Here is a 55,913-nt window from a genome sequence, read left to right on the forward strand (position 1 = left end):
GTGCTGGTGAGTCACGGCGTGACGATGGGGTTGTCATCGGCACTCTCGTTGATGCCGCGCTTCCCGGACGCCGTGCGGCTGGGCTCGACACAGGCGGGCTTCAACCCGGCTCGAGTGTTGGACGTGAGCGCGGTCGCGGTGGTGGACGGCATGGTGGAGGTGACGCTCGCGTCCACGGCGGTGGCCATGGCCACGGTGGGCCCGCCTCTTCCGAGCAGCTCAGGAGGCCCGGGCAAGTGGGTGCAGGTGAATGAATCGATGTCCGACCGCGCCCGCGACTATCAGGCCCAGGTGACGGGAGCACCGAAGGGCTCCGCGTACCGGCTCAAGCAGGGAGACGATGAAGTCGACTTCGATGGCTTCGACCCCATCGAGGACCTGCTACTGGAGGCCAAGGGCCCGGGCTACGCGAAGTTCATCAAGGACAACATGACCCTGAAGGAGTTCTTCAAGGGCTTCGACAAGGTCCTTGATCAAGCCGATCGGCAATACTTGATGGCTCGTGGAATGCGCGTCCGTTGGATTGTCGCAGAGGAGCGATTCGGAGCACTCCTTCGTAGAGCCTTCGAAAGCCGAGGATACAAGACCTTCGAAGTCGTGCACGTCGCTCCGGTGCCGCGCTAAGGAGTCCAGGAATCATGACGGAGACGTACTACTCAGGCTGTTATTGGCTGGCCCGGCAGGAACCTGTCGAGTCCTGCGCCCACCGACTGAGTTCGTTCCTCCAACGATTGGGCCCCTTGGAACCCTCTTGGAACCGCTGGCACCAGACAGCCGCGACCTTCGAGAAGGCGCGCCAGCGACAGGTGTCTCCGGATGTGGCCACCCTCTCCAAGCTCCTGGGAGGCAAGGCCAGCCGGTTCATGGACATGTCCCGCTTCTGGCTCTGGGCCGGCGAGAACGAAGAGGAGGCCTCGAAGGTCACCGGCCACTGCGGCAGCGCCGCGACGCATATGGCTTCCGTCTGCCTACTCGACGGTCACAGCATGGGGCCGGTCGCGGAGCGGGTGCTGACCGCCCATGTCCTGACCGGCGTGATGCGCGCCATGGCGCTCGCGTGGGAGCCGGAATTCGGCATCTGCACCTCGCATGAGCATCGGGAGCGCCTCATGGCCGGCCAGTTCCCCGAGCCCGGAACCTTCGTCGGCTGGGTCACCTACCTCGCCGACTTCCGCGGGCCCGTGCCCCCGCTACCCTCTCCCGTCCAGGTGGAGCACGTCCCGGACCGGGGCACGCTCATCACCCTCACGCAGGAGAAGTTCTCCGTCTCCAACCCCACCCACTTGGCCCTCGCCGCGGACGTCCAGGCGCGCCTCCAGGCGGCGGGGCTGCTCACCCCGCTCCGCCCCTGGGGCACCTAGCCCTTCAGCGCCTTCCGGCCTTCGCGAACCTCCGCAGCAGCGCCTCGTGCGCCGGGTGGCGGGCCACCAGCGACTCCACCCCCGGCAGCTCGAAGTCCGCGAACTCGAACCCCGGCGACACCGTGCAGCCCACCAGCGTGTACGCGCCCAGCGGCTCCGCCGCCTGCAGCACCCCCGCCGGCACCAGCACCTGCGGCTGCTGGCCCTGCGTCACGTCCCGCCCCAACACCGGGGACTCCACCCGGCCGTCCTCGTGCACCAGGTGCAACGCCAGCGGCTCCCCGTCGTGGAACAGCCACAGCTCGTCCGCGCCCACCACCCGGTGCCACGCGGAGAACTCCCCCCGCTGCAACAGGTAGTAGATGGCCGTCCCCGCGGACCTCCGCCCCCGGAGCGTCTGCACCTGGAAGGCCGCCCGGTACGTCTCCCGGTAGTAGCCACCCTCCGGATGGGGCTTGAGGTCCAACCTCCTCACCAGCTCTTCAACCATGGTGGACCCAGTCTAACGCCGCGCCCCCTCAGGGCTTCTTCTTCTGCTGCTGCATCGCGGACGCCACCAGGTTCATCAGCTTCAACTGCACCGGCGTCAGACGCCGCAGGTTGCGCATCAGCCGCCGCATCTCCGGCACGTCCTCCTCCGTCCGCGCCCGGGGCTTCTCCTTCGGCGGCGGCGCCGCGAACTCCTCGCCCAACCCCAAGAGGTCGTGCGGCGGGATGTTCAGGACGACGCACAGGCGGCGCAGGTTCTGCACGCTCGGCAGCATGTGGCCGCGCTCCAACCGGCCATACACCTCCGACGCCATGCCGATGCGGTCCGCCACGTCCGCCTGCGTCAGACCCAGCTTCACCCGCACGTTCCGCGCCGCCGCGCCGAGGATTCCCGCCAGTTCCGTGTCCATTCCCTTGTCCCGGGTGCGAAGCGCCTCCATGGCACCGGGCGCTGGGCATAACCCTGAAGGTCGGGTCATGTCACCTTACCTCTGGCGTTTTTTCCGACCCGCCACACCCTCCCGGGCCTGCCCCTCTCAGGGGGTGGGCTCGGGCACGGGCGCGCGCCGGCGCTCGGCCGCGGTGAAGAGCAGGGCCATGGGCAGCCCCAGGAACACCGCGTGCCACACAATCTGGAGGAACTGCGGGACGCTCAGGAACCAGGGGAAGGAGCCGCGCGCCAGCAGTTGGAAGTCCACCAGCCACACGAAGATGCCGAAGAGCATCCCCACCGCCGCCTGGAACTCCCAGCGCCCCCGCCCGTCCACCGGCAGCATCGCGTCCAGCAGCGAGTACACCACGCCCCAGCCCGCCGAGATGGCCAGGTGCCCCCCCAGCCCCACCGCCACGGCCAGCGCCGTGGACACCTGCGGCGTGAAGGCCGGCGGCCCCAGCGCCACCGCCGCCGTCATCCGCACCGGCACCAGCGGCCCCTCCCCCGCCGCCACCGCCAACGCCATCTGCGCCAGCGCCAGCAGCACGCCCGCCGCCAGGCCAAACAACACCCCGTTCGTCAGCGACCAGGGGGTGGGGGTCCTCCGTGCCATGGGTGTGCCTCCTCGGGGGTAGGCGGGCGCCGGGAGCGGGCCCGTCCCCTCAAGGCTGCGCACCCCACGCGGAAGGGGGCAGCCACCTCGCCCCCCAGGCCCGCCCCAGCCCCACCCGGACGGACGGCCAGGGGCCCTTCACCCCTCTTCCGGGCCTGCCATACGGCCAGTCATTTCTTCCCCTACGGTTTCGGGACGGCCCGTAACTTCTTCAGACGTCACGTCCGACCCCCTGTGAAAGTGCCCGGAATTCCCGGGAGCGACGGGCGGGCACGCGGTTCGCAAGAGCTCGGGAGCGAGGAGCGTCGAGGTACCGAACCCGTGTCCCAGTCTTCCGCGAGAAACCGCCTGGTCCTGCCCTACCGCGTCCACTACGCGCCGCCCGCGTGGCGGGAGGTGGGACGGATGTCCTCGGAGGCCTTCGAGGCCCTGCAGCAGGCGCTGGCGCGGTTGGCGGAGCGGTCGAAGTCGCAGGACTCGGTGGCGGGACCGGCGCGGCACCGCGTGGAGGGCCACGACCTGGAGCTGCTCTACGAGAAGGACCCGCGCGCCAGCACGCTCACGCTGCTCGCGGTGACGCGGCTGGGCTGACACACCCGGGCCGCCCCGCGCCTCACGCGCTCCGGCCGGACAGCCGGCTGACGGTGGCCAGCAGCTCGTCCGGGACGATGGGCTTCTTCAAGAGGCCGCCCGTGTCCGGCAGCGCCTCCGCCCCCACGCCCGACAGCAGCAGCACCGGCACGGCCTTCAGCCGGGGCCAGTCCGCGCGCAGGTGGCGCAGGAACTCCGGGCCGTCCATCACCGGCATCATCAGGTCCAGCAGGATGAGGCTCGGCGGGGGCAGGTGGCGCAGCTCGTCCAGGGCCTCGCGGCCATTGGCGGCGACGGCCACCTCGTAGCCGTCGGCCTCCAGGATTTCGGCGATGGCGGCGCGAGCGTCCTCGTCGTCCTCCACCACCAGCACGGGCTTGTGCGGCACGGGCTCAACCATGTCCCGCAGCATAGAGACCCCCTCCCCCACACGGGCACGCCTTCCCGGAATACCCCGACAACTGGTGGACAGATGACCGCCTTGGAGGGTGACCCTCTTGGGGCCGGGTCGGCCACTCTGGGAGGTTCGGGAGTCATGCTGATGCTGCCCGTCTACCTGGAGCTGGGCGCGGTGGGGCTGGGGGTCGTCACCTCCGTGGGCGGCGGCGTCATCCGGGACGTGCTCCTGGGCGAGCGCACCGCGCTGGTCGCCCCCGGCGAGCTGTTCGCCTCCGTCGCGCTGCCGTGCGGCCTGCTCTACGTCGCGCTCGCGGTGGGCCTGGAGGTGCCCGCGCCCCTGGCCGAGGCCGCCGCCATCGCCGGGGCCAGCCTGCTGCGCCTCACCGCCATGTGGCACCGGTGGCGGCTGCCGCCCCGGTTCGACCTGCTCCAACTGCTGGACCGGCTCCAGGCGCGCCGCCAGCGGGGCCCGCCCTGAGCCAGGAACCGCCTCCGCGGGAGTATCTTTTGGACAGAAACGAACTCTCCGGTCCAGAATTCCCGGACAGGGTCTGCTTCCTTCGCTAGGACTCCGCGTCACCGCGGAGGGGAAGCGGGCTCGCAAACGTGTGCTCCCTCACGGGTCTGTCCCACCAGGGGGGCCCGGGGGGTTAGCGGGGCCTGGAGCCCCTTCCTACCTTGGGCCGACCATGTCGCTGAGGAGCCAGGAACAGGGGAGCGCCCGAGTCCTCCAGCAGGCCGTGCCGTGGAAGGCCCGGGCCTGGCGGGAGCTGGAGGCGGGGCGGGAGCGCATCCAGTCGATGCTCGCGCCGCTGCCGGAGGCGGAGCTGATGCGGCAGCACTCGCCGCTCATGTCCCCGCTGGTCTGGGACGTGGCCCACGTGGCGAACTACGAGGAGCAGTGGCTCTTGCGCGCGCTGGGGGCCCCGGCCTTCACGGACCCCGCGTTCGACGCCATCTACGACGCCTTCCGCCACCCGCGGAACACGCGCTCCGCGCTGCCCCTGCTGGAGCCGGAGGCCGCCTGGGCCTACGCCACCCGCGTGCGCGCGGCGGTGGAGGCGCACCTGGAGGCGCTGCCCGAGGACAGCGCGGATCCGCTGCTCCACGGCGGCTTCGTCTTCGGCATGGTGGCGCAGCACGCGCAGCAGCACGCGGAGACGCTGGCCGCCACGCTGCAACTGATGACCCACGTGGAGTACCACCCGGTGGAGGCCCCGCGGCCTCGCCCCGGCGCGGTGCCGCAGCACGAGGTCTTCATCCCCGGCGGCCCGGTGCGCCTGGGCAGCGACGACCCGTGGGCCTACGACAACGAGCGCCCCCGGCACGTCGTGGACGTGGCGCCCTTCCTGCTGGACGCGCACCCCGTCACCACGGGGGACTTCCTCGTGTTCGTGGAGTCCGGCGGCTACGAGGATCCACGGTGGTGGGATCCGAAAGGCTACGCGTGGATCCAGGCGGAGAACCTCCGCCATCCGCTCTTCTGGATTCCCCAGGGCCAGCACGTCTGGCTGCGCCGCCGCTTCGGCACGGTGGAGCCCCTGCCGAAGGACGAACCCGTGCAGCACGTGTCCTGGTACGAGGCGGACGCGTACGCGCGGTGGGCCGGCAAGCGCCTGCCCACGGAGGCCGAGTGGGAGAAGGCCGCGCAGGGCAGCGACGGCGTCCCGCGCGCGCACCCCTGGGGAGACGCTGTTCCCACGGACGCGCACGCCAACCTGGGCGGGACGCGCTGGGGGCCGTCACCCGTGGGCAGCCACCCTTCGGGCCGGAGCGCGGACGGCGTCTGGGGCCTCCTGGGCGACGTCTGGGAGTGGACCGCCAGCGACTTCCAGCCGTACGCGGGCTTCCGGGCCTTTCCGTACCGCGAGTACTCGGAGGTCTTCTTCGGAGACACGTCCAAGGTGCTGCGCGGCGGCGCCTGGGCGAGCGCGCCCGTGGCGGTGCGCAACAGCTTCCGCAACTGGGACTTCCCCATCCGCCGGCAGATCTTCGCCGGCTTCCGCTGTGCACGCGATGTGAGGTGAGGGTGACATGAGGATGAGGTCGGAGCAGGGCGAGGCACGCATCGCGGACGGCTACGCGTCGCCGGGTGTGAAGGTGGACGTGCACGTGCAACCCGGGGACGCGCGCCGGGCGCTGCGCGCGGAGGTGCTGGAGGGGCTCTGCCACGCGCCCCACAAGGAGCTGAGCCCCAAGTGGCTCTACGACGAGCGCGGCAGCCAGCTCTTCGACGACATCACCCGCCTGCCGGAGTACTACCCCACGCGCCGCGAGCGGGAGATCCTGCGCGCCCACGCGGACGACGTGGCCCGGCTGAGCGGCGCGGACACGCTGGTGGAGCTGGGCAGCGGCACCAGCGAGAAGACGCGCCTGCTGCTGGACGCGATGGACGCGGCCGGACAGCTCAAGCGCTTCGTGCCCTTCGACGTGAGCGAGGCCTTCCTGCGCAAGGCCGCGGAGGGGCTGGCGCGCGAGTACCCGCGCATCGCCGTGCACGCGGTGGTGGGCGACTTCGAGCAGCACCTGGGCCGCATCCCGGGCGGCGGCCGGCGGCTCGTCGCCTTCCTGGGCGGCACCATCGGCAACCTGAAGCCCGCGCAGCGCGCGCTGTTCCTGCGCGAGCTGGCGTCCGGGCTCAAGCCGGGGGACGGGCTGCTGCTGGGCACGGACCTCCTCAAGGACCGCGAGCGCCTCTTCGCCGCCTACAACGACAGCGCGGGCGTGACGGCGGACTTCAACCGCAACGTGCTGCGCGTGCTCAACCGCGAGCTGAACGCGGACTTCGACCCGGAGGCCTTCGAGCACCTGGCCCCGTTCGACGAGGCGAACAAGTGGATCGAGATGCGGCTCATCTCCCGCAAGGCCCAGACCGTGTGGCTGAAGGACCTGGAGCGGCGCGTGGACTTCGCGGCGGGCGAATGTCTGCGCACGGAGGTGAGCTGCAAGTTCTGTCGTGAGCAGGTGCAGGCGGAGCTGGGCGACGCGGGCCTCGACCTGGCCGCGTGGTGGACGGACGCGGACGGAGACTTCGCGCTGTCGCTGGCGATGAAGCGGTAGGACTCAGGGCCGCCCGGCGCTGCGCTTCAGCGGCGCCGGGGCAGGGCCCGAATCCAGAAGGCGGGTGCCGCGGACGGGCCTAGCGGCGGCGCGGAGGAGCGCGGCGCGCGGGCACCGGCACCGGAGCCGGCTGCTGCTGCGGGCGGGTCCACGCGGCCCAGAGCGCGGCGGCCGCGGTAATCACCAGTCCACCCGCCGCCGCCAACTGCTCACCCAGGGGCCCGATCTCCACGGCGGCCAGGGGGAGGGGAAGCATCTCGGTGAGCGTCATGCGCGGACTCCTTACGAGGGGCACAGCGTGAAGACCCGGGACGGGCGGGCGCTCGACACAGGTCGGGAGGCTAAGGTTAGGAAGTCGGAAGGCTTTCGGGAAGTCCCGGGGACTCCGGCTGACAGCACGTGGACGGAATTGCACCCCGGGCCGGTCCCGAAGTCCATCCCCTGCCAGTCTCAGTCACCGGAAACCTCACGCTCCTCACGTAATGAGGACACCCGGGCCGCGCAGGACGTTCCCGGGGCCCCCTTCGTGGCCGCTTATCGGGCGTCCGGGTGGCGCTTCTTCCACTCCACCTTCATGCAGTGGTCCTGCACCACGCGGATGCCCGCGCGCGCCAGCCGCTCGGCCGCGGCGTCGTTGCGGATGCCCAACTGGAACCAGACCGCGCCCGGCTTCTTCGCCAGCATCGCGTCCACGTGCGCGTCGATGTCGTCCGGCTTGAGGAACACCTGCACCACGTCCACCTCCCCGGGCACGTCCTTCACCGACGCGGAGACGGGCTCGCCCAGGATGCTCCCCTGCTCGCCGTGCGTGGGCACGGGCAGCACGGTGAAGCCGTGGTCCTGGAGGAACTTCGGGATGGCGTGCGCGGGCCTGTCCGCCTGCGCTTCCGGGCGGATGCCCAGCACGGCGATGCGCTTCGTGCGCGCGAGCAGCTCGCCAATGCCTTCCGCGTCTTCGATGAGGTTCTTGCGCCAGTCGTCCATGGGGCCTCCGCGCTCCTTCATAAGGAGGCCGCGGCCCTCACGCAGGGACTGTCAGCGGGGCGCGGCCTGCACCTGGATGGTACGGCAGGCCTCGGTGGCCAGGCGGACTTCCTCCGGGGTGGCGCCGGGGAGGCTGGCGCAGAGGAACAGGTCCTCGCCCACGCGCCGGGCGCCGAAGAACGCCGGCGCCTCCGGGCCCACGCCGCCGTCCGCCAGGGAGGGGGCCATGGTCACGCGCAGGAGGGCGAAGGACGGGGTGTCCTCCTCCTGGTCCAGCGACAGCGTGAACTGCTTCATCTGCTGACGGACGGTGTCCGCCAGCGTCTCCGAGGAGGGCATCTGCTCGCCCTGCCCCGGCTTCAAATCCACTCGCAGCGCCGGGCGGCCGGGAGGGCCCGCCTGGAAGCTGCCGTCGGTGGCCACCTGCGCGGACCAGCCCGGCGGCAGCGGCACCTTCACGCCCGAGCGCAGCCCCGCGTCTTCCGTCGCGAGGTCCTCGGCCGGCGTCTTCTTCTGGCAGCCCTCGCAGCCGCCGAACAGGACGCCGAGCGAGACGAGCCCGAGGCCCAGGAGCCCCGGGGTCTTCCGCGCGTGGGACGCGAGGACGCGCACCGCTACTTCTTCTCTCCGGGCGGGGGCGGGTTTCCGCCTCCCTTGCCCAGGTTCTCCATCTTGAGGGAGCCCTCGAAGATGACGCCGCGGTCCATGGAGAGCGACGGCGTCTCCAGGTTGCCCTTCACGCGGCCCGGCTGCTTCAGCTCGATGAGCTGCGTGGCGCGCACGTTGCCTTCCACGGTGCCGTTGATGATGACGGTGCCGGCCTGGATCTCCGCCTGCACGCGGGCGCCGTCGCCAATGACGAGCACGTCCTTGGTGACGATCTGCCCGTTGAACTTGCCGTCGATTCGAACCTGACCTTCGAAGGTGAGCTTCCCCTCGAACTCGCTTCCCTTGCCCAGAAGCGTGTGAACCTCACCCGGACGCGTCGACACGAAATCCTCCTCCCGTTTGAACAGGGGCTTGCTGGGTGCTTCGTCTTTCTTCCCGCCAAGGAGCGCCACGCCCTACTCCTTCCTCAGAAGCTTCAACAGCCTGTCGAGGTCATCGTAGGAGAAGAAGTCGACTTCCAGGGTGCCTTTTCCCGGGCTTTTCTCCGACAGACGGACCTTTGTTCCCAACCGACGCTGCAGCTCCTCGGTGAGCGCCTTCACCTGCGGGCTCACCTTGGGCGCCGGCTTTCCTGCGTCCTTGCCGCCCTTCGCGGACCGGCCCTCCTGCACCAGCCGCTCCGTGTCGCGCACGGACAGCTTCTTCTCCGTCACCTGCTTCGCCAGGTTCTGGAGCTCCGGCAGGCGGGGCACGCCGAGCAGCGCGCGCGCGTGGCCCATGGACAGCGACCCGTCCGCCACCATGGCCTTCACGTCCGGGGGCAGGGCCAGGAGGCGCAGCGCGTTCGCGACGGTGGAGCGCTCCTTGCCCACCTTCTGGGCCACCTGCTCCTGCGTGAGCTTGAACTCCTCCACCAGGCGCCGGTAGCCGTCCGCCTCTTCAATGGGGTTGAGGTCCGCGCGCTGGAGGTTCTCCACCAGGGCGAGCTCGAAGGACTCGGCCTCCGTGACCTCGCGCACGATGGCGGGGATCTCCTTCAGGCCCGCGGCCTGGGAGGCGCGCCAGCGGCGCTCGCCCGCGATGATGAGGTAGCCGTCGCCGCCCTTGTTCGGGTTCTTGCGGACGAGGATGGGCTGGAGCAGGCCCTGCGCCTTGATGGACTCGGTGAGCTCGTGGAGCTTGGTCTCGTCGAAGTGGCGGCGGGGCTGGAGCGGGTCGCGGTGGATGGACTCGATGGCCAGCTTGAGCACGCCGGGCTTCGGCGGCGGCGCGGCGGGGGCCGGCGCGGCGGGGGCGGCCTGGGGGATGAGGGCGGACAGGCCCCGGCCCAGGGCGCGCTTCTGGGTGTCTGCGTTCTTCTGCACGGTGGTTGGGAACTCCCCGCGCCGGAGTGGGACCGGCGCGCATGGGCCTTGAGTGCTTCACGGCGAACCGGGCACCCGGTCCCACCATTCACATCTCTCTATTAAGGAGGCGACCGGTCAGGCGACCCGGCGCTTGGACGGCTTGGGGGAGTCCCGGCGCATCAGCTCGCGGCCCAGGGCCAGGTAGCTCTCGCAGCCCTTGGACTTGATGTCGTAGAGGATGATGGGCTTGCCGAAGGACGGGCACTCGGACAGGCGCACGTTGCGCGGCACGACGGCCTGGAAGACCTGGTCCTTGAAGTAGCCGCGCACCTCGTCCACGACCTGGTGGGCGATGTTGGCGCGCGCGTCGAACATGGTCAGGAGGATGCCCTCCATCTTCAGCGAGGGGTTGAGCCCCTGCTTGACCAGGTCGATGGTGTGCGTGAGCTGGGAGAGGCCCTCCAGCGCGTAGTACTCGCACTGGAGCGGGATGAGGACGGAGTCCGCGGTCACCAGCGCGTTGAGCGTGAGCAGGCCGAGCGAGGGCGGGCAGTCGATGATGATGTAGTCGTACTTGTCCTTGAGCGGCAGCAGGGCTTCGCGCAGGCGGAACTCGCGGCGCTCCTGGTTGACGAGCTCGACCTCCGCGCCGGTGAGGTCGGGCGTGGCGGGGATGACCTGGAGGAAGCGCAGCTCGGTGGGGTGGACCAGCTCCGAAGCGGGGCGGCCTCCGAGGAGCGCGTCGTAGACGGTGCCGGTGAGGTTCTCGCGCTTGAGGCCCAGGCCGCTGCCGGCGTTGCCCTGGGGGTCCATGTCCACCAGCAGGGTGCGGCGCTCCGCGGAGGCGAGGCTCGCGGCGAGGTTGATGGCGGTGGTGGTCTTACCCACGCCGCCCTTCTGGTTGGAGATGCAGATGATACGACCCACGTGGCCCATCCTCTCTCGCCCCGGCTGACGCCAGAGCCCGCCCGCGGTTCGCGCGGACGTGCGCGCGAATCGGAGCCTGATCAGGCAGCTAGCACGGGGTTCGAGGACGGATCAATTTCCCATCCAAGGTGGGACGGGAGCCGTGCCCGGCCCCTCGCTCGGGGGCCCGTGGGTGGCTGGGGAGCGGTGGGAATTCGCGCGGAGGAGGGGGGCTGCGAGTGCCTGCCCGGCTGCTTTCCGGGGGTGATTCCGTGCGGGGCGGAAGGGTGTTGGGTTTTTCAGGGGGTCGCGCGCGGCGGGTTCGTGGTGGAGGCCTCAAGCGGTTCGCGGGTCCGGCGTTTCACGTGGAACCGGCCGGGCTTCGTGGGTCCGCGCGGCGGACGGATTTCGCGCGAGCCGATGCGGCGATGCGAACGGACCGGGCGCTTCCCGCGAACCGCGTTCAACGCGGGGCGGGTTCCAGCGACCCGCGTTTCGCGGCTGAGTGCCGTGGCGCGAACGACCAGGGCTTTTCACACGAGCATTGGTCAACGCAGGCCCGGCGACCGGCGTCTCGCGATGTGGAAGGACAGGCCGCCACTTGTCGCGCACCACGCACCAGGCCAGCGGGGCATCGGGGGAGTCGCGACTGCGCGCGACTGCGCAGGGACGGACCGGCCACGCTTCCCCTCGTTCAACGGAGACCGTGCACCGAAGGTGAGCCGGTCCCATGGGCGACCACCCGTGGATGCGAGCACCGCGACATGGCGGGGCGGTCCGGGCGTGCTTCCCACGCCCCTCGCTCAACGCGGACGGCGCGCCGAACGAGCGCCGCTCCCATGGGTGCCTCCACGGATGCGAGCACCGCGACATGCCAGGACGGGCCGGGCGCACTTCCCGCTCCAGCATTCAGCGTGGGCGGTGCGCCGAAGCCGCGCCCATCACGGATGAGAGCACCGCGACATGAAGGACGGTCCGAGCACGCTTCCCACGCCACCATTCAACGTGGGCGGTGCGCCGAAGCAGAGCCCGTCACATGAGCGGTCGCCCACGGATACGAGCACCGCGACGTGGAAGGACGGTCCGCCACTTCTTGCGAACCACGCCCGACGCGAGCAGTCCGCCGAAGGTCCGCCGCGCACATGCACGACCGACCCCGGATGCGAGCACCGCCACGCGGAGGCACGGTCCGACCTTTCGTAGCCGCGTCAGTTGGAGGTCGTCATCCAGGCCAGCCGCTCCACGTGGAACACGCCTGACCGCGAGCGCCGCCGCATGGAAGAACAGTCCGGCGCTTTTCACGGGCCACGCCGCCAACAGGCCGCGCTCCCCGGCCGCGCGTTTCACGTGGAACACGCGCGAGCGCACGAACTCCACCCCGCGGAAGAACGGCCCGACCTGTTCCAGAAACGCGCCGGCCCAAGGCCACACGCCCGCGCCTCACGTGCCACGTGGAACACGCGCGAGCGCACGAACCTCACCCTGCGGAAGACCGGTCCGACCTGTTCCAGGAACCGCACCGCCCCAAGGCCACAAGTCCGCGCCTCACGTTCCACGTGGAACACGCATCAGCGCGAACCGCACCGTGCGGAAGAACAGCTCGACTCGTACCGAGCACCGCGCCAACTCCACGACGCTCTTCCGTGCCGCGCGTTCCACGTGGAACGCGCATCAGCGCGAACCGCGCCATGAGGAAGAACGGCGCGACGACTTTCGGGGACGGCACCAACCCAAGGCCTCGCGCGCACGTGCCGATAGGTTCCACGTGGAACGCGCGTCAGCGCGAACCGCGCCATGAGGAAGAACGGCGCGACGACTTTCGCGGACGGCGCCAAGCAAAAGCCCAGCGCGCACGTGCCGACAGGTTCCACGTGGAACACGCATCCGTGCGAACCGCGCCATGAGGAAGAACGGCGCGACGACTTTCGCGAACGGCGCCAATCCAAGGCCCCGCGCGCACGTGCCGACAGGTTCCACGTGGAACACGCTCAGGTGGTGACGAGCACGCGGTGCGGAGCGCGGCGTCTCGCGCGGATCCCTTCAGCCCAACCCGCGAAGCCGCTGCTTCAGATGCCCACCACATCGCTTGGAACAGGCAGCGCGAAAGAGGTCCCGACATCTGGCGTGAACCACCGAAGCGCCAGGCCCTGACCAGCCACCACGGGACGTTCCACGTGGAACACGCCTCCGCAGCCGCGTGCACCTGAGTGACGGGAGGCCCGACAACCATCACGGCCAGGAACGCCTCTTCCAAGCAGCAGGCCCGTGCACCCGTTCCACGTGGAACACGCCCACGCCATCTCGTGCACGCGTGGCGAGCATCCGCTCATCTGATGGCGTGAACCGCTTCCGCTACCTCGTTGGATCCACGCGGGACGTTCCACGTGGAACACGCTCCAGCCATCCCGACCCACGCGCATCGAAAGCGTCTTCAGCGCTTTCTCCGAACCACGGTCGCGGAGGCACGGTGCCCACCATCACGTTCCACGTGGAACACGCTCAAGCCTCCACAGGCACCCGCAGATGAAGACAGGTCCCGCGCCGCTCATGAACCACGGCACCACGCGGTGACGGATCCACACGGGACGTTCCACGTGGAACACGTCACGGCGTCCGCGAAGTGGAAGCGCCCTGCCCCCATCCGGCACACGTGGTTCGAACCGAGGTCGGGGAAGCAGCAGCCAGCCAGGGGCTCCCTTTCATCCCCTTCACTTCGCACCCGCCATCCCTGAGCCACGGCATGGATGCCTGCCCGGATCCGATGCCCAGCCGCCCACGAACCGCATGGATGCGTGCCTGATGCGGAGCCGTTCACGCGGTCCCTTCTTCAGCGCCCAACAGCACATCCCACGCGCTGCCCTTCACGCTGACGGCCGCAGTCCAATCAACCAGGGGAGCCCCTTCTTGGAGCGTGTTCCACGTGGAACACGCGAAGCCGCATGAGCGCCAGCTCCCCTCCCCTGCGCTCCATCAAGCGCTCCAGGTCAGGCACGGCTCAGCGCCCCGGCGAACCACCGTGTGCCGCTTTAACGCTTGTTCGTCAGCGTCTCCACACGCCGACCGGAAGCCAGCCGTGTTCCACGTGGAACACCGGCCGGGCACCCAGCGTGTGCCTCCGTCGCTTCGTCCCTTTCAGCGATGCCCATCACGCACCGGCTCCGGTGGGCGACAGCTCATGCTTCGCGGGCTCGTGCATGCGGAGGCTGGATCCGAAGTCATCGCTCAACACGGCCCCACCCGCCTGCTCATGCGCGGACAACAGCGGAGGTCCCGTGCGGCGTGAACGGCCTTCACGCGGCATCTCGTGGTCCTCAGCCTGGACTCAACCGCATCCACACTCAGGTCCATCGTCGGCCCATCAGGCAGCGCGTGTTCCACGTGGAACATGGGCCTCACGTGTCGCTGCGTGCCACTTCGAAGCTCTCGCCATGGACGTTCCACGTGGAACATGGAGCCGCTCAACGTGGGGGCATCGCATCCGGTCCGCAGGCGCCTTCACGCGAGACCTCAGCCATGCGGTTCCCGAGCTCCGCTTCGTCACCTGGCCGAACTCAAGGACGTGTTCCACGTGGAACGCGGAGCATCAGGCCTCCGAACGCACCCGGAAGGCATCGCCATGGACGTTCCACGTGGAACAAGAAGCCGCCCAACGTGGGTGCATCGCATCCGGTCCGCATGCGCTTTCACGCGAGGCCTCGGACGTGCGCGTTGTTCGCGTGGAGGTTCGAGGCTCGGGGCGATGCGGCGATTCACGGCGAAGGTCCGGGACTTCGCTCCATCACACGGCTGGGCTCACGGGCGTGTTCCACGTGGAACACGCGCCGCCGCGCTTCACCGCTCAACGCGACCAGGTGGCTTGCTGAAGCACGACCCGGTAGCCGTCCGGATCCTCGAAGGTCCTTCCGTTCGCGTCCCAGTACGGGTTGCGTGACGGCACCGGCGCGAAGCCCGCGGCCTCCATGTGGTGGACCCTCGCCGCCCACGCTTCCGGGTCCGGCACGTAGAACACCAGGAGGTGGTCCTGGGACGGCGCTCTCGGGGCCTCGTGTCCGCGCTCCACCGTGAACTCCAGGTGATACGGCGCACCCGCGTGCCCGAGCATCACGCCGTCGAACCCCGCGTGGTCCTCGAACCCTCCGAGCACCTCGAAGCCCAGCCCGTCCCGGTAGAAGCGCACCACCGCCTTCAGGTCCCGTGTCGGCCTCGCGACCCTCAGCTTCACCGTGTCCATGGTCCGTTCCCTCCTTCCCGGATCCGCATCCAGGGGGTTCCAGACATAGGATGAATTGACGCTCTTTTCGCGCGGACCAAGGGCCTGCACCTTGTGCCCATGACCCCGAAACAGCAGCCCCTGAACTCCGGCTTCGGCGCGACCACCACCGCACGCGAGGCCCTGGGCCACACCCGACTGGATGGCACCGTCGCCATCGTGACCGGCGGCTACGCAGGCATCGGACTGGAGACCACCCGCGCGCTCCATGACGCCGGAGCCACCGTCATCGTCCCCGCTCGGACTCCCGACAAGGCCCGCGCGGCGCTCGCGGGATGGGAGCGCGTGGAGCTGGAGCAACTGGACCTCATCGATCCGGCGTCCATTGATGCGTTCGCATCCCGCTTCGTCGCGTCCGGCCGGCCGCTGCACCTGCTCATCAACAACGCGGGCGTCATGGCCTCACCGCTCACCCGCGACGCGCGCGGGTTCGAATCGCAGTTCGCCACCAACCACCTGGGCCACTTCCAGCTCACCGCCCGGCTCTGGCCCGCGCTGAAGCAGGCGAACGGCGCGCGCGTGGTGTGCCTGTCATCGCGCGGCCACTTCTTCGCCGACGTGGACTTCGAGGACCCCTTCTTCCAGAGGCGCCCCTACGACAAGTGGGTCGCCTACGGGCAGTCGAAGACCGCGAACATCCTCTTCGCCGTCGGACTGGATGCGCGCGGCGAGGCCCACGGGGTGCGCGCGTTCGCCGTCCACCCCGGAGGCATCCTCACGGAGCTGGTCCGGTCCATGTCCGAGGAGGAGGTCCGCGCCTCCATCGAGAACTCCAACAAGGTCGAGCCACTGAAGACGCCCGAGCAGGGCGCCGCGACCACGGTCTGGTGCGCGACGAGTCCCCAGCTCGCGGGCAGGGGCGGCGTCTACTGCGAGAACGTGGACATCGCCGGGATGGCGCCGCCCGACGCCACCCTCCGGCGCGGCGTGAAGGATTGGGCCGTGGATCCGAAGCGGGCCGACCGGCTGTGGACCGCGAGCGAGGTGTGGACCGGCGTCCGCTTCAACCCGTGATGATCCGCTCGCGAATGCACGGGGCTACGTGCGCTCCTGACCAGGAGACACCTGCCGCGAGAACAGGGCCCGGGTGCGCTCCAGGTGGGGACCGGCACCCGGCGCATCGAAGGACACGCGCAGCTCCCGCCCATCGGGTTCCGAGTACGTGAGCGTGACGTTCTCGAACTCGATGGGCCCCAGCTCCGGGAGGATGAGCACCTTCACCAGGGAGGGGGTCTCCACCACGTCGTGCTCACGCCAGAGGCGCGCGAACTCGGGGCTCGCGGCCTGGAGCTTCTGCACCAGCGCATCGAACTCCGAGCGGTCCGCGGACCTCGCGGCGTCCATCCGGAATCCCGCCACGGCCCGGCGCACCGCTTCGTCCCAGGAGGGCATTCGCGCGCGCCGGTCCGATTCATGAACAGCGCCCACAAACCGTTGCGCTCCTCCGGCGAGGAGGCTGGAAGTCCCAGGTCCGGGTAGAGGACCGTCGCGGCCGCGTTCCACGCGACGATGTCCCACCGCCGGGTCGAGACGAGCACCGGAAACGGATGCGCGTCGAGCAGCCGTTGAAGCGCGTCGCTGACCGACTCCGGTGAGCGCACGGGCATGGGCGCGGGCCGGCCGTGTGCCAGCGCGAAGAGGTGCAGGCGTTCCGTCGGCGTCAGGCGGAGCGCGACCACCAGGCGCTCCAGCAGCGGTTCGGAGACGTGGATGTCCCTCCCCTGCTCCAGCCACGTGTACCAACTGACGCCCACGTCCGCGAGCCGCGCCAGTTCCTCGCGGCGAAGGCCCGGCGTGCGCCGCCGCGAACCGGAAGGAAGTCCCACGTCCTCCGGACGCAAACGCTCACGGCGGCTGCGAAGGAAGTTCGCGAGCTCGACGCGCCCGGAGCCGCGAGAGGTGTCCGTCACGCGGCGGCACGTCAGGCGAACCGTCCCCGCGCGGCATCGGAGCCGCGAGTTCCACGCATCGCCCGCGAACGCTCGCGCACATGCCAGAAGTTCCGGCGAACGGTCCGGATCCCCTCCCCTTCCAATGGAGCGCGCCAAACCTGTCCGACTGTCGGACAAGTTCGCCCGCCTCGGGCTCGTGAGGTGCCCCTCTCCTGCGCGAACCTCCAAACTGGTCCGACTGTCGGACAGGTTCGTGCGGCTCGGACCGAGGTGCCCTCCCCTCCCGAGGATGCTCTCCAAACTGGTCCGACTGTCGGACAGGTTCGTGCGGCTCGGACCGAGGTGCCCTCCCCTTCCAAGGATGATCTCCAAACCTGTCCGACTGTCGGACAGGTTCGTCCGCCTCGGCCTCGTGAGGTGCCTCTCTCCGGCGCGACCCTGCAAACTTGTCCGACTGTCGGACAGGTTCGTCCGCCTCGGCCTCGTGAGGTGCCTCTCTCCGGCGCGAACCTCCAAACTGGTCCGACTGTCGGACAGGTTCGTGCGGTGCGCTCCGGACGGGAGGCATCGCTGCTTCTCCGCGCGGACAGGCTCCAGTTCGGGAGACGTGAAGGACGTGGCGTTCCTTCGCGGGCCATCCCACTCCGCGCTTCCTCGTGCGATGGATCCGCGCACCCATGAAACGGCTGCGGATCCGCTCACGTCGTGACTCGGATCCGCGTCACGGCTCCAGGTTCTCCACCACACGCTGAAGCAGGCTCACCGGTTGCGCCTTCGAGCTGAAACCCGCCGTCACGTCCTGTTCCACGGACATCAGCGCCGCCCCTCTTGTCATCGCTGCCGCGCCGTTCGCGTGAGCGGGGTCAGGCTTCCGCGCGCATCCGCTAGGTTCGGCTCACGCTGGACCACGCCGTCGCGCTCCATGCGCGATAGCGGCTGCGCCATCATCGGCTGCTTCACTCGCGCCCAAGTCGCTGCGACTTCGCGCGCCCCTCCTCCAACGCGTGCAACACCGGTAGCGGTCCCATCCCGAGCCCGCGGGAGCAGACGCGCGTCGGGGTCGCGCCGGAACAGGCGGTCGACCAGGGTCCCTTTCATTTGCATAGGATGCTATCTCAATTTACATAGTAGGCTATGCACATCACGAAGACAGTGGGCATCATCGGGAGTGGTCCGGGGGGACTGACGTTGGCCCGGATCCTGGCGACACGGGGCATCGCGGCCACGGTGTTCGAGTTGGATGAGCACCCGCTCGCCCGTCCTCAAGGAGGTTCGCTGGACCTGCACGGCGACTCCGGGCTGCGCGCACTTCGCGAGGCCGGACTAACAGCGGAGTTCAAGGCCGTCGCCCGGTACGACGACCAGGGTGACGCCCTCTATGACGCCCAGGGGACGCTCCACTTCCAGCACAACGAGGCGAGCGACGGCGACCGGCCGGAGATCGACCGTACGCAACTGCGCTCCCTGCTGCTGGACAGCCTCCCCTCGGAGTGGATCCGCTGGGGAAGCAAGGTGTCCGCCGTGGAGCCGCTGCCCGACGGGCGCTACCGCGTCGTGGGTCCGGCGGGCTCACTGGGAACGTTCGACCTGGTGGTGGGCGCGGATGGCGCGTGGTCCCGCGTCCGTCCGCTCGTGTCCCCGGCGACGCCCACCTTCACGGGCGTGCTCTTCATCGAGCTGCAAATCGACGACGTGGACTCGCGGCACCCGGCGGTCGCGAAGCTCCTCCCTCGCGGGAAGATCTCCGTCGTCGGAGGCAACCAGGGCCTCATCGCCCAGCGCAGCAGCCACGGCCACGTGCGCGCCTACTTCATGTTCCGGATCTCCGAGGCACAGCTCCAGCAGGGGCTCGTGGACACGTCCTCCCCTGCCCGGGCGCGCGAACAGCTCAAGGCGCTGCTCCCAGGCTGGGCGCCGTCCCTGCTCGCGTTCATCGACGCGTGCAACGACACCCTCGTCGCGCGCCCCATCGTCGCGCTGCCCGTGGGCCATCGGTGGGCGCACCGGCCGGGCGTGACGCTGCTCGGGGACGCGGCCCACGTCATGCCGCCCTTCTCCGGCGAGGGCGTGAACATGGCGATGCTCGATGGGCTGGAGCTGGGGCTCGCGCTCGCGGCGGACGCCGACTGGAGCCGCGCCGTGAAGGGCTACGAGGCGGCCATGTTCGAGCGCGCCGCCTCCGCCGCCTCGGGCGCCATGGAGGGGCTCGACTTCGTCTCCGAGCACGCGCTCGACCACGTGCTGGAGCACTTCCGGGAGATTCAACGGCAGGTGGCCGCCGCGGGCTCGCACTGAAGCTGAAGCCCGCGCGCCCTCCCCTCCCCTACTGCTTCGCGAACACCGCGACCTGTCGCTCGGCGCCGGAGAACGGGAGCCGGTACGAGCGGGCGGACACCACGCGCAGGCCGCGCTCGGCCGCGCGCGCCTGGAGCTCCGCGTCCGTCTGCTGCTTGCCCAGCATCGCCACCACGCGCCCGCCCTCCTCCACGTACGCGGGCGCCAGGTTCAGCCAGTCCGGCAGGTCCATGAACGCTCGCGCGATGAGCACCTGCGCGCGCGGAATCCCCTCCGCCTCCGGCTTCCCTTCCGCCCGGGCGTGCAGCCCGCGCACGCCCACGAGCCCCAGGCTGGCGGCGGCGGCCTTGATGAAGGCGATCTTCTTGCCCACCGTGTCCACCAGCGTCACGCCCAGCTCCGGCAGCTCCAGCTTGAGCGGCAGCCCGGGGAAGCCCGCGCCCGCGCCCAGGTCCAGCAGCGACGTCGCGCCCCTCACCTCCGGCAGCACCGCCAGCGAGTCCAGGAAGTGCTTCTCCAGCACCTCCTCCGGCGCGGTGATGGCCGTGAGGTTCACCTTCGCGTTCCACTTCAGGAGCTCCGCCATCAGCCGCTGGAGTTTGGGGCCCACCTCCGGCCCCACGGTGATGCCCAACGCACTGCATCCGGATGCCAACTGATCTGCGAACCGCGCGTTATCCACAACACCTCCACCCCGAAGGGCCCTTCAAGTCCTTGGAATCATTCAGGGGAAATCCATCCCCAGAAATGTCCACACGTTATCCACAGCCCTGTTCCTGATCACTTGACGGCCCCTGCCCCCGCTTGAGCGCGACCAGGAGCAGGGACACCGCGGCGGGGGTCAGGCCCGGAATCCGACGCGCCTGTCCTACCGTTCCGGGCCGGTGCGTGGACAGCTTCTCCACCGCCTCCGTCCCCAGCCCGCGCACGTCCGCGAAGCGGAACGTGTCCGGGATGCGCCAGCGGTCGGACGCCTCCGCCTCGCGCGCCGCGGCCCGGGCGGCCTGGGCGATGTAGCCCTCGTACTTCACCTCCACCTCCACCTCCTCCACGACGTCGGGGGGGAGCGCCGGGAAGTCCTCGCGCCCGTCCGCCAGGTGCGCGTACGTCACCTCCGGGCGCTTGAGCCGCGGGGCCAGGCCGCCGCGCTTGAGCCGCGCCACCTCCTCCGTCACCGCGTGGGCCCGGGCCGCCGCGCGCTCCAGTGCCTCCTTCGGCAGCAGCCCCACGCGATGCCCGTGCCGCGCGAGCCGCAGGTCCGCGTTGCCTTCGCGCAAGCGGAGCCGGTGTTCGGAGCGGCTGGTGAACATGCGGAACGGCTCATCCACGCCCTTCGTCACCAGGTCATCCACGAGCACCGCGCCGTGCGCCTCGTCGCGGCCCACGATGAGCGGCGGTTCGCCCTTCACCTGGAGCGCCGCCTGGATGCCGGCCCACAGGCCCTGGAAGGCGGCCTCCTCGTAGCCGGAGGTGCCGTTGAGCTGGCCCGCGAAGAACAGGCCCGCGACGGCCTTCGTCTCCAGCGTGGGGTGCAGTTGCGTGGGCGGCGCGTAGTCGTACTCCACCGCGTAGCCGTAGCGGACCACCTCCACGCGGGACAGGCCGGGGATGGTGCGCAGGAACTCCGCCTGCACGTCCGCGGGCATGCTGGTGGACAGGCCCGCCGGGTACACGAGCGGCGACGTGGGCCCCTCCGGTTCGAGGAACACCTGGTGCCGCTCGCGCGCGGCGAAGCGCACCACCTTGTCCTCCAGCGACGGGCAGTACCGCGGCCCCCGCCCCACGATGTCCCCCTGGAACAGCGGCGAGCGGTGCAGGTTGTCGCGCAAGAGCCGGTGCGTCGCCTCCGTCGTCGCGGTGAGGCCGCACGTCACAGAAGGCTGACGTGGGAACGGCATCCCCTGCTCCATCCGCGTGCGCCAGGAGAACGGCCGCACACCCGAGTCACCCGGCTGTGGCGTGACGGCGTCCCAGTCGATGCTGTCGCGGGACAGGCGCGCGGGCGTGCCCGTCTTGAAGCGGCCCAGCGTGAAGCCGAGCGCGTGCAGCGACTCCGACAGGCCGCGCGCGGCTTCGTCTCCCAGGCGGCCGCCGACCTCCTTCTGCTCGCCCACGTGCATGAGCGCGCGCAGGAAGGTGCCGGTGGTGAGGAGCACCGCGCGGGCCACCACCTGCGTGCCGTCCCCCAGCACCACGCCCTTCACCCTCCCCCCTTCCGCGACGACGGCGGCGACTTCGCCCTCGCGCACGGTGAGGTTGGGCTGGGTGAAGAGCACGGCCTGCATGCCGGCGGCGTAGGCGTCGCGGTCGCAGAGGACGCGGGTGGCCTGCACGGCGGGGCCCTTGGAGGGATTGAGGATTTTGACGTGCGTGCCCGCGAGGTCCGCCGCGCGGCCCATCTGGCCCCCGAGCGCATCCAGCTCGCGCACCAGGTGGCCCTTGGCGGTGCCGCCCACGGCGGGGTTGCAGCTCATCACGGCGGCGCGCTCGCGCTTGAGCGTCACGCCCAGGGTGGACAGGCCCATGCGAGCACACGCGAGCGCCGCCTCGCAGCCCGCGTGGCCCAGCCCCACCACGACGATGTCGTATCGGAGTTCCATCGCGTCCCGGGGGGTATCACGCCCCGGCGCGTCCGTGGCAAGCCGGCCCTGGGGACACCGTCCCCCCGGCGGGTCGCTCACCGGCCCGGGCCGTGGCCCCAACACAGACAGGGCCCGGAGTTCGGGAGCACGCGAGGCGGGCAGTGGGAGGGGTAACAACGCCGCCCGCCTCGCGCGCACCAGTCATCGTGGATCCGCCGAGGGCGCGCCTGACACACCGGTGGCGTCTCTGGCCCTTCGACGGCGATGGCAACCATGGGACCTGCCCGCACGAGTCCCCCGGACCTCGTGCCTTCACATGGCGTCGCACACACGGGGGCCAGAAAGCTGCCCGTGCGGTGAGGGCGCATGGGGGGCTCTCGGACTCGAACCAGCGAGGCCGGCGGACCTCCCGTGTGCGCGACGGGGAAGGGTATAGCGGGGGGGTCTGACATTCCGGGCTCCGGGCCCCGCTCCAGAGGGGGCCCGGGAGCCGCGCGGCGTCAGCGGGTGGGGAGGGGGTTGGACCGGCTGGGGCAGTGCACGTTCTCCGGGCAGCGCCCGTCGGACCGGGGGATGCACGCGCCGCAGCACTCCATCTCATCCGGGCGGCACGCCGGCTGGCACGCGCCACACTGCACCACGCCGCCGCAGCCATCGTCCGCGGTGCCGCACTTCAACCCCAGCGTGGCGCACGTCGCGCGCTGGCAGACGCAGCGGCCATCCACGCAGGACTCGTTGGGTTTGCACCCGGGGGAGCAGGTGCTGATGGGACCGGTGGGCTCCTTCTTCGGCTCGGCGGGCACGGGCGGCGCCACGCAGCGGCCGTCCGTGCACGTGCCGGCCTGACAGTCGCCGCAGTCGATGAAGCCGCCGCACCCGTCCGGCGTCCGGCCACAGGCCACCATCGCCTGCGAGCACGTGGCCCGCGCGCAGCCATCCGGCGCCACGTTGTCCCGCGACGCGCGCACGGTGCCGCCGCCGCCCGGCGAGCACGCGCCCCACAGTCCCAACGCCAGACACAGTCCGGCCCACCGGCCCAGGCTCCGCACCGCTTCCATGTCATCCACTCCCCGGGCTCCCGGCTCGGGAGCCATGCACGGCCCCATCATGCGCACGCCCGGGACGGATGTCCGGAGGTTCGGGGCCATGCGACGGGCAGGGCAGGGGAGGGGAGGGCGCCTCAGCGCTGGAGGAAGGTGCGCACGTGCTGGACGGCCTCTTCCTCGGTCCTGGGCTTCTCCTCGCGGGGCGCGGGCACCTTCAGTCCGCGCTGCGCCGCGGGCCGCTGCTCGATGGCGGCCAGCCACCGCTGCACGCCCGGCAGCCCGTCCACGGACACGCCGGCCCAGTCGTGGATGCGCACCCACGCCCAGTTCGCGATGTCCGCGATGCTGTAGTCGCCGGCCAGGTACTCGTGGTCCTTCAGCCGGCTCTCCAGCACCGTGTACAGGCGGCGCGTCTCGTTCTGGTACCGGTCGATGGCGGGCTGGAGCTTCTCCGGGAAGTAGCGGAAGAAGACGTTGGCCTGCCCCTGCATGGGGCCCACGCCGGCCATCTGGAACATCAGCCACTGGATGACCTGGGAGCGGCCCTTCGCGTCCGTGGGCATCAGCTTGCCCGTCTTCTCCGCCAGGTAGAGCAGGATGGCGCCGGACTCGAAGACGGCGAAGTCGCCCTCCGCGCGGTCCACGATGGCGGGGATGCGGCCGTTGGGGTTGATGGCCAGGAACGCGGGCTGCTTCTGCACGCCCGTGGAGATGTCCAGCGCGTGCACGGTGTACGGCAGCCCCAGCTCCTCCAGCGCCACGGAGACCTTGTGTCCGTTCGGCGTGTTCCACGTGTACAGGTCGATCATGTCCGCCTCGCTTCGCGAGTCAAGAGGTGCGCTCCCTCTAATCCCCTTCAGGTAAGTCCATGAAGGGAGAGCCCTGCGTGGGCAAAGAAGCCACGCAGGGCCGCATGATGGCGGCCGAGGTGGCCAAATGCAGCGCGCACCTGGCGCAGTAGCTCCGCGGTCGACTCGGGCGTGGAGTTGAGCATGGAGCGCTTCACCTGACTGTTGCAGCCCTCCTCGGGATTGAGCTCTGGCGAGTAGGCGGGAAACGACTCCAGGACGAAGTCGCTGGCGTGAGATTCGACGAAGCGCTTCACCTCGTTTGAGCGATGGGCGCCCAGCCTGTCCCACACCACCACCAGCGGGTGGCCCACCTTCCGGCGGAAGTAACGCAGGGCCGCCACCACCTGGGCGCTATGCACGCTGCCCTCGAAATGCCGCGCATAGAGGCGGGCCTTTCTGTGCCCGTAGGGCGCCACCAGTGCCACCACGCTGGACACTTCACGTCTCATGGAGACGCGTCGCAGCTCAGGCGGCTGGCCTATGGGCGCCCAGGTAGTCCCTAGCCGGGCCCGAAACGTACTACCCGTCTCGTCCACGCAGGCAATGACTGCCCCTCGGCGCGCAGCCCCCTTTTAATGCGTGGCCAGTCCCGCTTCAGCCACGCCTCCACCAGCGCCTCGTCTCGCTCGCGAGCTTTGGGTTTGGGCCGTTGCACCGACAAGCCCAGCCGGTGCAGTGGCTCCGCCAGGTAGTTGGGGTGGTAATGCACGCCGTAGCGACGCTGGATGACCTGGGCCACTCGCTTCAATGTCCACCTTTCGGTGGTGAAGCCCGCCGTCTTGGCTCCTGCTTCCACCACTCCCTTCACCTCCAGCCACTGCCCATCCGTCAGCTTCGAGGGGCGCCCGCTTCGCGCTCGGGACTTCAGTCCGGCGACTCCTGCCTCCTCAAGCCGTCGAGCCCACTCGCATGCGGTACTCGGGCTCACGCCCATCTGGCGCGCGACCTCCGCCTGCGTGTAGCGCCCACTCTCCAGCAACCGGGCCGCCTCCAACCGGCGCTCCTCCAGTTGCTCTGTCGTCAGCCTCCTCGGATGCCACGCCATGAGAAGCCTCCTGCCTCCTCATGGCGTAACTCCCTTCACCCTTCGGTAACTTCCCTGAAGGGGATTAACGGCGGAAGCGCACCACGCGCACGTCGAAAGCAGGGGCATCCCCCAGGGCCTCGCGCATCAGCTCCAGCGCGCGGTCCTCGTCGAAGCTCCCGGAGCCCGCGCCGATGATGGGGAACGCCACGGAGCGGAAGCCGTGCTCATGCGCCCGCGCCAGCGCGTTCCGCACCGAGTCCTGGATGGACCGCGCGGACGCGCGCCAGAGCATGTCGATGCCCGCGACGTGGATGATGCCCTTGAAGGGCAGGCGCCCCGGCCCGGTCACCACCGCCGAGCCCAGGGGCATGGGCCCCACGCGCGCGACCTCGCGGAAGGGCGCCGTGCCACCGCGGCGCTTGATGGCCCCGGACACCCCCTGCGGCAACAGCAGCCACCAGGGGATGATGTTCCGGTTCCACGCGTTGACGATGGCGTCCACGGGCTGGTCCAGCAGGTCGCCTTCCACCAGTTGCACGGGCATGGGCGCGGACTCTAGCGCCCATGCCCAATGACAGACACGGCCTCAAGGCGCCGCGTTCGCCTTGGCCGGCGCCGGCTGCTTGGAGGCGTTCGCGAAGTCACCCGCGCGCACGAGGGTGGCCTTGCTGAAGTCCAGGTGGTTGGCCAGGGCCTTGCGCACGTCGTCGGCGGTCAGCTTCTGGAGCTTCGCCTCGATGTCCGCGTCGAACTTCAGCGTGCGCCCCAGGTACAGGCCGTCCGCCAACTGCTGCGCCAGGTTCCCGTCCTGCGCCCGGGCGGACTGGCGGTACTCCAGGAGGCCCGCGCGCGCCTTGTCCAGCTCCTGCGGCGTGAAGCCCTTCTGCACGGCGCGGGTGACCTCCTCGCGCATGGCGGCCTCCAGCTTCTGGGCGTTCTGCGGCGCGTAGATGGCGTAGGTGAGGAACCAGCCCACGGTGTCCAGCTCCTGCGCGGACAGGCTGCTGCCCACGCCGTAGGACAGGCCGTCCTGCTGACGCACGCGCGTGGCCAGCCGCGAGTTGAGGAAGCCCCCGCCCAGCATGAAGTTGCCCATCATCAGGCCGGGCCAGTCCGCGTGGTCGTCGCGCACCTGGAGCAACTGTCCGGCGAGGAAGTACGCGTTGGCCTTGTCCGGCGTCTCCAGCACGACGGACTTCGGGGCCACGGCCTGGAACGTGCGGGGCACGCGCGCGTAGGGCGCCGGGCTCTTCCAGCCGTCGAGCAGGGGGCTCACCAGCGAGGGGAGCTCCTTCGCGTCGAAGTCACCCACCACCGCGAGCTCCCCGCGCGAGGCGCCGTAGAACTGGCGGTGGAAGTCGCGCGCCTGCTCCAGCGTGACGGCCTTCGCGTCGGCCAGGCGCTCCTCCAGGGTGGGCACGTAGTACGGGTGGCCCTTGGGGTACTGGGGGCTGAGCACGCGCCAGAACGCGATGCTGGCCTGGGGCTGCGGCTCGCTGCGCTGCGACTCCAGCGAGGCCAGCCGCTCCTGCTTGAGCAGCGCGAACTCCTTCGCGTCGAACGCGGGCTCGCGCAGCACCTCCGTCACCAGCTTGAGGACCTCCGGGAGGCTCGCGCGAGGGCACTCGATGGAGACGCTGGCGCCCAGCGCGCCGCCGTCCACGCCCACGCGGGCCTTGAGCTTGTCGAGCGCGTCGTAGAGCTGCTGGCGGGTGTGCTTCTTCGTGCCGCGCATCAGCATGCCGCCGGCGTAGGAGGCGGCGGGCAGCTTGCCGCTCACGGCCTCCGCGGTGCCCCAGTGCAGGTCCAGCGACAGGTTGACCATCTCGCCGCGCGTCTTCTTGGGGAGCAGCGCGTACTTCACGCCGTTGGCCAGCTCGCCGCGCTGCACGCGCGACTCGATGTTGGCGGGGGAGGGGTCGAAGGCCTCGCCCTGGGCGACGGCGGCCTTGCCCTGGTAGCCGTCCACCATCTTCGCCACGTCCACCGGGGGCGGCAGCTCCGAGCGGTCCGGCTTGGGCGTGGGCACGAAGGTGCCCAGGGTGCGGTTGGAGCCCTTGAGGTACGCGGCGGCCACGCGGGTGACGTCCGCGGGCGTGACGGCCTCGATGCGGTCGCGGTGCAGGAAGAGCAGGCGCCAGTCGCCCACGGCGGCCCACTCGGACAGGAGGATGGCCGCGCGCTCGGAGTTGTTGAGCAACAGCTCCGTCTGCTTCGCGAGGGCCGTCTTCGCGCGGTTCACCTCCTCGTCGGTGAAGGGCGTGCGGGAGGCCTCCTCCACGGTCTGGATCAGCGCCTCGCGCACGGGGGCCAGGGGTTGATCCTGGCGGGCCTCCGCGCTGAAGCCGATGACGCCCGGGTCGCGCAACTGGAAGTTGAACGCGCCCGCGCGCGAGGCCTTCTTCGTCTCCACGAGCGCCTTGTAGAGGCGGCCGGACGGCACGTCGCCCAGCACCTGGGTGAGCACGTCGATGGCGGCGAAGTCGGGGTGGGCGCCCTCGGGCACGTGGTAGACGCTGGAGAGGAGCTGGTTGTCACCCACGCGGCGCAGCGTCACCTCGCGCTCACCGTCCTGGGTGGGCTCCTGGGTGTACGTGAGGGGCACGGGCTCCGCGGGCCTGGCCAGCTTGCCGAAGGTGGACTGCACGAGCGACAGGGCCTTCTCCGGCTGGAAGCGTCCGGCGATGACGAGCGTCGCGTTGTCGGGGCGGTAGTAGCGCCGGTAGAAGGCCTGGAGCCGGTCGATGGGCACGTTCTCCAGGTCCGCCTTCGCGCCGATGGTGGCCTTGCCGTAGTTGTGCCAGCGGTACGCGGCGCTCATGGTGCGCTTGAAGAGGATGCCGCGCGGGTCGTTCTCGCCGGACTCGAACTCGTTGCGGACCACGGTCATCTCGCTGTCCAGGTCCTTGCGCGCGATGAAGCTGTGGACCATGCGGTCCGCCTCGAAGGACAGCGCCCAGGCCAGGTTGTCGTCCGAGGCGGGCAGGGTCTCGTAGTAGTTGGTGCGGTCCAGCCAGGTGGTGCCGTTGGGGCGCGCGCCGCGCTCGGTGAGGGCCTGGGGCACGTTGGGGGTGGTGGGCGTGCCCTTGAACATCAGGTGTTCGAGCAGGTGCGCCATGCCCGTCTCGCCGTAGCCCTCGTGCTTGCTGCCCACCAGGTAGGTGATGTTGACGGTGACGGTGGCCTTGGTGGGGTCCGGGAAGAGCAGGACGCGCAGGCCATTGGGCAGGCGGTATTCGGTGATGCCCTCCACGCTCGCGACGGGGGCCGGGGCGGCCGGCTTCGTCTGGGCACGCGCGCTCGAGGAGGCAGCGGGCTTCGGGAGGGGAGCCGGGGCCCGGGCCCACACGGGCGGGGCCGCCACGAGCAGGACAGCCAGCAGGGCGAGCGGGGTACGACGCGTCATGCGGTCCTCGGGGTGCGAAGCAGTGGGCACGGGACTTCTAACCGCTCCACCGGGTCCTCCCATCCCAAGAAACCCGGGCCCACCGGGCAGGCGTCCACCCAGGGACACCCGTGGACCGTCCCAGGTCCTGTCCCGCGCTTCCAACCTCACGGGTCGTCATGTATCCTGGCGCGGATCCGATGTCAGGATGGGTTGGTAGGAGACTCGCGCGTCACCAGGGAGGGAACGGAATGGCGAAGGCGATGGGCGGGGACATGATGCTGCAGATGCTGCACGAGTTCCGCGAGATGCAGGACGAGGCGAAGGAGCAGTACGCGCGGACCCAGAAGGAGCTGCGGGTGCTCCGCATGAAGTGCCGGGTCGTCTACAGGAAGACCCGGGCCTTCGCGGATCAGGTGCGCGCCTTCTCGCAGGAGGTGGATGGATTCCGCGACAACATGGGGGAGTTCGTCACGCACCTCTCGACGCTTGCGAAAGAGGTGGATGGCATCAAACTCCACCAGACGAAGATGTTCGGTCAGGCGGGCCGCATGCTGAACCAGCTCGCGGAGGCCCAAAGCACGGACCGCAAGCGCATCGACGTCCTGGAAGAGCGCATGGATGGCCCAGGGGAGAGCTGAGCCCTCCATGCGCTCCGTCACTCAGGCGTAGATGCCGCCGGGCGCCATCGCGGAGCCGGAGCCCAGGACCTCCTCCACCTCGCGGACCTCCTCGGACGTCAGCCGGAAGCTTCCCGCGTGGATGAAGCCATCCACCTGCTTCGCGCTGCGCGCCCCCACGATGGCCGCGGTGACGGCCGGATCCCGCAGCGTCCAGGCGAGGGCCACCTCCGCCGGAGAGCGCCCATGCCGCGCGCCCACCTCACGCATGCGCTCCACCAGCGACAGGTGATGCGACAGCTTCGGCTCCTGGAAGTCCGCGCTGCCGCGGCGCCAGTCGTCATCCGGCATCGCCAGGATGCGCTCGCGCGTCATCGCCCCGGTCAGCAGCCCGGACGCCATGGGTGAATACACAATCACCCCGATGCCCTGCTTCTGACAGTAGGGCAGCAGGTCGTCCTCGATGTCCCGGTGGATGAGCGAGTACGGCGGCTGCAACGACGTCACCGGGGCGATGCGCCGCACCCGCTCCAACTGCGAGACATTGAAGTTGGACACCCCCAGCCAGCGCACCTTGCCCTGCCGTTGCAGCTCCGCCAGCGCCGTCCACCCCTCTTCAATCTCTTCTCCGGACTCCACCGGCCAGTGCACCTGATACAAATCAATGGCATCCACCTTCAGCCGCCGCAGGGACGCCTCGCACTCCCTGCGCACCGAGTCCGCCTTCAACCGGCGGCTGACCTGGCCCTGCTCATCCCAGACCATCCCGCACTTGGTGAAGACATACGGACGCGTGTCCCGCCCCTTCAGCGCCCGGGCCACCACGTCCTCGGAGTGCCCCAACCCATACACCGCCGCCGTGTCGATCCAGTTGATGCCCGAATCCAGCGCGCGCTGGATGGCTTCAATGGACCGCGCGTCGTCCTGCGCGCCCCAGGCGAACGCCCAGCCGCCCCCTCCAATGGCCCACGCGCCAAACCCCAGCGCGGTGAGGTCCATGTCGGAATTGCCCAACCGTCGCTTCCGCATCCCATGCCTCCCGGGGCCGGACGCCCCTGGCTCCAAGAAGGACGGTGTGCACCGCGGCGGCCCTCGCACGGGGCAGGCGCCGGCCCGGCCCCCGGCCACCAGGACGGGCGGGCCCTGGCTCCCCGTCCGCCGTCCATCACCGCGGCGCACGCAAGCATCGTCGGACGCGTGCGTTGATGGTAGGCCGCCGGGAGCTGGGGGAATGCCCCTCGGGTACTCGGGCACCAGGAGTCCTTCCGGATGAAACGCTTCTTCATTGGCGCGCTGGCCTTCATTGGAGCGCTGTCCATCCTCTTCGTGGTGGGTGTGGTGGGGCTGTTGATGCTCGCGGCCTCCAGCAAGCCGGGCGTGCCGTCCAACCTGGTGCTGGAGCTGGACCTGCAGCACCCGCTGCCGGAGTACACGCTGGACACCTCGCTGGCGGGCGCCTTCGGCGAGGAGCCCACGTCGCTGAGGGACGTGGTGGAGGGCCTGGAGAAGGCGGCCACGGACCCCCGGGTGAAGTCGCTGGTGGTGCGCATTGGCCAGCCGGGCAGCTCCGCGCAGGTGCAGGAGCTGCGGGACGCGGTGAAGGCCTTCCGCGCGTCGGGCAAGCGGGCGGTGGCCTACGCGGATGGCTTCGGCGAGGCGGGCAACGGCACCGGCGCCTACTACCTCGCGAGCGCCTTCGACTCCGTCTACATCCAGCCCTCCGGCGACGTGGGGCTCACCGGCCTGGTGATGGAGACGCCCTTCGCGCGCGACGCGTTCGCGAAGCTGGGCGTGAAGCCGGAGTTCGGCAAGCGCGCCGAGTACAAGAACGCCGTCAACAGCTTCACCGACGAGTCCTACGGCCCCCACCAGCGCGAGGCCACGGAGGCCTACGGCGGCGGCCTCTTCCGCCAGGTGGTGAAGGGCGTGGCGGAGGGCCGCAAGCTGTCCGAGGACGAGGTGCGCGCCCTCATCGACCGCGCGCCCTTCATGGGCCAGGCCGCCGTGGACGCGAAGCTGGTGGACGGGCTGCGCTACCGCGACGAAATCCACGACGAGCTGGAGCAGCAGGCCGGGGAGGGCGCGAAGTTCCTCTACGTGGACAAGTACCTGGAGCGCGCGGGCCGGCCGCACCAGACGGGCACCACCGTCGCGCTCATCTACGGCGTGGGCGAGGTGCTGCGCGGCAAGAGCCAGTCCAACCCGCTCTCCGGCGGCCAGGTGATGGGCGGCGACACGGTGGCGGCGGCCTTCCGCAAGGCGGTGGAGGACCCATCCGTGAAGGCCATCCTCTTCCGCGTGGACAGCCCGGGCGGCAGCTACTCCGCCAGCGACACCATCCGCCGGGAGGTGCAGCGCGCGCGCGAGGCGGGCAAGCCCGTCATCGTCACCATGGGCTCGTACGCGGCCAGCGGCGGCTACTTCGTGGCCATGGCCGGGGACAAAATCGTCGCCCAGCCGGGCACGCTGACGGGGAGCATCGGCGTGTACAACGGCAAGTTCGTCACGTCCGAGCTGTGGGCGAAGCTGGGCGTGAACTTCGACACCATCGCCTTCGGGAAGAACGCCACCTTCGCCAGCTCCGACCAGGAGTTCACCCCCGAGCAGCGCGCGCAGTTGGAGTCCGAGCTGGACACCATCTACCTGGACTTCACCAGCCGCGCCGCCCAGGCGCGCAACATGCCGCTGGAGAAGCTGCAGGCGGTCGCGAAGGGGCGCGTGTGGACGGGCGAGGACGCGCTGGAGCGCGGGCTGGTGGACGCGCTCGGCGGCTACCCGAAGGCGCTGGAGCTGGCCCGGGAGGCCGCGAAGCTGGAGAAGGACGCCCCGGTCCGCATCGTCGTCTTCCCGCGCCCCCGGCCCACGGGCCAGGTGCTGTCGGAGCTGCTGGGCAAGCACGAGGCGGACAACAGCGATGACGAGGCCACCGGGAGCCAGGCCGCCGTGTCGTCCCAGGTGATGGAGCAGGTGCGGGCCGTGTACCGCGTGGGCGCGAAGCTGGGCCTCACCGGGCAGGGCGCGGAGGGGCGCGCGCTGTACGCGCCGCTCCCGGAGGTGCGCTGGTAGCGCTAGACGTGCAGCGGCATGGGGACGCGGCCCTCGGAGGGCCGCACCGGCCGGCCGAAGATGCTGTGGTAGCCCAGGGCGTGCGGCGCGCAGCGGTGACGGCGCGGGTCGAACACCAGGCAGCGGGCCACCGGGCCGGCGTAGACGTGCAGCGTGATGCCCGGGGCGTTGCCGGCGATGCTCACGCGGTGGATGGAGGCGCCCGGGTCGCGGAAGTCCACGTGCCCGGCGCCCACCGGCCCCAGGCGCTCCGGCGCGCCCAGCCGCGCCAGCCCGGGCTGCGTTCCGCCCTCCAGCAGCGGGTAGTTCTCCAGGAGGAACTCGCCGCGCTGGATGCTGAACCAGCACTCCTGACCGTCATGGTCGTGGATGGGCGAGACCGCGCCCGGGGACCAGCAGTTGATGATGACCTCCATTCCCTCGTCGCGGTGGACGAGGTTGCGCGTGTAGCGGCCCGGCAGGAAGTGCAGGTAGGGCTTGAGGCTGGTGGGCTCCAGCCGCAGCCCCGCCATCCGCGCGTCCACCCCCGCGAGTCCCCCGGGAGCGGCACGGCGCGCGCGGAGCATCCGCACGAATTCTCTCAGGCACGCGTCAGCCATGCGTACAGGCTAGGAACGTCTGCGACATCCGGCCACCCTCGGGTCCGCCAATGAACGTCCGCTTTGTCGTCCCCCCCTCAAGGATCGGAGCGGGGTGCGTTGAAGGACGGAGAGCCGCCGGGACGAAGGGGCCAGCATACCGATTTCCCCGCCAACCTGGGAATCCGGTGCCCGTCCACACCCCTTTTCCTCTGGTTTCGCTGTAATTTTACACCCTCCCAGCATAAAGGGGAGGGCATGGTGGGCAGGTCGTCCCGGCCGGAGCACGGAGGGGGGCCGGAGGAGAACGCGCAATGAAGAAGCGTCTGGGGGACATCCTGCTCGCGCGGGGTGTGGTGGATGCATTGCAGTTGCAGTCGGCGCTGGCGTACCAGCGCAAGTGGGGCGTGGCGTTGGGCCAGGTGGTGGTGGACCAGCGCTTCTGCACGGCGGAGGCGGTGCTGTCCGCGCTGGCGGCCCAGTCCGGCGTGGAGGCGGTGGACCTGGACGCCGAGCCGCTGGACGCGTCGCTCGCCAGGCTGATTCCGGGCAAGGTGGCGGAGGCCCACCGCGTGGTGCCGCTGCGGCTGGAAGGGCAGGGGACGCGGGAGGTGCTGGTGGTGGCCCTGGCCGCGCCCGCGAGCCTGGCCACGCTGGACGTGGTGAAGAGCGTGTCCGGCAAGGCGCGGGTGGTGCCCCGGCTGGCCACGGACGCGGCGCTGGGGAGGGCCCTCGGGCGGCTGTACCGGGGTGAGCCGGCGACGCCGCGGCGCCGCCCCGGGATGGAGTGCTTCACCCTGCCGGAGTGGGAGGAGTCCATGCCCCTGGTGGTGGGCACGTCCCTGGCGGAGCTGACGGACATGCCGGCGCCGGAGCCCGTCCGCGAACCCGCGCGGCGGGCGGACACCGCGGAGCTGCCCATGCTGGCGCCCCTGGAGCCCGTCTGGGCGCCCGCGCCGGAGACGCGCGTGACGGTGCGCGAGCAGGTGCTCGTGTACGGCTGGGGCGCGGACGCGGCGGCGGGCCTGGTGCGGGTGCTGAGCGAGGCGGGCTTCACGGTGAAGGTGGCGAGCACGGGCGACGTGTGCGCCGCGACCGAGGCGCAGGTGGTGGTGGCGCCGCTGCCCGCGATGGAGGTGCTGGCGCAGCGGCTGCGCGCGCAGGTGCTGGTGGCGGGCAAGGCGCCGGAGCGGGACCTGCCCCGCGCGCAGGCCGTGCATGCGCGGGGCTTCGTGGCGGCGCCGGTGGATCCGGACCTGCTGCTGCGCTCCGTGCGGCGGCTGGCGCGCGCCTCCGGGGAAGCGCGCCTCAAGCACGCGAGCTGAAGTCCGCGGCGTCAGGGCACCGCGACCAGCCGGGGCAGCTCCTCCGGCGCGTCGGGGAGCCACAGCGCGCCCAGCTCCAGGGGGACGGACGGGAAGGGCTCGGCGCGCACCAGGGCGTCGTCCTCGTGGCTCGCGGTGAGGAGCCAGCCGCGCTTGAGCCGCTGGTAGACCTCCAGCGTGCGCGCGACGGGGTCCACCAGCCAGACGTAGGACACGCCGGCCCGCGCGTACAGGGGCAGCTTGCGGGCCCGGTCCAGCGCGGTGGTGGCGGGGGTCAGCACTTCGCAGACCCAATCCGGCACCAGGGTGAAGAAGGCGGCGCCGGGCTCCAGCGGGGCGGCCACGCGCTCACGGCGCCAGGCGGCCAGGTCGGGCACGAGGATGTCCTCGCCCAGGTGCAGCTCCGGCGCGCGCAGGAAGCACCAGCGGCCGTTGCCGCCACGGCGCGGATCCAACCGCTCTCCCAGCTCCACGCCCATCATGAAGGCCGCGCGAGCGGGCGCCACGGAGAGGCGGGGCGAGGCCACCAGCTCGCCATCGAGGATTTCCCCCACCCAGCCCGACGGCAGCGCCGAGAGCAGGGAGTGGGAGGTGGGTTGAAGGTGCTGGAGTGCCGTCATGAATCCTCGGGGAGCGCCGGTGAACGCGAGGCATTCTAGGGAGGGGTCTGACATGCGGACCGCCGCCCGGGACGGCGCTATTTCCCGATGCAGAAGCGCTGGAAGAGGGTGTCCAGGAGTGCTTCGGAGACGCTCGTTCCGGACACTTCGCCCAGGGCCTCCAGGGCGAGCCCCACCTCACCGGAGAGGACCTCCAGGGTGGACACGCGTGACGCCGCTTCGGCGCGGCCCAGCGCCTCGGCGGTGCGACGCAGGGCGTCCGCGTGACGCTCGGAGACGAGCGCCACCGCGGAGGGAGTGCCACCGCCCCACAGCCGCGTGAGCACGGAGGTCCGGAGCGCCTCCACGCCTTCGCCCGTGAGGCCGCTGACGCGCGCCGGGGCAGGGGAGGGCAGGTCCGTGGACGCCGCGTCATCGCGCGCCGCATCGTCAGAAGGCGTGGACACGAAACGGTCCGCGCCCGCGCTGTCCTGGGGCGAGCCCTGTTCCTCCCGAGCCCCCGGCGTCACGTCGCACTTGCCGGTGACGACGAGCACGGGCGTGGCGCCGGCCTCGCGCGTCCACGACGCGGCCTCTTCGCGCGACGTCCCCGGCGGCAGCACCAGCACGGCCAGGTCCACGGCCGCGAGCAGCTCCCGCGTGCGCGCGATGCCCAGGGCCTCCACGCGGCCGGGCGCCTCGCGCAGGCCGGCGGTGTCGTAGAGGGTCACGCCCAGGCCGTCCCACTCGACGCGGGCCTCCAGCGCGTCGCGGGTGGTGCCGGGCTCGTCATCCACCAGCGCGCGGGCCTCGCCCACCAGCCGGTTGAACAGCGTGGACTTGCCCGCGTTCACCGGCCCGTACAGCGCCACGCGCGCGCCCTGGCGCACCAGCCGGCCACGGCCCACCTCCGCGCGCAGCGCCTCCGCGGCGGCGCGCAGCGCGGCGACACGAGGCCCGGCCTCCGCGTCCGCGCCCTCCGCCTCGTCGGGGAAGTTGAGGACGCCCTCCAGGTCCGCGTGCAGCTCGCGCAGCGGCGTCTCCAGCGCGCGGATCCGCTCGGCCAGCGCGCCGGACAGCCCGGCCGCGGCGGCGCGCACGGCGGCCTCCGAATCCGCGGCCACCAGGTCCGCGACCGCCTCCGCGCGGGTCAGGTCGATGCGGCCATTCAGGAACGCGCGCCGGGTGAACTCACCGGGAAGCGCCGGCCGCACCCGCTCGTCCTCCAGCGCCCGCGCCAGCAGCAGCCGCAAGAGGCGCGGGCTGCCATGCGCCTGGAGCTCCACCACGTCCTCGCCGGTGAACGACCGGGGCGCCTGGAAGTAGAGGAACAGCCCCTCGTCCAGCACCGCGCCCCCGGCGTCCACGAACGACGCCAGGTACGCATGGCGCGGCGTGGGAGACGCGGGGACCCCCGGCGCGAGCCTCCGCCCCACCTCCAGCGCGGCCGGCCCGGACACCCGGAGGATGCCCACCGCCCCCGCGGCGGGCGCGGTGGCCAGGGCGACGATGGTGGCGGAGTCAGCCGTCATGGCGGGGCAGGGGACCCCCAGCGGAACGGGCGGGCAGGACGCCCGCCCCCAGCACCTACCGGACGCCCTGCGGCGGCGTGGAGCCGCGAGCGGCGCGCTCCACATCGTCGCGGTGCTCCTCGATGTACTTCTCCACCTCGGCGTCGTCGACCTCCAGGTCGCGCAGCACGCCCGGGTAGACAAAGCGGAACGCCGGGGACTCCTCGTCCCCTCGCAGGCGGAAGCTCATCTTCAGCACCGCCGCGCCGTACAGCTTGTCCTTCAAACCCTTCGCCTTACCCATTCGCTCCTCTCGCGCCCGCCGGCGGCCCCGAGCCGGGCGCACCCGCTCAGGCGTCGACGTCGTCCTCGTCGTCGTCCGGCAGCAGGCTCCGCTTGGGCATCGGGGCGGGCTTCGCCGGGGTGAACACCATGCGTCGGTTGCGGCCTTCGCCTTCCGCCGCCACCTTCACTCCACCCACTCCTTCTACTGCCTTCAGGACGCGCGCGCGGTCCTCAGTCTTCATCGCGGCGAACGCATAGAAGCGCCCCAGGCTGGCGGACTTCTCCGCGAGCTTGCGGACGGCCTCCCGGAACACCGGATCCTCCTCGACCTGCAGCGTGCGCTCGTCCGCCTCCGCGCTCTTCGCGGGGCCCTGGGCCTGCGCGGGCTTCGCGGCCTGCTGCGCCGGCTGCCCACCCCGGGCGTTGCGCGGCTGCGCGGCCGGAGCGGGCGCCGCGGCCCGGGCCGGCTGCTGCGCGGGAGCGGAGGCCGCCGCCTGCGCCGCGGACGCGACCGGCGCGGAGGCGGCCGGCTGCTGCGCCGCCGCGTCACGGCGCGGCCGGGGCTCCGGGTGCGCGCCCGCGCCCAGCATCACCCAGCGGCGCTCCACGCCGGGGCGGTGGAGCATCTTGTTGAGCAGGAACTGGAGCGAATCCAGCACCTGGCTGCGCTTGCCCGGCTCCACGCCCGGAGGCGCGCCGGACTCGAAGTGGAGCGCCACGGACAGGCTGCCGTCGGTGGCGTCCTGCAGGTCCAGCCGCGCCGGGAACCCCATCAGCCCGAGGATGTCCGTGAGCAGCTTCTCCACCCGGGGGCGGAAGTCCGCGCCGCCCCCCACCACCTGTGCCCCGCTCACTTGCGTTTGCCTCCCCCGGCGGTGACCACCGCCGGCGTCCCGCCGCCCGTCTGGTTCTTCTTGTTGCGGTCCAGCCACTTGCGCAGGCCCCACTGCTGGCCAATGGAGAGCACGTTGTTCGTGAAGATGTAGAGCGACAGGCCCGCCGGGTACTGGAGCAGCGTGAAGGTGAAGATGATGGGCATCACCCAGGTCATCATCCGCGCCTGCGCCGCGTCCATCATCTGCGGCTGCATCTTCTGCGTGATGATCATCGACACGCCCAGCGCCAGCGGCAGGATGTACGTCGGGTCCTTGTAGGTGAGGTCGCGCCAGATGGGCCCGATGAAGGGCTCACCGTAGATTTCGAAGCTGTTGCGCAGCGACGTGAACAGGGCGATCCACACCGGCATCTGGATGAGCAGCGGCAGGCAGCCGCCCAGGGGGTTCACCTTCGCCTCCTGGTACAGCTTCATGATCTCCAGGTTCTGGCGCTCCTTGTCGTCCGCGAACTTCTTGCGGATCTCCTCCATCTTCGGCTGGAGCACCTTCACCGCCTCCATGCTGACCATGGAGCGGTAGGTGAGCGGCAGCAGCACCAGCTTCACCACCACGGTGAGCAGGATGATGGCGACGCCCCAGTTCCCCACGATGCCGTGGAAGAACTTCATGACGGCCAGGAGGATCTTGCAGACCACCGCCCAGATGCCGAAGTCGACCGTGTCCTCCAGCATGGGGTGGAACGTCGTGGCGTTCAGGCCGGCCACCGAGCGCAGCTCCGCGCCGGGCACCGGGCGCAGCAGGTCCGGGTCCTTGGGGCCCAGGTAGCCGCCGAAGCGGAACGTGGCCACCTGGCCGGGGCCCACGTTGAGCGGGAAGCCCGCGGACACCTCGCGCGCGGTGGGCGTGGCGGTCAGCGTGCAGTGGCCGTTGAGCGCGCCGTCCAGCGGGTAGAGCGCGGACAGGAAGTACTGCTGGTTGATGCCGAAGAAGGCGATGGGGCCCTTCGTCTCCTCGGGGGGCTTGTCACCCGGGGACAGGTTGTGGAGCTTGTCCTCCACCCAGCACGCGGAGCGGCTCAGGTTGCCCACGCCGCCGAAGAAGGACGGCGCGTGCTCGAACTCCGGGTCGATGGCGCGGCCGTAGTGCACCTTGAGCTCACCCGACTGCGCCTGCGCGGAGGTGTTGCGCACCTGGAGGGTGTAGGTGAACTCGAAGCCGTCGCGCGGCCACAGAATCGTCTTCGTGATCTCCCACGGGCCCTGGCGGCCGGTGAAGGCCACGCTGCCGCCGTTGTCGGTGGGGCCCTCCTGCACGGCGTAGCGGGTGTTCGCGGCCAGCGGCGCGCTGCCTTCAATCGTCACCGCGAGCGGCAGCGGCTGGCCGGGCACCGGGTGCGCCACGTTCATCTGCGGCGGCGGGGGGATGTCCTTGCCGAAGAGCTTCTCGAAGCCCTCCTTGACGGTGAGCGACTGCTGCTCGCGCATCTTCGTGCCCTGGAGCACGGCGGAGGTGAGGCCGGCGCCTTCGGAGGAGAAGGTGTACTTCACCTCCGGGCGGGCGAACTCCACGGTGCGCGCCGGCGGGGGCGGGGCCTCCGCGGGGGTACCCGCGTCCTCGCCGGTGACGCCCGGCGGCGGCACGGCGGCCATGCCCGGGGTGCCGGCGTCGGCCGTCGCGGCGATTTCCACGCCCGCATCCGCGCCTTCCGCGCCCGGGGGGGGACCCTTGGGGGCGAAGAAGAAGGTGTAGGCGGCGGTGGCCGCGAAGGAGAGGGCGAGCGCCAGGAGCAGCCGCTTCTGTGAATCGTTGGACTGGGGCGACAGCGGGTCGTTCGTCATGGATTTCCCTGTGCCGGCGGCACGTCGCCGGAGGGCGGGCGGAAGCAACCCGTCAGGGGACGGGATCGAATCCACCGGGGTGGAATGGCTGGCAGCGCAGCAGGCGCCAGACGGTGAGGGCGCTGCCCTTCAAACCGCCGTGCTTCTCCAGCGCCTGCATGGCGTAGGTGGAGCACGAGGGGTGGAACCTGCACGCCTTCGGCAGCAGCGGCCCCAGGAACCGCCGGTAGAAGCGGATGGGCAGGGCGATGACGAAGGCGAGTGGACTCATGGGGCGGCAGGCTCTTTAGGCGGCACGCGGGGTGCTGGAAAGAGCCGTTGCAGCTTACGGGTGACGCCGTCGAACGCACGGGAAACTTGCGCGAAGGAGGCCTCCTTCGCCGAGGAGCGGACGACCAGGACTACGTCGAGACCAGGGGGCCATTGCCCGCGGTGCTTGCGGAACAGCTCGCGGAGCACTCTGCGCAGGCGCGCGCGCACCACCGCGTTGCCCACCTTGCTGGAGACGGTGAGCCCTACGCGGGAGTGCGCCCGGTTGTTGCGTTGAACGAGGGCCAGGAGGCAGTCGGACGGAACCTTCTGACCGCCCTCCTGGACTTCGAGGAACTCACGGCGCTGGAGCAGGCGAAGGGCCTTGGGGAAGCGCTCGTCGGTTGCCTGAGGCACCCGCGGCGCCGCTCCCTCGGCCATCGTCCGTGCGTCCAGTTACTTCTTGAACGACGACACCACCAGGCGCTTACGGCCCTTCGCGCGGCGGCGCTTGAGGACATCCCGGCCGGACTTGGTGGCGTTCCGCTTACGGAACCCGTGGGCGCGGTTGCGCCGGATCTTCGACGGCTGGTACGTGCGCTTGGACACAACGACTCCTGAGAGCTGAAGGCAGCGCCTGAATCAACGGCGCGACCCGTACATTGGAAAGGGGGCGTCCGTAACCCTATTTCCTGGACAAGTCAATCAAGGATCACCTGCGCCGACCGTGCAGCCCTGCGCCGGGGGGACCGGGCGATCATGTAGGAAAAGGGAGCAGGGGGCAAGGAACGGGTGGCGGCTGGCCGTTGCGAGTCTCCCTCGGGCCGACGTGCTCAGGGCCAGGTCCAGACGGCGGCTGCCGGGAGTTCCCTCGGCAGTACGGTTGCTCCAGCCTTGGAACCCGGTTGCTTTGGAACGCGGCCATCGGGACCACCCAAAACGATGCAGACGGGATAGGTGCTCCCGTCCGGTAGGCGTGCCTCGGTGTACCGGGCGATGACGGCTTCCTTGTCACCCTCGTAGATGCCCGGGCCTGTCCACAGCCGTCCGTACAGCAGCGTGCCGTCGGGCAACGCAGGATCAGCCCAGGCGTACCCAACGATGCGCCCAACAACGGGGCCATCCTGGTAGGTGCCAAGCTGGCTCTGATCTCCGGGCTGATTGATATCGATGACGGCCTTGAGCTCCTTGCGGAGCTTGAGGCGCTGAAACATGGCCTGCGTCGAAGCCTCGGGGCAGCGCACGTCAGCTTCAGGCCGAGTGGGCACACTCGGGCAGGCAAGCCCGGCTGTGGCACACACCAACGCAGCAGCGTGCCGTGGCAGGGGAAATCGCCGGAGGGCGGAGACGATGGAGGAGGAGGGCACGAGCGAGCTTCCTTTCTCAGATGGGGGCGCGAGCATGCTGAGCGCTAGCCACAGGGCCAGAAAAACCGGCAGCGCGCCACACAGCGCCCATGCCACTGCGCGCCTGCGGGTCCGCCCTGGAGTTGGAGCCGCGGCACTGGATTGGGCGTCGGGCTCCGGTTCATCTTCTTCGGCAGCGAGCGGGTCCTCTAAGCGCTTCGCATCACTCTTGACCGACGCCTCCGAAGCATCCACCTCTTCTGGCAATGGCTGCTCCAGGGAGATCTGCCACTCCGGCTTCCTCTTCTCCTTCGCTGCGTCCCACAGGGCCTGCAGAAGGGCCTCAGCGTCGGCGTACCTATCCTCGGGACGCTTCGCGAGCAGCCGCATGGTGATGTCGCTCAGCGCTCGCGGCACCCTCGGGTTGAGAACGTAGGGGGCGGAGGGAACCTTCGTCGCGATGGCAAGGACGAGCTGGTCGTAGGGCAACTTCGGGTCGAAGGCGTAGCCATCGGTGAGTGCCTCGAAGAGCAGCGTCCCCAAGGCGTAGAGGTCGCCTGCGGGGCCAGGTTCGAAGGCGGCTCCCTCTTCCCAAGAGCCCTCAGCCAGGAAGGCCAAGGACTCGGGAGGGAGGAGGTGCGGCGATGTTGGGGGCACGCCCACCGTCAGGGTGGCCATGCCCGGCTGCCGAGCCACGCCAAAATCGATGAGGACCGGCTGCCCATCCTCCTTGCGGATGAGGATGTTGGCCCCCTTCAAGTCCCGGTGCCACAACTGGCGCCGGTGCAGTCTGTCGACAAGCCGTACCACTTCGGTGAAGACCTCCAGCAGCCGCGCGGCGGTGGGCTTCACCCGCCAACACCACTCGGTGAAGGTCTCCCCCTCTACGTAGTCCGTTACGAAGTAGAGGTAGCCGGACGGTCCCAGCCAGTGGTCCAAGGCATGGACTTTCAGCCCGGTGTCGTAGGCCATGTGGATGGCGGCCTCACGCGAAACGCGACCATCCGCGTCCTCTTCCTCCTGCTCATGCTTGCCCGCGGGCCGTAGTGCCACCTTCAGAGTGAAGGGCTGACCAGGCTGCTCCTCTCGCTCCACCTTGAAGAGGCGGCCCCCACCTCCTCCGCCCAGCAGCTCGAGAATCTTCCAGGGCCCCACCTGGTTTCCGGGGGAGAGGTGGTCGGGATGCACGGGTGACGTCGTCATGGTCCTCTTCTCGTCCCTTTCTCAATCACCGCAGCGCCGGCAGAGACACGCCGCTGATTCGCAGGACGCGACTCCCAGTGGGCTCCGCCAGTTCCAGGCGCAGGTCCTCCGTGGGCAATTCGGAAAGCGCCCCGGTCTCCACAAGCACGAGGCCCGCTTCACCTGGAGCGAGCTGGGGCTTCTCCATGCGCACGGACTTCACCGGAACGGGCTGGCCATTCAGGCGGAAGAGGCGCACCCCACTGGGGCTCCATGGGCGCTGGCCCGCGAGGTTCAGCACACGCACCACAACCACGGTCCACGTGCTGGCCCGGTAGACCGCGCCCGTCTCCAGCTTGAGCCCACTGGTGTTTCCCGGAGGAGCAGCCGAGTCGAACCACTTGACGCTGACAGGTGAGTCCAGCATCCCGGAGAGGATGAGCCCCGATGGACCGCCGTCGCCGCACCGGCCTTGAAGTGCGGTGAGTTGAGCCTGTACCTGCGTCAGCTCCTGCTGAAGCGCCTCCGCGCTACGCGCACGGCGAAGGACTTCCACAGCCGCATCCACCTGCTCCCCAGCGGCGACGAGGACGAAGAGGGCTTCCTGCGGGGACGCCCCGTCCGCGAAGCGCACGGTGAGGAGGAGTCGCTCGTCATCAGCCAGGTCCACCTTGGGCTTCAAGGTGACGGTGCGCTCCTCCACCACGAAACGCTCGAAGTGGGTGTCTCGGCCCTGCACCACGACGCTCTTCGTCAGGAGCGGTGAGTCGAACGTGAGAGTGGTGAGCGCTCCCTTCGCCACCTGGACAGAGGCATCCACCGGACTCGAAAGCAGGGAGAGCGCACGCTGCCGAAGTTGCCGAGCAGGAGGGGAGGGCTGAGCAGCGGCAACGCTTGCCACCAGCAGCACCAGAAGAGAGAGCCGGCATGAGTAGTAGGACACGTCCGGAAGGGCCTCCAAGGGTCCACCCCCACAGGGTTGGCCCCCAGCAATCGTCCCGGCCGCCGCCTACCGTCCCTTCGCCACCCTGAACAACTCGACCGGATCCACCTCAAAGCCTTCGGCGATCCGCGCGATGGTGGTGAGGGTGAGGTTGACCTCTTCTCCCTCAACGCGCTGATAGACGCGCACCGTCATCCCGCAGCGGTGCGCGGCTTCCTCCTGGGTCCATTCCCTCTGCTGACGCAGACGACGTACGGCAGCCGCCAGCCGTCGCTGGAGGTCTCGGTACACGGGGGACTCGTACTGCGCCGCCCGTTCGGGGCGGCGTCTTCTTTCGGCCGGGCGCCGCACCATCTTGCGGCGGGACCGTAGGAGGGCCTACAACGACCATACCACGCCACTAGAGACGTGTCTTCAGTGTCGCGTCACGGAGCACGACGCAGAGGCCGTGGAACGAGGCGTCCTTTCGATTCAGGAGCGTGTGGTGGCGCTGGTGAAGTGCAGGGAGTGCGGCAACGACGTGGCAACTTCCGCGGCGACTTGCCCAGGTGCGGCGCGCCCGTCCTCCGGCAGTTCCTCACCACCCGGAACATCCTCCTCGCCTTCTGCGCCTTGGGCATGTGCTACGTCGGCTCTTGCGTCGTCCTCAACTTGACGGACACGTCGGGGAGGCGCGGCCAACCCACCATTGCAGAAGGGGAGCCCAAGCAGGTGGACATCGGCCCCTTGCTCCGTGAGTACAGTGCCAACGAGCTGCAGGCGGATGACAATTACCGGTGTCACCTCATCAAGACGTCTGAATGGGCGGAGTCCCGAGGGCGAGACCCGCTCGGGAACGTATTTCTCGTCCTTGCTTCCGCCAGTGGCACCGAGCCCACCAAGCTTCACTGCTTCATTCCCGAAAAGCACGCCGAGAAGGTGGCCAGCCTTTCCCAAGGTGCCCACATCACCATCCGCGGGCCAGTATCCGGGCTGGCTGCGGACAAAGTCGTCGTCACCTGCTGCGAACTCGTCGGCCAATAGCGGACGGAGTGAATACCGACCCACACTGATTCCCTCCTCTGAGCAGCACTGGATCGTTGAGATACCAGGTCGGCCGTAGTCAGGCTGTCGCGGGCCGCCCTGTCGGATCGCGGTTTCGATCAGACCAAGGAGCCCGCGTGCTCTGGAGCGTCAGGGGTTGACTTCGCCGAAACATGAACAGTTCTGTACCCTTGGCCCGCCCTCTGCGCGCGGGCGGAGGGCAACAGGTCGCAAGTGGCCAGTCCCGAGCGATCACGGATGCGATCCGTTCAGCCGACCTTGCACGATCCGATTACCCGGTCCCTGACAGTCACGACGGGCTCGGGAGAGGAGCTACGATGGAGGCTACACCAGCCGGCCTATGCTAAGGTTTGAATTCTCAGATTAGCTAGGGCTAAGCTAGACGACCTATAGATAAGGGGGAGCTTCGTTCGCGCTGCCCCACTAAACCTGCGGAGTTACCATGACGCTCAGTGTCGCGAACGCCTTGCCGAAGACGCTAATTCGAGGTACGCAAAACAGCGCCCAGCACATCATCAAAGCCCACTCAGCGAACGAGTTGTTCTTCGCCGTCGTCGGACATGTCGGCTCAGGAACCTCCACTATCGTTAAGGCACTGGAGCGAATTCTAAATGGCGATGCAGGCAGGCCCCTTCCTGGAGGTAAACCCTACCAAGTCAAGGTTCTCAAGGCCCGTGATGCCATCGTCAATTGGGCTGAGAATGCTGGGCACTTGGCCAATGGACTTAAGGCTGGAAAGGTAGAACAAGTCATTCAGCTACAAGATCTGGGCGATGCGATGCGAGAGCAAGACCACTCAGCCGTGGCACGCTCTCTCATCAACTCAATTCGCTTGGCTCGAGCAGAACTCAAAGGCGAACCAACAAGCAACGGTGTCGTACAACCGGATGGGAGTCCCAGGGCCTACATCATCGACGCCCTTCGACATCCAGCTGAGGCGCACCTCCTGCGCAGCCTTTACCGGAACGCCTTCGCCCTTATCGGCGTCGTCTGTAACAATGAGACGATGCGCAAGGAGCGCCTGCGTGAGAAATTTGAAGGAAAGACATCAGACGTCTCAATTACAGACATCATGACGCGAGACTCCAAGGACCTGGACCCAGAAAAAAAGAACGGGCAGCGGGTCATGGACACATTTCATTTGGCAGATTACTTCATCGACAATAGCGAGAATCGCGTAATACCAAAGGAACTTGAAAAGCGACCCCTTCCCAACTCCAACTGGACAGTGAATGAGCAACTCCTTCGACTGGTCAAAATCATTACCCATGAAAGCGTAGAACGCCCCACCACCAGCGAAACCGCAATGCATGCCGCACATGGCGCGCAGATGCGAAGCGCCTGCCTATCTCGCCAAGTGGGAGCAGCCCTGATTGACGGGAACGGGAACCTCATTTCGACGGGAACGAATGAGGTTCCGAGGGCAGGAGGAGGTGTCTATAGCCAAGAGGACCATAGCCGGTCTCACGAAGATTTTCGCTGTGCCTATAGAGACACTCCTGAATGCAGCAACACCAAGGAACAGGAGACAATCATTGGGGATCTGATTGATACTGTTGCCAAGACGGAGGCACTTGATGCCGAGACTCGAAGCCTTCTTCAAAAGGCCTTGAGTGAAAAGGGGGCCCGTAAGAAGCTGCACCAAGAGTTCCGCCGCTCACGTGTAGGAGGGTTGCTGGAGTTCAGCCGAGCAGTACATGCTGAAATGGACGCCCTCCTGAGCGCAGCGCGTGTAGGCACATCCACCGTAAATTGTCGGCTTTTTGTTACAACGTACCCGTGCCACTATTGCGCGCGCCACATCGTTAGCGCGGGAGTCACCGAGGTGCAGTACATCGAGCCCTACCCAAAGAGCCAAGCCCTAGCCCTGCACGGGGATTCCATCGCCACCAGCCTCATGAAACAGAGCGGGTCGGGAGTGAATGGGAGCAAAGTTCTCTTTAGGCCATTTACTGGGGTTGCCCCTCGACTCTACCAGCGGGCATTCCTAAAGGATCGCGAACTGAAGCGCCAGGATGGCGGCTTCGAGATGGGCGAGCCCGATTGGGGGACGGCGTGGGACGTCAGCAGATTCAGCTATGCTGACCTCGAAGTGAAGCTGAGGGCCGATGCTCCGCAGGAGCCGGAGGTACGTCGTGGGTAGTAACCCTGGTGCGTCTCATCTGAGACTGCTCCTCCCTACGGAGCAGGATGAGCCGCTGACTGCCACGGAGCAGCCAGCCTTGGGAGCACTCGTTTCCCCCCCCGAGCAGCTCTGCTTTCCTTTCGAGGAGCCAGCAGTCCTTCTCGGCATGGTGGACATGTTCGGCATGCCCGCCGCTCAATTTGTCTCGCTGCTGAGAAACCTTCACCCTAAGTGGGTGATGGATCTCCGCGTGGTGCCCTTTTTCGACCTTGGGGGTGCCAGCAGACGCTGGTTCTTCGAACTCTTCGAGGAGTTGGACATCCAGTACCAGGATGTATCCGGGTACCTTGGGGAAGGGCCCGATGACACCGCCTACTTTCGCCAAGCGGCGGGCGTCATCAGTTCCGTCTTCACTGCGGCCCCTGCCCACCAAACCCCAGGCACCACGCTTGTGCTACTCGAGCGCCGCGCGAGGGCCCAGGCCGCAAAGGAAGTCCTCCCCGGGCTATTGAAGCCTACACCCAAGGGGGGGTGGAACACGACGCTGCTTTCCGTGCACATTCCAACTTTCACGTTGCACATCCAGGCTTGACCTTAATCCCCTTCAGGTAAGTCCGCGAAGGGGCAGCCCTGCGCGGTCGAAGAAGCCACGCAGAGTCGAATGACGGCCACCGAGGCGGCCAAATGCCGCTCGCACTTGGCCCTTGTGTCAGGGAAGTTGTCGCCTCGGCTGACCGGCCGAACTGAACGGCCCAAGGGAACGAGCGCAGGCAGGACGCAGCGGCGTCTGGTGCTTCTGACCTCATAACGAGAAGGAGTTCACCTTTCGGTGTGCACCAAGCGGGGATGCCGCCTGCGCCACGGGGCCCAGCGCTTCCTGCGCGCCAAGAACTATCACAGCGAGTTGCTCAGCCCGCCGGTGCTCCTCGCGGGCCTGGGCGTACCTGGTCCTGGAGGCAGGACTCCCGTCCATCCCGCGCACAGCCTCCTGTAGCTCTGCTTCGGCTTTCCCCAGGCACCACGCCAACGCCGCCATGTCCATCAGGTGGTGGAGAGCAAGGCAGTCTTGGGCCGTGGCCCCAGCCCAGTGGAAGCCGGGGCCATAACAGGTTGCAGTTCAGCAGTGACTACTCACCCGTTATCCCGATGCTGCCGAATCTCTTCTGCCGCCTTCAGCAGTTCGACCTTCTCCTGGGGCGCTGTGGCGCGGGTCGATTGATCCCGCAAAGCAGCTTCTGCTCTGACCAGAGCCTCAACCTCTTTAGCCGTTGCCGAATAAGGCGGGTTTGCGAGCGCGTGAGCGATCAGCGACCGCAAGTTGTCCATCGAAAGCAGTTGAGGCTCAGCCACGGAAGCACCTCGGTAGAAGTTTAAGATCCCATGTATGGGCAAATTTGACTGAGGATGCGACTGTTCCCGCAGAGCTTCGTCCTGGGTAAAACAGAACCAAGTTCCGTGCTCGCATCATCCAAGGTGCCGTCCTCGGGTTCGCTACCCGAAGGATTGAAGCTGCTGTGTACCCGCTGGGTCTTTTAGAGCGCGGTACTGGCTCTACAACTGCCACGTCCTTCGTAGGTCACCACTTGGCGTCCATGGGACTCCGCATGCGCCAGCCGACCCTGGTCGGCCTTAGTTCGTGGTGACGCGACGCCATCCAGAGCTTGGTGGCTGCTGGGAGGATGCTCCTGCCACCCGCGGAGGTCTGGATTCTTGCCGCTGAGCCCCCCTTGTAGCCACCCCTCACACTTTCACTCCGCAGCAGATTGATAGCCCTCAACCTGCCGTAACTCTTGGAGGAAAGTGCCCGTTCGACCCCTCGGAAAAAGTGGGTAAGGTCGAAAGGATCACCTGCGCCGACCGTGCAGCCCTGCGCCGGGTGGTCCGGGCGATCATGTAGGAAAAGGGAGCAGGGGGCAAGGAACGGGTGGGTACGCCGCCCGTTCCAGTAGCCTCTCCAGGATGATCCTCCGCGACGTCATGGATGAGGACCTCCCCCTGTTCTTCGAACACCAGCGCGACCCCGAAGCGGCGCGCATGGCCGGATTTCCATCGCGGGAGCGCGATGCGTTCATGACCCACTGGCGCACGAACGTCCTGCGCCCCGGGAACGTCAACCGCACCATCGTGATGGACGGCGAGGTGGTGGGGAACATCGGCAGTTGGGAGCAGGAGGGCCAGCGCCTTGTTGGCTACTGGATTGGCCGCGAGCATTGGGGCCGGGGCCTCGCCACCCGGGCGCTCTCCGAGTTCCTCCGGCTCGTGCCCACCCGGCCGCTGCACGCGTGGGTCGCCGCCCACAACCTCGCGTCGATCCGCGTCCTGGAGAAGTGCGGCTTCCACACCGTTCCCCACGAGGATCCGGGCGAAGTCCTCATGAGGCTGGATCCAACGTAGGAGTGGGGGAGGACTTACGCGCTCCGCCCCCACCCGCCGGGGCGTCGCGCTGATCCGTGCTACAGGCCGGTTCCTTGATCAGCCGGAGAGCGGGTGTTAGCACCGCCGGACGTCCGCGGGTTGCCTCCTTCCGCGCCGTCCCTGAGCCTCCAAGTGAACGCCCTCGCCCAAGCCCCTTCGCCTTCGCTTCCCAGTGCCGGCGTCATCTGGACCCGCACGCTGGAAGCCATCCGTCAGGAGGGCCTGCACTACGCCCTCACCTGGCTGGAGCGGATGCGCCCCATGGAGGTGCGCGAGAACGCCCTGGTCCTGGGCGTGCCGGACCGCTTCTTCCGCGACTGGGTGGATGACCACTACCGCTCCATGCTGGAGACGCACCTGGCCCGGCTGGAGCCGTCCCTGGGCCGCGTCGCCTATGAGGTCGTCGTCGGCCCGCCGCCGACCGCGGACCTGCCGCCCACGCCCACCGTCAAGGTGAACTCGATGCGGCCCGCGCGGCTCAACCCGCGCTTCACCTTCGACACCTACGTCGTCGCGGACAGCAACCAGCTCCCCGCCGCCGCCGCGCAGGCCGTGGCCCACCGGCCGGGCCACAACTACAACCCGCTCTACATCTACGGCGGCACCGGCCTGGGCAAGACGCACCTGCTCCAGGCCGTGGGAAACCACATCTGGGAGAAGGACCCCACCCAGCGCATCGTCTACCTCTCCAGCGAGCAGTTCACGAACGAGTACGTGGAGAGCGTGCGCGAGCACCGCATGACGGACTTCCGCCGGAAGTTCCGCGAGGAGTGCGACGTGCTCCTCATCGACGACATCCAGTTCCTGGGCAAGCGCGAGGAGACGCAGAAGGAGTTCTTCTACACCTTCGAGACGCTCTTCGGCCTCAACAAGGCCATCGTGCTCACCAGCGACATGGTGCCCGCGGAGGTCCCCGGCATGGAGGACCGCCTGCGCAGCCGCTTCGCCATGGGCCTGATGGCGGACATCCGCGAGCCCACCTACGAGACGCGCGTCGCCATCCTCCAGAAGAAGGCCGAGCAGGAGGGCCTCGACCTGCCGGACCCCGTGGCGCACTTCATCGCGAAGCACGTGCAGAAGAACGTGCGCGAGCTGGAAGGCGCGCTCGTGAAGCTGTCCGCGATGCACAGCCTCACCAAGCAGCCGGTGACGGAGGAGTTCGCGTCCCAGGTGCTGCGCGACATCCTCCCGGCGCAGCGCACCGTGGACGTGGAGGCCATCCAGCGCGAGGTGGCCCGCTTCTACAAGGTGACGGTCGAGGCGCTGAAGGAGGACCGGCGCCACAAGGCGCTCGCGCACGCGCGCCAGGTGGCCATGTACCTGAGCCGCAAGCTGACCAAGAGCTCCTTCCCGGAGATCGCCTCGCGCTTCAACAAGGACCACTCCACCGTCATCTCCGCCGTGCGCAAGGTCGAAGGCCTGCGGGAGACGGACGCGGCCGTGCACCGCGACCTGTCGGAGCTGGAGACGAAGCTCGGCGGCATGTAGCCCGCGTCAGGGCGCGGCCGGCTGTGACGGGGCGGAGACCTCCTCCAGCGTCCTGCCGCTCTCCTGGTCGCTGAGCTCCGCGGAGATGTCTCCCAAGGAGAGGATGCCCACCAGCCGCTTCGCCCGGTTCAACACCAGGATGCGGCGGATCTGCGAGGCCCTCATCTTCTGGGCCGCCTGGGTGAGGTCATCGTCGTCGTAGACGAACTCCACGCCCCGGGTCATCGCCTGGGCCACCTGGGTGCGCTCGGCGTCCAGCCCCTGCGCCACCGCGCGGATGACGATGTCCCGGTCCGTGACGATGCCCACCAGCTCGTCGCCGTCACACACGGGGATGGGGCCCACGTTCAGCAGGCGCATCTTCTCCGCGGCCAGCCTCAGGGAGTCAGACGGACGGACGACCTCCACGTCGGATGTCATCACGTCGCTCACTCGTTGCGTTGCCATGGCGTCTCTCCTGTGAGGGGTTCCTCCTTCAGCGTGGGCACCCGGCTGTCCACGGGCATGCGCCGCCATCCAGTGTGTCTGTCCATTTCCCCGGGCCTCGGGCATGGTGGGGCTTCGCGGGTCCTCCGGGGTCCTCGCATCGGGGCACCCGGCCGGAGGTGCTCCCCCTCACGCGTTGCTTCCGACATGCCCTCCATCCCCTGGTTGCGTACTTCCGGCCTCGCTGTCGCCGCGCTGTGTCTGTCTGCCTGTGACAGCGGCTCGGACACCACCGAGCTGCGCTTCGGCATCAACCCCTCGACCTACACGCGGCCGCTGACGGCGGAGTCCTCCTCCCGGCGGACGGCGATGGAGTCTCCGCTACCGCCCCCCTCCTTCCGCTCGGATGACGGCCTCGTGTTCACGGTGGAGTCCGCCAGCGCCACGCTGTTCGACGTGCGTCTGTATCTGCCTCCCGGGCGCGAGTGCTCGGACTACGAGGGCCAGTTGGATCCGTTGATCACCTGCACCGACGCGGTGGACGGCAAGCCCGGGATGCTGAGCGCGCGCGAGCCCCTGGAGGTGGATTGGATGAACGCCACCGTCCTTCCGGACTGGCCGCTCCGCATCCCCCCGGGAATCTATGGCTCCGTCGAGGCCCGCCTGGGCCAGAGCGCGCCCGCGCTCCCCAGCTTCAGCATGAACGCGAGCTTCACCTGGAAGGACCAGCGCCATGTCCTGGAAGTGGCCTTCCCCTCCACCGCGCCCCTGCGCTTCGAGGCACGAGATCCCCTGGACATCCTCAGCGGGGGCGAGAGCGCGCTCGTGGTGGGCAGCCTGGAGTTGACCACATGGCTCGACTTCATCCCCGTGGAGGCCTGTCTGGCTTCAGGGGACCTGACCCTGGACGGCACCACGCTGCGCCTGGAGACCGGGAAGGGTGCGTGCGCGGACGCCGCCGTGCGAATGCAAGACCAGATCGAAACCAGCGCCAAGGTGCTCCGCGCTTCCCACCGCTGACCGCCGCGGTCAGGAGTGGAGCCGGTCGGACAGCCACGGCAGCACGGCGACTCCCCACAGCAGCGGACCGATAAGCCCCAGGACCAGGCCCGCGAGGGCCTGCCCCCGGCGGCCGATGGGCGGGGTGGCCGCCGGGTCCACGCGCTTGAGCGCCACCGCGCCGCAGATCACCGCGAAGGGCGCGAGCAGGGGCATGACCAGCGAGCTGTACCCCAACCGCAGGGCCTGACGGGCCATCGGGTTGTTGTAGCGCTGGTCCCACAGCGCCTTCAGCGCCCCGGGCGACACCGGCAGCCGGAAGAAGAGCTGGTTGCGCACGTCCCGGTGGACGTGCAGCCCGGTGAGCACGCCGGGGATGGCGCACAGGAAGTAGAGGAAGCGCCCGTCCGGCACCAGGGCATCCGCCACCACCGCCATCACCAGCGGCGTCACCAGCAGGGCGTGCCGCGCCCAGCGCTGGCCCAGGAAGAAGGCCACGCCCACCGGAACGGGCACCAGCGGCAGGAGCGTGAAGAGCGACCCCCTCGTCGCGCGCAGCCCCCACTGCGCCAGGGCGGCGGCCGTGGCCACGCAGAGCAGCACCGTCACGCCCCCCACCACCCACGCCCACTCATCGCGCCGGCCCTGGTAGCGCTGACGCAGGGCCTCCAGGTAGTTCACGTCCGGGCGCGCCGCGCACGCCTGGCAGTACAGCCGTGCCTCCAGCCCCGCCACGGACGTGGCGCAGTCCGCGCAGATGAAGCTCCCGCAGCGGAAACACGTGCCGCCCGCGGGCAGGTCCGGGTGGACCGCGCAGCGGCCCTGCGGGGACGAGGGCACCTCCAGGCTCATGGCCGCAGTGTCGCACGGCGAGCAACACCCGGCACCCCCGAGCCCACCCCGCCGCCTTCCGGCTTACAGCGCCCGGAGTGCGTGCTAAGCGCGCGACAGACCGTCCTGAACCGTGGAGGAACCTTGTCCCGATTGAAGGCCCTCGCCGCAGCGGCCCTGTTCGTGGGGCTTCCGGCGCTCGCGCAGACCCCCGAGGCGAAGCCGCTGGAGCCCGGCCGCGAAAACCTGGCCATCCCGTATGAGAAGTACACGCTGCCCAACGGCATGGAGGTCATCCTCTCCGTGGACCGCAAGCTGCCCGTGGTGGCCGTCAACGTCTGGTACCACGTGGGCGCCTACGACGAGACACCGGGCCGCACCGGCTTCGCGCACCTCTTCGAGCACATGATGTTCCAGGGCTCCAAGCACGTGCCGGACGACGTGCACATCGGCCTGCTGGAGCAGGCGGGCGCCACGGACCTCAACGGCACCACCAGCTTCGACCGCACCAACTACTACGAGACCGTGCCCAGCAACCTGCTGGAGACGGCGCTGTGGTTGGAGAGCGACCGCATGGGCTTCCTGCTGGACTCGCTCACGGAGAAGAAGCTCCAGACGCAGAAGGAGGTCGTGAAGAACGAGCGCCGCCAGGGCGTGGAGACGGCCCCCTACGGTGAAGCGCAGGAGAAGGCGTGGCAGGCGCTGTTCCCCGCGCCGCACCCGTACTCCGGCAACGTGATCGGGTCCATGAAGGACCTGGACGCGGCCACGGTGGACGACGTGAAGGCGTTCTTCCGCAAGTGGTACGCGCCCTCCAACGCGACGCTCGCCATCGTGGGCGACTTCGACCCCGCGAAGGCCAAGGCGCTGGTGGAGAAGTACTTCGCCACGCTGCCCTCCGGGCCCAAGCCCCAGCGTCCGGACGTGAAGCCCGTGAAGGTCACGCGCGAGACGACCCTCCGCCACGAAGAGAAGGTGGCCACGCTGCCCCTGCTCACCATGTCCTGGCTCACCGCCCCGTACCTGAAGCCCGGGGACGCGACGGCGGACGTGCTCGCCACCGCGCTGGGCACCGGCCGCGCGAGCCGCCTGTACCGCCGGCTGGTGCTGGACAAGCCACTGGCGCAGAGCGTGGAGGCCGTGCAGCAGAGCCAGGGCGCGCAGTCCGTCTTCTCCATCGAGGCGGTGGCCCGGCCCGGCGTCACCACGGACACGCTGAAGAAGGAGATCGACGCGGTGCTGGACGAGGTCCGCGAGGAAGGCGTCACGCAGGAGGAGATCGTCCGCGCGCGCACCCGCTATGACACGCGCCAGCTCGCGGGCCTGCAGGCGGTGGGCGGCAGCGGCAGCAAGTCCGACACGCTCCAGAGCTACAACCAGTTCGTGGGCGAGCCCAGCTACGTCGCGCAGGACCTGGCGCGCTACCAGGAGGTCACCCCCGACGCGGTGAAGCAGTTCGCCAACGACGTGCTGCGCCCCGACGCGCGCGTCGTGCTCCACGCCGTGCCGTCCGCCGGCAGGGCCGCTCCGTCTTCCGCCCCGGGCAAGGAGGCCCGCTAGTCATGCACCGCCGAATCCTCACTGCCCTCCTCACGCTGTCCATCGCCGGCTGCGCCACCACGAAGCCCGCGGAGACGCCGGCTGAAACGGCGCCGGCCGCGCAGCCGCAACCCCAGACACCGGCTCCGGACGCGGAGGCGTTCCGCGACCAGCCGCCCGCGCCCGGCAAGCCGCCGGAGCTGGTGCTGCCCACCTTCGAGCAGGCGAAGCTGGACAACGGCCTCACCGTCATCGTCAGCACGCGCAAGGAATTGCCGCTGGTGTTCGTGGGCATCGCCTTCGCCGCGGGCGTGTCGCAGGAGCCCGCCGCGAAGCTGGGCATCGCGGACCTGTCCTACCGCATGCTGCTGGAGGGCGCGGGCAAGCGCGACACGGTGGCGCTGGACAACGCGTTCGCGGACCTGGGCGTGTCGCCCGCCATGTCGGTGGACCCGGACGGCGCCTTCGTGGGCGCGCGCGTGCTCACCCCCAACGTGGACGCGGCGATGAGCCTGCTGTCGGACGTCGTCCTGCGGCCCACCTTCGACGCGAAGGCCTTCGAGCGCCGCAAGAAGCAGCAGTTGGGCGAGCTGGTGCGCCGCATGGGCGACCCGAACTTCCTGGCGCAGCAGGCCTACTACCAGGCGGTGTTCGGCGCGGACCACCCGTATGGCCACACGTCCGGCGGGACGCCGAAGACGGTGGAGGCGCTCACGCTGGCGGACGCGAAGAACTTCTACACGAAGAACACGGGCCCTCGCGCCGCGGCGCTCATCATGGCCGGTGACGTGACGCTCCAGCAGGCGGTGGAGTGGGGGAAGAAGTACTTCGGCGGGTGGAAGGGCGGGGCCGTGGCGCCCAAGCCGCCGCCCGCGCCGCCCGCGCCGCCGCGCCAGCAGGTGCGCGTGGTGCCCAAGCCGGGCCTGGAGCAGACGGTGGTGCTGGTGGGCCGCCCCGGCCTCTCCGCGGGCCACCCGGACGAGTACCCGCTGGAGCTGGCCACCACGGTGTTCGGCGGCTTCTTCGGCAGCCGGCTCAACATGAACATCCGCGAGGACAAGGGCTACAGCTACGGCGCCAACGCGCACCTGGGCACGCGCCTGGGCGTGGGACCGCTCACCGCGTACGCGGCCGTGCGGCAGGACGTGACGGGCCCGGCGCTCCACGAGTTCATCCAGGAGCTGGCCGGCATCAAGTCCAGGCCCATCACGGAGAAGGAGCTGGCCGCCGCGCGCGAAGGCCTCATCCGCGGCTTCCCGGGCGCCTTCGAGACGGTGGAGGGCCTGGGCGGCAGCGCCGCGCAGCTCTACTTCCACCGCCGCCCCATGGACGACTTCAAGCGCGCCGTGGAGGGCCTGGAGAACGCCAGCGCCGCGGAGGTGCAGCGCGTGGCCGAGTCCTACCTGGACCCGGCCAACATGCAGGTGGTGCTCGTGGGCGACCCGCTGGTCATCCAGGAGCAGGTGACGCCGCTCCACCTGGGCAAGCTCACGCTGGTGGAGACGCCGGCGTCAAAGCCTGCCTCCAAGTAGCGGAGCGCCTCACCTCAAGGTGCGGAAGCCGGGGTCCCGACGCGGGTGTCGGGGCCCCGGCTTTTTTCATTCCCGGGTGGGCTCGTTCTCTTCCTGCTGGCGGGCCTCGGCCTTGAGGCGGCCGCGCTCCTCGCGCTCCTCGTCGTCGATGTCGTCCATGACGCTCTGGGGGTTGTTGCGGGGGCCGCCGACGGGGCCGTCGCTGTCGAGCGCGAACTTCTGCTCCTCGGTGGAGTGCTTGGCGTCGTCCGCGTACAGGGGCTTGGTGTCGTCCGCCTCCAGCCCGCCCTCCACGCGGTCCTTGGCGAAGCCAGGCTTGTGGGCGGTGTCGCTCTTCTTGCGGGTGGCCATGGGTTGCTCCGGAAGGGGGTGGGACAGCTCACACACTCACAATGTCGGCAGCCCTGGCCGCGAGCACCACGGTGGGGACCGTGGGGCAGGGGATTGGTTGCCCGCCCCCTGACCCTGGCGCGCGGAAAGCGGCTAGGATGGGGACTCCATGGCCGGACGCAGCGGGAACAGCCAGCGGCACGAGGGGACGACGTCCCCCGTGGGCGCGCGCGCGCGGACCGTGCTGACCGAGACTTGCACTCGCACCGGCCTGACTCCTCGCGGAGCGCGGACCGCCTGACTTCCGAAGTGGACCTCCTGGAGGTCCCTCCTTCCGAACCCGGCCCCGCGCTCCTCCCGAGCGCGGGGCTTTTTCGTTGCCCCCACACCCGTCAGCAGCCACCCCCGAGGACCCGTATGACGCCGCTCCCGATGTGCCGCCCCAGCCCCCGAGTCCCGCCGTTCCAGAAGGAGGCCGTGTCATGCGCGTGATGAAATTCGGTGGCACCAGTGTCGGGGATGCGGAACGGATGCGCGGCGTGGTGGCGCTGGTGGAGGAGGCGCGCAAGGCCGAGCGGGTGATGGTGGTGGCGTCCGCGGTGTCGGGCATCACGAACCTCCTGGTGGAGGCGGCGAGGGTGGCGGAGGAGGGCGCGTCCGTGCAGGA

At 69.5% G+C, this 55,913-nt stretch carries 56 protein-coding genes and 1 pseudogene (1 of these 57 running past the window's edge); 20 read left to right on the forward strand and 37 right to left on the reverse strand.

The window, feature by feature from the left end:
• A partial coding sequence (locus K8556_RS34325; RefSeq protein ID WP_223744336.1) for a restriction endonuclease fold toxin 5 domain-containing protein occupies window positions 1-624 on the forward strand: 624 nt, incomplete at its 5' end.
• 14 nt (window positions 625-638) lie between these two features.
• Window positions 639-1,361, forward strand: a complete 723-nt coding sequence (locus tag K8556_RS34330) for an immunity 52 family protein (RefSeq protein ID WP_370640011.1) — start codon at window positions 639-641, stop codon at window positions 1,359-1,361.
• A gap of 4 nt (window positions 1,362-1,365) precedes the next feature.
• On the opposite strand, the gene K8556_RS34335 is transcribed toward K8556_RS34330, so the two are convergent.
• The 3 genes from K8556_RS34335 to K8556_RS34345 form a co-directional block, all read right to left on the reverse strand.
• A complete protein-coding gene (locus tag K8556_RS34335; protein ID WP_223744338.1) occupies window positions 1,366-1,851 on the reverse strand; it encodes a cupin domain-containing protein in 486 nt (161 codons plus the stop codon).
• Between the two features lie 28 nt (window positions 1,852-1,879).
• A complete protein-coding gene (locus K8556_RS34340; protein WP_120552861.1) occupies window positions 1,880-2,260 on the reverse strand; it encodes a helix-turn-helix domain-containing protein in 381 nt (126 codons plus the stop codon).
• A 126-nt stretch (window positions 2,261-2,386) separates the two neighbouring features.
• Entirely contained in the window at window positions 2,387-2,896 is a 510-nt protein-coding gene (locus K8556_RS34345) for a hypothetical protein (RefSeq protein WP_223744339.1), read from the reverse strand.
• Window positions 2,897-3,217: 321 nt separating this feature from the next.
• Between K8556_RS34345 and K8556_RS34350 the strand changes: the two genes are divergently transcribed.
• Entirely contained in the window at window positions 3,218-3,487 is a 270-nt protein-coding gene (locus K8556_RS34350) for a hypothetical protein (protein ID WP_223744340.1), read from the forward strand.
• A 22-nt stretch (window positions 3,488-3,509) separates the two neighbouring features.
• Here K8556_RS34350 and K8556_RS34355 read toward each other — a convergent pair whose 3' ends face one another.
• Window positions 3,510-3,887 carry a response regulator gene (locus K8556_RS34355; RefSeq protein ID WP_223744341.1) on the reverse strand — a complete coding sequence of 126 codons (378 nt, stop codon included), beginning with the start codon at window positions 3,885-3,887 and terminating at the stop codon, window positions 3,510-3,512.
• A gap of 135 nt (window positions 3,888-4,022) precedes the next feature.
• On the opposite strand from K8556_RS34355, the gene K8556_RS34360 reads away from it, so the two are divergent.
• The 3 genes from K8556_RS34360 to egtD all read left to right on the forward strand — a co-directional run bounded on the left by K8556_RS34360 (window position 4,023) and on the right by egtD (window position 6,946).
• The gene (locus K8556_RS34360) at window positions 4,023-4,364 is read left to right on the forward strand and encodes a TRIC cation channel family protein (RefSeq protein WP_223744342.1); all 342 of its coding nucleotides are present in this window, start codon (window positions 4,023-4,025) and stop codon (window positions 4,362-4,364) included.
• A gap of 211 nt (window positions 4,365-4,575) precedes the next feature.
• The gene (gene egtB / locus K8556_RS34365) at window positions 4,576-5,913 is read left to right on the forward strand and encodes an ergothioneine biosynthesis protein EgtB (RefSeq protein ID WP_223744343.1); all 1,338 of its coding nucleotides are present in this window, start codon (window positions 4,576-4,578) and stop codon (window positions 5,911-5,913) included.
• A gap of 7 nt (window positions 5,914-5,920) precedes the next feature.
• Window positions 5,921-6,946, forward strand: coding sequence for an L-histidine N(alpha)-methyltransferase (gene egtD, locus K8556_RS34370; RefSeq protein WP_223744344.1), 1,026 nt, complete (start codon window positions 5,921-5,923; stop codon window positions 6,944-6,946).
• Between the two features lie 79 nt (window positions 6,947-7,025).
• Here the strand turns inward: egtD and K8556_RS34375 are convergent, their stop codons facing one another.
• The 7 genes from K8556_RS34375 to K8556_RS34405 form a co-directional block, all read right to left on the reverse strand.
• A complete protein-coding gene (locus K8556_RS34375) occupies window positions 7,026-7,217 on the reverse strand; it encodes a hypothetical protein (RefSeq protein WP_223744345.1) in 192 nt (63 codons plus the stop codon).
• A 263-nt stretch (window positions 7,218-7,480) separates the two neighbouring features.
• Window positions 7,481-7,930: a CoA-binding protein gene (locus K8556_RS34380; RefSeq protein ID WP_223744346.1), complete on the reverse strand. Its 450-nt coding sequence runs from the start codon at window positions 7,928-7,930 to the stop codon at window positions 7,481-7,483.
• A gap of 51 nt (window positions 7,931-7,981) precedes the next feature.
• Complete coding sequence (locus K8556_RS34385; protein ID WP_223744347.1) at window positions 7,982-8,542, reverse strand: hypothetical protein; 561 nt, start codon at window positions 8,540-8,542, stop codon at window positions 7,982-7,984.
• A 2-nt stretch (window positions 8,543-8,544) separates the two neighbouring features.
• Entirely contained in the window at window positions 8,545-8,991 is a 447-nt protein-coding gene (bacM, locus tag K8556_RS34390; RefSeq protein WP_223744348.1) for a bactofilin BacM, read from the reverse strand.
• A gap of 3 nt (window positions 8,992-8,994) precedes the next feature.
• Window positions 8,995-9,903, reverse strand: a complete 909-nt coding sequence (locus K8556_RS34395; RefSeq protein WP_223744349.1) for a ParB/RepB/Spo0J family partition protein — start codon at window positions 9,901-9,903, stop codon at window positions 8,995-8,997.
• A 117-nt stretch (window positions 9,904-10,020) separates the two neighbouring features.
• The gene (locus K8556_RS34400; protein WP_014400846.1) at window positions 10,021-10,812 is read right to left on the reverse strand and encodes a ParA family protein; all 792 of its coding nucleotides are present in this window, start codon (window positions 10,810-10,812) and stop codon (window positions 10,021-10,023) included.
• 3,817 nt (window positions 10,813-14,629) lie between these two features.
• Window positions 14,630-15,022 (reverse strand): VOC family protein, encoded by a 393-nt coding sequence (locus tag K8556_RS34405; protein WP_223744350.1) that lies wholly within the window; start codon window positions 15,020-15,022, stop codon window positions 14,630-14,632.
• 99 nt (window positions 15,023-15,121) lie between these two features.
• Here K8556_RS34405 and K8556_RS34410 point away from each other — a divergent pair, with 99 nt between their 5' ends.
• Window positions 15,122-16,075 carry an oxidoreductase gene (locus K8556_RS34410; RefSeq protein WP_223744351.1) on the forward strand — a complete coding sequence of 318 codons (954 nt, stop codon included), beginning with the start codon at window positions 15,122-15,124 and terminating at the stop codon, window positions 16,073-16,075.
• Between the two features lie 24 nt (window positions 16,076-16,099).
• Here the strand turns inward: K8556_RS34410 and K8556_RS39895 are convergent.
• Window positions 16,100-17,700: pseudogene (locus K8556_RS39895) on the reverse strand (helix-turn-helix transcriptional regulator).
• Window positions 17,701-18,087: 387 nt separating this feature from the next.
• Between K8556_RS39895 and K8556_RS34420 the strand changes: the two are divergent.
• Entirely contained in the window at window positions 18,088-19,248 is a 1,161-nt protein-coding gene (locus tag K8556_RS34420) for an NAD(P)/FAD-dependent oxidoreductase (RefSeq protein WP_223744352.1), read from the forward strand.
• A 28-nt stretch (window positions 19,249-19,276) separates the two neighbouring features.
• On the opposite strand, the gene rsmG is transcribed toward K8556_RS34420, so the two are convergent.
• From rsmG to K8556_RS34460, 8 genes are all read right to left on the reverse strand, one after another.
• On the reverse strand, window positions 19,277-19,930 hold the full coding sequence (rsmG, locus tag K8556_RS34425; RefSeq protein WP_370640012.1) for a 16S rRNA (guanine(527)-N(7))-methyltransferase RsmG: 654 nt from the start codon (window positions 19,928-19,930) through the stop codon (window positions 19,277-19,279).
• 76 nt (window positions 19,931-20,006) lie between these two features.
• Window positions 20,007-21,848, reverse strand: coding sequence for a tRNA uridine-5-carboxymethylaminomethyl(34) synthesis enzyme MnmG (gene mnmG / locus K8556_RS34430; RefSeq protein ID WP_223744354.1), 1,842 nt, complete (start codon window positions 21,846-21,848; stop codon window positions 20,007-20,009).
• Between the two features lie 482 nt (window positions 21,849-22,330).
• Window positions 22,331-22,888 (reverse strand): hypothetical protein, encoded by a 558-nt coding sequence (locus tag K8556_RS34435; RefSeq protein ID WP_223744355.1) that lies wholly within the window; start codon window positions 22,886-22,888, stop codon window positions 22,331-22,333.
• 122 nt (window positions 22,889-23,010) lie between these two features.
• On the reverse strand, window positions 23,011-23,685 hold the full coding sequence (locus K8556_RS34440; RefSeq protein WP_223744356.1) for a glutathione S-transferase family protein: 675 nt from the start codon (window positions 23,683-23,685) through the stop codon (window positions 23,011-23,013).
• Between the two features lie 47 nt (window positions 23,686-23,732).
• On the reverse strand, window positions 23,733-24,263 hold the full coding sequence (locus tag K8556_RS34445) for a transposase (RefSeq protein ID WP_370640013.1): 531 nt from the start codon (window positions 24,261-24,263) through the stop codon (window positions 23,733-23,735).
• On the reverse strand, window positions 24,227-24,772 hold the full coding sequence (locus tag K8556_RS34450) for a winged helix-turn-helix domain-containing protein (protein WP_223744357.1): 546 nt from the start codon (window positions 24,770-24,772) through the stop codon (window positions 24,227-24,229). The genes K8556_RS34445 and K8556_RS34450 overlap by 37 nt, the downstream gene beginning before the upstream one ends.
• A gap of 64 nt (window positions 24,773-24,836) precedes the next feature.
• Window positions 24,837-25,298: a macro domain-containing protein gene (locus tag K8556_RS34455; RefSeq protein ID WP_223744358.1), complete on the reverse strand. Its 462-nt coding sequence runs from the start codon at window positions 25,296-25,298 to the stop codon at window positions 24,837-24,839.
• Between the two features lie 42 nt (window positions 25,299-25,340).
• Window positions 25,341-28,160, reverse strand: a complete 2,820-nt coding sequence (locus tag K8556_RS34460; RefSeq protein ID WP_223744359.1) for a pitrilysin family protein — start codon at window positions 28,158-28,160, stop codon at window positions 25,341-25,343.
• Between the two features lie 230 nt (window positions 28,161-28,390).
• On the opposite strand from K8556_RS34460, the gene K8556_RS34465 reads away from it, so the two are divergent.
• The gene (locus tag K8556_RS34465; protein ID WP_223744360.1) at window positions 28,391-28,780 is read left to right on the forward strand and encodes a hypothetical protein; all 390 of its coding nucleotides are present in this window, start codon (window positions 28,391-28,393) and stop codon (window positions 28,778-28,780) included.
• Between the two features lie 21 nt (window positions 28,781-28,801).
• On the opposite strand, the gene K8556_RS34470 is transcribed toward K8556_RS34465, so the two are convergent.
• Entirely contained in the window at window positions 28,802-29,788 is a 987-nt protein-coding gene (locus K8556_RS34470) for an aldo/keto reductase (protein ID WP_223744361.1), read from the reverse strand.
• A gap of 240 nt (window positions 29,789-30,028) precedes the next feature.
• Between K8556_RS34470 and sppA the strand changes: the two genes are divergently transcribed.
• Window positions 30,029-31,825 carry a signal peptide peptidase SppA gene (gene sppA, locus K8556_RS34475; protein WP_223744362.1) on the forward strand — a complete coding sequence of 599 codons (1,797 nt, stop codon included), beginning with the start codon at window positions 30,029-30,031 and terminating at the stop codon, window positions 31,823-31,825.
• Window positions 31,826-31,827: 2 nt separating this feature from the next.
• On the opposite strand, the gene K8556_RS34480 is transcribed toward sppA, so the two are convergent.
• Entirely contained in the window at window positions 31,828-32,391 is a 564-nt protein-coding gene (locus K8556_RS34480; protein ID WP_223744363.1) for a cysteine dioxygenase family protein, read from the reverse strand.
• A 326-nt stretch (window positions 32,392-32,717) separates the two neighbouring features.
• Between K8556_RS34480 and K8556_RS39585 the strand changes: the two genes are divergently transcribed.
• A complete protein-coding gene (locus tag K8556_RS39585; protein ID WP_304504028.1) occupies window positions 32,718-33,728 on the forward strand; it encodes a hypothetical protein in 1,011 nt (336 codons plus the stop codon).
• 11 nt (window positions 33,729-33,739) lie between these two features.
• On the opposite strand, the gene K8556_RS34490 is transcribed toward K8556_RS39585, so the two are convergent.
• From K8556_RS34490 to K8556_RS34540, 11 genes are all read right to left on the reverse strand, one after another.
• Window positions 33,740-34,348 (reverse strand): Uma2 family endonuclease, encoded by a 609-nt coding sequence (locus K8556_RS34490; protein ID WP_223744364.1) that lies wholly within the window; start codon window positions 34,346-34,348, stop codon window positions 33,740-33,742.
• Window positions 34,349-34,425: 77 nt separating this feature from the next.
• A complete protein-coding gene (locus K8556_RS34495) occupies window positions 34,426-35,859 on the reverse strand; it encodes a tRNA modification GTPase (RefSeq protein ID WP_223744365.1) in 1,434 nt (477 codons plus the stop codon).
• A 55-nt stretch (window positions 35,860-35,914) separates the two neighbouring features.
• On the reverse strand, window positions 35,915-36,142 hold the full coding sequence (locus K8556_RS34500; protein WP_014400867.1) for a hypothetical protein: 228 nt from the start codon (window positions 36,140-36,142) through the stop codon (window positions 35,915-35,917).
• A gap of 46 nt (window positions 36,143-36,188) precedes the next feature.
• Window positions 36,189-36,977 (reverse strand): hypothetical protein, encoded by a 789-nt coding sequence (locus K8556_RS34505; RefSeq protein WP_223744366.1) that lies wholly within the window; start codon window positions 36,975-36,977, stop codon window positions 36,189-36,191.
• The gene (yidC, locus tag K8556_RS34510; RefSeq protein WP_223744367.1) at window positions 36,974-38,797 is read right to left on the reverse strand and encodes a membrane protein insertase YidC; all 1,824 of its coding nucleotides are present in this window, start codon (window positions 38,795-38,797) and stop codon (window positions 36,974-36,976) included. The genes K8556_RS34505 and yidC overlap by 4 nt, the downstream gene beginning before the upstream one ends.
• Before the next feature lie 52 nt (window positions 38,798-38,849).
• Window positions 38,850-39,068, reverse strand: a complete 219-nt coding sequence (yidD, locus tag K8556_RS34515; protein WP_014400870.1) for a membrane protein insertion efficiency factor YidD — start codon at window positions 39,066-39,068, stop codon at window positions 38,850-38,852.
• Window positions 39,065-39,487 (reverse strand): ribonuclease P protein component, encoded by a 423-nt coding sequence (gene rnpA, locus K8556_RS34520; protein WP_120548166.1) that lies wholly within the window; start codon window positions 39,485-39,487, stop codon window positions 39,065-39,067. Before rnpA ends, yidD begins: the two co-directional genes overlap by 4 nt.
• A 15-nt stretch (window positions 39,488-39,502) precedes the next feature.
• Window positions 39,503-39,655, reverse strand: a complete 153-nt coding sequence (gene rpmH / locus K8556_RS34525; protein ID WP_014400872.1) for a 50S ribosomal protein L34 — start codon at window positions 39,653-39,655, stop codon at window positions 39,503-39,505.
• Window positions 39,656-39,879: 224 nt separating this feature from the next.
• A complete protein-coding gene (locus tag K8556_RS34530; protein ID WP_223744368.1) occupies window positions 39,880-41,595 on the reverse strand; it encodes a protein kinase in 1,716 nt (571 codons plus the stop codon).
• A 25-nt stretch (window positions 41,596-41,620) separates the two neighbouring features.
• Window positions 41,621-42,517 carry a DUF2381 family protein gene (locus K8556_RS34535; protein ID WP_223744369.1) on the reverse strand — a complete coding sequence of 299 codons (897 nt, stop codon included), beginning with the start codon at window positions 42,515-42,517 and terminating at the stop codon, window positions 41,621-41,623.
• A 66-nt stretch (window positions 42,518-42,583) separates the two neighbouring features.
• A complete protein-coding gene (locus K8556_RS34540; protein WP_171435233.1) occupies window positions 42,584-42,808 on the reverse strand; it encodes a helix-turn-helix transcriptional regulator in 225 nt (74 codons plus the stop codon).
• 327 nt (window positions 42,809-43,135) lie between these two features.
• On the opposite strand from K8556_RS34540, the gene K8556_RS34545 reads away from it, so the two are divergent.
• From K8556_RS34545 to K8556_RS34555, 3 genes are all read left to right on the forward strand, one after another.
• Entirely contained in the window at window positions 43,136-43,540 is a 405-nt protein-coding gene (locus K8556_RS34545) for an OB-fold putative lipoprotein (RefSeq protein WP_223744407.1), read from the forward strand.
• A gap of 463 nt (window positions 43,541-44,003) precedes the next feature.
• A complete protein-coding gene (locus K8556_RS34550; protein ID WP_223744370.1) occupies window positions 44,004-45,704 on the forward strand; it encodes an anti-phage dCTP deaminase in 1,701 nt (566 codons plus the stop codon).
• A 148-nt stretch (window positions 45,705-45,852) separates the two neighbouring features.
• Window positions 45,853-46,278, forward strand: a complete 426-nt coding sequence (locus tag K8556_RS34555) for a hypothetical protein (RefSeq protein WP_223744371.1) — start codon at window positions 45,853-45,855, stop codon at window positions 46,276-46,278.
• A 539-nt stretch (window positions 46,279-46,817) separates the two neighbouring features.
• On the opposite strand, the gene K8556_RS34560 is transcribed toward K8556_RS34555, so the two are convergent.
• Window positions 46,818-47,036, reverse strand: coding sequence for an aldehyde dehydrogenase family protein (locus K8556_RS34560; RefSeq protein WP_223744372.1), 219 nt, complete (start codon window positions 47,034-47,036; stop codon window positions 46,818-46,820).
• Window positions 47,037-47,645: 609 nt separating this feature from the next.
• Here K8556_RS34560 and K8556_RS34565 point away from each other — a divergent pair.
• Both K8556_RS34565 and dnaA read left to right on the forward strand, forming a co-directional pair.
• On the forward strand, window positions 47,646-48,080 hold the full coding sequence (locus K8556_RS34565; RefSeq protein ID WP_223744373.1) for a GNAT family N-acetyltransferase: 435 nt from the start codon (window positions 47,646-47,648) through the stop codon (window positions 48,078-48,080).
• A 153-nt stretch (window positions 48,081-48,233) separates the two neighbouring features.
• Entirely contained in the window at window positions 48,234-49,589 is a 1,356-nt protein-coding gene (dnaA, locus tag K8556_RS34570; protein ID WP_223744374.1) for a chromosomal replication initiator protein DnaA, read from the forward strand.
• Window positions 49,590-49,595: 6 nt separating this feature from the next.
• On the opposite strand, the gene K8556_RS34575 is transcribed toward dnaA, so the two are convergent.
• Window positions 49,596-50,036 carry a CBS domain-containing protein gene (locus K8556_RS34575; RefSeq protein ID WP_223744375.1) on the reverse strand — a complete coding sequence of 147 codons (441 nt, stop codon included), beginning with the start codon at window positions 50,034-50,036 and terminating at the stop codon, window positions 49,596-49,598.
• Window positions 50,037-50,222: 186 nt separating this feature from the next.
• Here K8556_RS34575 and K8556_RS34580 point away from each other — a divergent pair, with 186 nt between their 5' ends.
• Window positions 50,223-51,035, forward strand: coding sequence for a hypothetical protein (locus K8556_RS34580; protein ID WP_223744376.1), 813 nt, complete (start codon window positions 50,223-50,225; stop codon window positions 51,033-51,035).
• 9 nt (window positions 51,036-51,044) lie between these two features.
• On the opposite strand, the gene K8556_RS34585 is transcribed toward K8556_RS34580, so the two are convergent.
• Window positions 51,045-51,866 carry a DUF4190 domain-containing protein gene (locus tag K8556_RS34585; protein ID WP_223744377.1) on the reverse strand — a complete coding sequence of 274 codons (822 nt, stop codon included), beginning with the start codon at window positions 51,864-51,866 and terminating at the stop codon, window positions 51,045-51,047.
• Between the two features lie 132 nt (window positions 51,867-51,998).
• On the opposite strand from K8556_RS34585, the gene K8556_RS34590 reads away from it, so the two are divergent.
• Both K8556_RS34590 and K8556_RS34595 read left to right on the forward strand, forming a co-directional pair.
• Window positions 51,999-53,405, forward strand: coding sequence for a pitrilysin family protein (locus K8556_RS34590; protein WP_223744408.1), 1,407 nt, complete (start codon window positions 51,999-52,001; stop codon window positions 53,403-53,405).
• Window positions 53,406-53,407: 2 nt separating this feature from the next.
• A complete protein-coding gene (locus K8556_RS34595; protein ID WP_223744378.1) occupies window positions 53,408-54,916 on the forward strand; it encodes a pitrilysin family protein in 1,509 nt (502 codons plus the stop codon).
• Window positions 54,917-54,982: 66 nt separating this feature from the next.
• Here K8556_RS34595 and K8556_RS34600 read toward each other — a convergent pair whose 3' ends face one another.
• Complete coding sequence (locus K8556_RS34600; RefSeq protein WP_223744379.1) at window positions 54,983-55,267, reverse strand: hypothetical protein; 285 nt, start codon at window positions 55,265-55,267, stop codon at window positions 54,983-54,985.
• Between the two features lie 461 nt (window positions 55,268-55,728).
• Between K8556_RS34600 and thrA the strand changes: the two genes are divergently transcribed.
• On the forward strand, window positions 55,729-55,913 hold the start of the coding sequence (gene thrA / locus K8556_RS34605) for a bifunctional aspartate kinase/homoserine dehydrogenase I (RefSeq protein ID WP_223744380.1). It continues 2,272 nt past the right edge of the window; the window shows 185 of its 2,457 coding nt (coding positions 1-185); its start codon is at window positions 55,729-55,731; the stop codon falls past the right edge of the window.

The sequence above is a fragment of the Corallococcus sp. AS-1-12 genome (genome assembly GCF_020036995.1).
Classification (GTDB): Bacteria; Myxococcota; Myxococcia; order Myxococcales; family Myxococcaceae; genus Corallococcus.

Coding starts and splice junctions, on each gene's coding strand:
- K8556_RS34545 (WP_223744407.1), top strand. CDS start 43,136: ATGTGCTACGTCGGCTCTTGCGTCGTCCTCAACTTGACGGACACGTCG.
- K8556_RS34435 (WP_223744355.1), bottom strand. CDS start 22,888: ATGGAAGCGGTGCGGAGCCTGGGCCGGTGGGCCGGACTGTGTCTGGCG.
- K8556_RS34450 (WP_223744357.1), bottom strand. CDS start 24,772: ATGGCGTGGCATCCGAGGAGGCTGACGACAGAGCAACTGGAGGAGCGC.
- K8556_RS34405 (WP_223744350.1), bottom strand. CDS start 15,022: ATGGACACGGTGAAGCTGAGGGTCGCGAGGCCGACACGGGACCTGAAG.
- K8556_RS34480 (WP_223744363.1), bottom strand. CDS start 32,391: ATGCTCCGCGCGCGCCGTGCCGCTCCCGGGGGACTCGCGGGGGTGGAC.
- K8556_RS34375 (WP_223744345.1), bottom strand. CDS start 7,217: ATGACGCTCACCGAGATGCTTCCCCTCCCCCTGGCCGCCGTGGAGATC.
- K8556_RS34575 (WP_223744375.1), bottom strand. CDS start 50,036: ATGGCAACGCAACGAGTGAGCGACGTGATGACATCCGACGTGGAGGTC.
- K8556_RS34565 (WP_223744373.1), top strand. CDS start 47,646: ATGATCCTCCGCGACGTCATGGATGAGGACCTCCCCCTGTTCTTCGAA.
- K8556_RS34330 (WP_370640011.1), top strand. CDS start 639: ATGACGGAGACGTACTACTCAGGCTGTTATTGGCTGGCCCGGCAGGAA.
- sppA (WP_223744362.1), top strand. CDS start 30,029: ATGAAACGCTTCTTCATTGGCGCGCTGGCCTTCATTGGAGCGCTGTCC.
- K8556_RS34335 (WP_223744338.1), bottom strand. CDS start 1,851: ATGGTTGAAGAGCTGGTGAGGAGGTTGGACCTCAAGCCCCATCCGGAG.
- K8556_RS34490 (WP_223744364.1), bottom strand. CDS start 34,348: ATGACGGCACTCCAGCACCTTCAACCCACCTCCCACTCCCTGCTCTCG.
- K8556_RS34460 (WP_223744359.1), bottom strand. CDS start 28,160: ATGACGCGTCGTACCCCGCTCGCCCTGCTGGCTGTCCTGCTCGTGGCG.
- K8556_RS34600 (WP_223744379.1), bottom strand. CDS start 55,267: ATGGCCACCCGCAAGAAGAGCGACACCGCCCACAAGCCTGGCTTCGCC.
- K8556_RS34440 (WP_223744356.1), bottom strand. CDS start 23,685: ATGATCGACCTGTACACGTGGAACACGCCGAACGGACACAAGGTCTCC.
- K8556_RS34530 (WP_223744368.1), bottom strand. CDS start 41,595: ATGACGACGTCACCCGTGCATCCCGACCACCTCTCCCCCGGAAACCAG.
- K8556_RS34340 (WP_120552861.1), bottom strand. CDS start 2,260: ATGGACACGGAACTGGCGGGAATCCTCGGCGCGGCGGCGCGGAACGTG.
- K8556_RS34555 (WP_223744371.1), top strand. CDS start 45,853: ATGGTGGACATGTTCGGCATGCCCGCCGCTCAATTTGTCTCGCTGCTG.
- egtB (WP_223744343.1), top strand. CDS start 4,576: ATGTCGCTGAGGAGCCAGGAACAGGGGAGCGCCCGAGTCCTCCAGCAG.
- K8556_RS34465 (WP_223744360.1), top strand. CDS start 28,391: ATGGCGAAGGCGATGGGCGGGGACATGATGCTGCAGATGCTGCACGAG.
- yidD (WP_014400870.1), bottom strand. CDS start 39,068: ATGAGTCCACTCGCCTTCGTCATCGCCCTGCCCATCCGCTTCTACCGG.
- K8556_RS34585 (WP_223744377.1), bottom strand. CDS start 51,866: ATGAGCCTGGAGGTGCCCTCGTCCCCGCAGGGCCGCTGCGCGGTCCAC.
- K8556_RS34455 (WP_223744358.1), bottom strand. CDS start 25,298: ATGCCCGTGCAACTGGTGGAAGGCGACCTGCTGGACCAGCCCGTGGAC.
- K8556_RS39585 (WP_304504028.1), top strand. CDS start 32,718: ATGAAGAAGCGTCTGGGGGACATCCTGCTCGCGCGGGGTGTGGTGGAT.
- K8556_RS34380 (WP_223744346.1), bottom strand. CDS start 7,930: ATGGACGACTGGCGCAAGAACCTCATCGAAGACGCGGAAGGCATTGGC.
- K8556_RS34355 (WP_223744341.1), bottom strand. CDS start 3,887: ATGGTTGAGCCCGTGCCGCACAAGCCCGTGCTGGTGGTGGAGGACGAC.
- K8556_RS34360 (WP_223744342.1), top strand. CDS start 4,023: ATGCTGATGCTGCCCGTCTACCTGGAGCTGGGCGCGGTGGGGCTGGGG.
- K8556_RS34470 (WP_223744361.1), bottom strand. CDS start 29,788: ATGCGGAAGCGACGGTTGGGCAATTCCGACATGGACCTCACCGCGCTG.
- K8556_RS34595 (WP_223744378.1), top strand. CDS start 53,408: ATGCACCGCCGAATCCTCACTGCCCTCCTCACGCTGTCCATCGCCGGC.
- K8556_RS34345 (WP_223744339.1), bottom strand. CDS start 2,896: ATGGCACGGAGGACCCCCACCCCCTGGTCGCTGACGAACGGGGTGTTG.
- egtD (WP_223744344.1), top strand. CDS start 5,921: ATGAGGATGAGGTCGGAGCAGGGCGAGGCACGCATCGCGGACGGCTAC.
- K8556_RS34495 (WP_223744365.1), bottom strand. CDS start 35,859: ATGACGGCTGACTCCGCCACCATCGTCGCCCTGGCCACCGCGCCCGCC.
- K8556_RS34500 (WP_014400867.1), bottom strand. CDS start 36,142: ATGGGTAAGGCGAAGGGTTTGAAGGACAAGCTGTACGGCGCGGCGGTG.
- K8556_RS34580 (WP_223744376.1), top strand. CDS start 50,223: ATGCCCTCCATCCCCTGGTTGCGTACTTCCGGCCTCGCTGTCGCCGCG.
- K8556_RS34410 (WP_223744351.1), top strand. CDS start 15,122: ATGACCCCGAAACAGCAGCCCCTGAACTCCGGCTTCGGCGCGACCACC.
- yidC (WP_223744367.1), bottom strand. CDS start 38,797: ATGACGAACGACCCGCTGTCGCCCCAGTCCAACGATTCACAGAAGCGG.
- rnpA (WP_120548166.1), bottom strand. CDS start 39,487: ATGGCCGAGGGAGCGGCGCCGCGGGTGCCTCAGGCAACCGACGAGCGC.
- K8556_RS34420 (WP_223744352.1), top strand. CDS start 18,088: ATGCACATCACGAAGACAGTGGGCATCATCGGGAGTGGTCCGGGGGGA.
- K8556_RS34550 (WP_223744370.1), top strand. CDS start 44,004: ATGACGCTCAGTGTCGCGAACGCCTTGCCGAAGACGCTAATTCGAGGT.
- mnmG (WP_223744354.1), bottom strand. CDS start 21,848: ATGGAACTCCGATACGACATCGTCGTGGTGGGGCTGGGCCACGCGGGC.